A 57,671-nucleotide genomic window follows, 5' to 3' on the forward strand; every position below is an offset into this window, starting at 1 on the left:
TAGCCAGGAAGCCAGCCCGGACGGTTGGCTAGAGGCAACCAGCAGCGAACCGTTAAAGGAGGCCTGATCTTTCAGTTGTAGCCGTCCCGCGGCTTCCGCCTGGGTGCGGCCCGGCAGGGTGGCAACCGCCTTGTCCACCTGCCAGCCGGTTCCGGCTGGCCGCAGATCCAGGGTAATATCCCGGATCACGGTATCGCCAGCGACAATCGCTGGCAATTTCAAGCTGGCACGGCCCGGCATGTCGGGAATGGGGATCCGGTCTGCGAGCGCTATCAGCGACTGGATGCGCTGGCGGGCGGAATTCTGCATCTGCCGACCGGTCTTGCCCTTGGGCAGGCTGGGCGTCAGCTTATCGACGTCAATCTGCTGGCCCTCGGCTGTCAGCAGGAATTCCGGCGCCTTGCCGCTATCCAGCGTCGCCTCGCCGGTGATGATATAGGGCTGGTCGCTGGCGCCGATTTCCATCCGGTATTCCGGAATCCGCACCCGATCATTGGCCAGTTCGAACTTGCCCTTGATGCGCGGCGGCAGCACCGGATTGCCCATTGGTGCGCTGACCTGACCGTCCTCAGCATTGGCGCGCAGGGCCGCCAGGAAGCTACCCTGCAATGTCGGACGCTTGTCGACAAGCGCGAGATCGCCGGACAGGTCGATATCGACGGGCGTCGCATCCGGAGCGATATGGATTTTCACCGGCACGGCCCCCTTGGCCGGATCCGGCTGAAGGCTGGACAGCGAGAAATTGCCGGACTGGCCATCCAGCGCCCCCTGCCCCAACACCGTCCAGGGACCAGCCAGCGAGCGGGCCGTCATATCGGCATTGAGACCGTTGATCTGGCGGGTGCGGCCTGTCTGCTGATCGACCAGGGTCACGGCACCATCGACGACCGTCACCTTTTCCAGCACGACATTGCGGCCCGGCAGGCTTGGCTGGCTGCCCTGCAACCAATCCAGCGAACCGTCCGGCAACAATCTCAGCCGCACATTCGGCTGCTCGATCCGCATGGCGAAAATCCGCGCTTCGCCGGACAGAAACGGCGCAAGCTCAGCATCCATGGAAAACCGCGCCACATGCGCCAGCGTCTTGCCGTCAGTACCAGGCCCGACCGTGACGTCATTCATCGTGATCGACGGAAACGGCAGGATACGCGCCTCGACAGCGCCGTGGACCACCACCTTTTTACCAAGAAGACGGCTGGCCTGATCCTCGAAATCCTTGCGGAAATCCGTCCAGTTGACGAAAAGCGGCGCCAGAAGCGCGGCAAACAGCGCCACCACGACCAATCCGCCAAACGCGATGAACAGTCTGCCTAGCACTGCGACTCCCTATGTTGTTTCATGCCCGTTATCATAACGGCTTACTCATTATCGTAACGGCTTTAAGCCTGCGGATCAAAGCCGGAAGATCTTGCCCGGATTAAACAGATTGTCGGGGTCCAGTCCACGCTTTACCTGACGCATCACATCTAATGCACCGCCAAGCTCTGCTTCCAGATAGGACATCTTGCCCTGGCCGACCCCATGTTCGCCAGTGCAGGTGCCGTCCATGGCCAGCGCCCGCTCGTTCAGCCGCGCCATGAACGCCTCCACCTTATCGACATTTTCGGCGTCCTTGTCGTCAAACAGGATCAGCAGATGGAAATTGCCATCGCCGACATGGCCGACAATCGGCGCCAATAGCCCGGTCTCAGCAATATCGGCCTGGGTTTCTGCCACGCATTCCGCCAGTTTGGAGATCGGCACGCAGACATCGGTGGACAAGCCCGCCAGTTCCGGGGCAAGCGCCCGGCCTGCCCAATAGGCGTTGTGACGTGCCTTCCACAGTTGGGCGCGCTCCTGCGGATCGGAGGTGAAGCGCAGGTCTTCGGCGCCATATTCCTCGGCAATGGCGGCAAATTGCTGCGCCTGCAAGGCCACCGTCTGCTCCGTGCCGTGAAACTCCAGAAACAGCGTCGGCCTTTCTGGCAGGCTGAGGTTGGAATAGGCATTGCAGGCTCGGACCTGCATGGCGTCGAGCAGCTCGATCCGCGCCACGGGAATGCCCATCTGGATGGTCATGATGACAGCATCGCAGGCCGATTTGACATCGGCAAAGGCGCAGACACCGCCACCGATCTTTTCCGGGATGCCCTGAAGTTTGAGGGTGATCGAGGTGATCACGCCCAGCGTGCCTTCAGCACCGACAAACAGCCGGGTCAGATCATAGCCCGCCGAGGATTTGCGGGCGCGGTGGGCGGTGCGGATTTCTTCGCCATTGGCGGTCACCACCGTCAGCGCCATGACATTGTCCTTCATCGTACCATAGCGCACCGCATTGGTGCCGGAAGCACGGGTCGAGGCCATGCCGCCGATGGAAGCATTGGCACCGGGATCGATGGGGAAGAATAGACCGGTATCGCGCAGATAGGTGTTCAGCGCCTCGCGCGTCACGCCGGGCTGAACGGTGCAGTCGAGATCCTCGGCATTGACCTCGAGAACCTTGTCCATCCGGGTGAAATCGATGGAAATACCGCCATGCGCCGCATTGACCTGCCCCTCGAGCGAAGAGCCAACTCCGAACGGCACCATCGGCACCTTATGCTGGGCGCAGGTCCGCACAACGGTCTTCACGTCCTCGGCGCTTTCGACGAAAACCACCCCATCGGGCAATTGCGCCGGCAGATAGGTGGTGGTGTGCGCATGTTGTTCCCGGAAGGACTGGCCGGTCTGGAACCGCTCGCCGAAGGACTGCTTGAGCAGATCCAGAACGGTTGAGATCCCTTCCTCGTTGCGAATTCCCGCCACAACATCCTTCCTGCTCATGCCCGTCTCCCTGCATCTCGAACCATTTTGTTAATTGGTTGCAGGTATGGCCAGAGCAGACAGGCTTGTCCAGTCATTGCGGCAGGAAATGCCGATATCATGTCAGGGTTAAAAGAACGATCAGCCGAACCGTCCGGTGACATAGTCGCTGGTACGCTGGTCACCAGGGGCGCTGAAAATCACCTCGGTGCGGTCGAATTCCACCAGTTCGCCCAGATACATGAAGGCGGTATATTGGGAGATGCGCGCCGCCTGATGCAGATTGTGGGTGACGATGGCGATGCAATAGGTGGACCGCAGGGTTTCGATCAGTTCTTCCAGCTTGCTGGTTGAAATCGGATCGAGCGCCGAGGCTGGCTCGTCCAGCAGCAGCACGGACGGCTTGACGGCAATGGCGCGGGCAATGCACAGGCGCTGCTGCTGGCCACCGGAAAGACCAAGGCCGCTTTGATGCAGCTTGTCCTTCACCTCGCCCCAGAGAGCGGCTTCCTGAAGTGCTGCTTCAACGCGATTATCCATATCCGGCTTGGACAGCCTTTCATAAAGGCGGATGCCGAAGGCGATATTCTCATAGATCGACATCGGAAACGGCGTCGGCTTTTGGAAAACCATGCCAATCTTGGCGCGCAGCCGGTTCAGGTCTTCGGATGGGTTGAGAATATCGCGTCCGTCGAGCAAAACCTCGCCCTTCACCTTCTGCCCCGGATAAAGATCGTACATCCGGTTGAAAATCCGCAGCAGGGTCGATTTTCCACAGCCGGACGGGCCGATAAAGGCGGTGACCGTGCGATCACGCAGGCCGAGATCGACATTTTTGATCGCCTGATAGCCGTTTTGGTAATAAAACGACAGCTGCTTGGCCTCGACCTTGATAGGGCGGCCGATATCGGACGGATTGAAGGCTTGCAGAGGTGCGCGCATCAGGGGCGACCTTGTACCCGTGTCAGACATTTGCATCTATCTTTCCTTCTTTCCGAACAATAACCCCGCCGACAGGCTTCGTGCGACGATATTCAAAACCAGGATCGTCACCGTGATCAGCAATGCCCCGCCCCAGGCTAACCGCTGCCAATCCTCATAGGGGCTCATGGCAAACTGGAAGATCACCACCGGCAGATTGGCAATCGGCTGACTGAGATCGGCGGTCCAGTATTGATTGTTGAGCGCGGTAAACAGCAAAGGCGCGGTCTCGCCGCTGATCCGGGCGACAGCCAGCAGCACGCCGGTCAACATGCCGGAGCGGGCGCTGCGCCAGATCACCGAGGTCATGATTTTCCAGCGCGGCGCGCCAAGCGCCGCCGCCGCCTCACGCATCGCATCCGGCACCAGCGCCAGCATGTCTTGGGTGGTGCGGTTGATGACCGGAATGGCAATCAACGCCAGCGAGGCAGCCCCGGCATAGCCGGAGAAATGCCGGAACGGCACGACCAGCAGCGTATAGACAAACAGGCCAATGACGATGGATGGTGCGGCCAGCAGGATATCGTTGACGAAAATCGCCACCGTGCCAAGCTTTGTGCCGCGCCCGTATTCCGCAAGATAGGTACCGGCCAGGATACCGATTGGCGTTGCCACCACGGTTGCCAGCAGTGTCATCATGAAGGAGCCGTAGATGGCATTCGCAAGACCGCCATCCGAACCGGGCGGAGGCGTCATTTTGGTGAAGAGGTCAAGCGTGATCGCTTGCAGACCATTGCTGAACAGCGTCCACAGGATTGCCGCCAGAACGGCGAGACCAAGAATGGCCGAGGCCAGCGACAGGCCAAGGGCGATACGGTTGACGAGATAGCGGCGAGAAACAATCGACATCGGCTGGCCTCAAAAACTTTCACTGCGCCCGATGAGCCACTTGGCAAGCGCCAGCACTGCAAAGGTGATGAAGAACAGGATGAGACCAAGCGCCACCAGACTGGACGTATAGAGATCCGACGTCGCCTCGGAAAACTCATTGGCAATCGAAGCCGAAATCGTCGTGGCGGGCGAGAGCAGCGAGGTGGCAATCCGGTGCGAATTGCCGATCACGAAGGTGACTGCCATGGTTTCGCCCAGCGCCCGGCCAAGGCCCAGCATGACGCCGCCGATCAGGCCGCGCCGGGTATAGGGAATGATGATGTGGAAGACGACTTCCCAGGTGGTCATGCCCATGCCGTAGGCGGATTCCCTGAGTAGCACCGGCACGGTGCCGAACACGTCGCGGGTGACGGAGGTGATGAATGGAATGACCATGATCGCCAGCACGATCCCCGCCGTCAGAAGACCGATGCCATAGGGTGCGCCGCTAAACAGCAGGCCGAGAACAGGCACATTTCCGAATGTGGCGATCAAAGCGGGCTGCACCACGGATTGCATGACCGGCGCCAGCACGAAGAAGCCCCAGAGCCCGTAAATAATGCTGGGAATACCCGCCAGAAGCTCGATGGCCGTGCCGATGGGCCGTTGCAGCAGCGGCGGGCACATTTCGGTGAGAAAGATGGCGATGCCGAAACTGACGGGAACGCCAATAACAAGCCCGATGACCGAGGTAATCAACGTGCCGTAAATCGGAGCGGCTGCCCCGTAAATGTCCTTGGCCGGGCTCCAACGTTCGTTCCACAGAAAGGATATGCCGAATTCCCGCCAGGTCGGCAGGGATTCGATCAGCAGTGACAGAAACACCCCGAGCAATGCGACCATAACCAGCATGGCGCAAAGCCAGGTGGCGCGGATGAACAATGCATCGGCAAAGCGCACCCGCTTGGCGGCAGCGGTTCTTGCCTCTTCCTCGCTCATGGTCGGTTGATGGATGACAGTCATGCAGGGCTTTCCGAAGGGACAAGGCAGCGGAGTGGTTCAAATATGCAAACAGCGGGCGATGACCGTCCGCTGTTGTTGTAGAAGAAAGACGAGTGGCAATTACATCGCCTTGAAGACCGGCTTGCCGTCCTTCTGGATGCTGTCCCAGGAGTTTTCGATCAGCTTCACCACCGGCTTCGGAATAGCCACATATTCCAGCGCCTTGGCTTCGCCGGTGCCATCCTTGTAGGCCCAGGCGAAGAACTTCAGGGCGGCTTCGGTCGCGTCCTTGTCGGCAGGGTCCTTATGGATCAGCACCCAGGTGGACGCAGCAATCGGCCAGCTCTTTTCGCCGGGCTGATTGGTGATGACGACGTTGAAATTCTTGGCACCGGCCCAATCGGCATTGGCAGCGGCAGCGGCAAAGCTGTCCAGCGAAGGCTCGACCACCTTGCCCGCGTCATTCTTCATCTTGGCATAGCCGAGCTTATTCTGGATCACATAGGCATATTCATTATAGCCGATGGCGCCAGCGGTCTGCTTGACCGTGTTGGCAACACCTTCAGAGCCCTTGGCGCCGATGCCGACCGGCCACTCAACAGCGGTGTCGGAGCCGATCTTGCTCTTCCAATCAGCGGAAACCTTGCTGAGGTAATCGGTGAAATTGAAGGTGGTGCCGGAACCATCGGCGCGGTGTACGACGACAATGGCTTGGTCGGGCAGCTTGACGCTCTTGTTGAGAGCGGCAATCACTGGGTCGTTCCACTTGGTGATCGTGCCCATATAGATGCCTTCGAGCGCCTTGCCATCCAGCACCAGTTCGCCCGGCTTCACGCCTTCGATATTGTACATTGGCACGATGCCGCCCATCACCATCGGAAACTGGGTCAGGCCGTTCTTGGTGAGTTCTTCGTCGCTCAGCGGCTTGTCGGTAGCGCCGAAGGTCACGGTCTTGGCTTCAACCTGCTTGATGCCGCCGCCCGAACCGATGGACTGGTAATTCAGGCTGATGCCGGTCTTGGCTTTGTAGGCTTCACCCCATTTGGAAAACACAGGGTAGATGAAGCTGGAACCGGCACCGGAAATGTCGGCAGCAAAAGCCGCACCGGTAAAGGCGACCGAAAAGGCGGCAAGCGCCGCACCCGTGGCGATCTTTTTCATGAAAGTCATCGGAATAATCCCCGTGTTCGTCGAGCAATCTCTCAAAGCCCCAGCGGCTTTTCGAGCGACACTGGCATTGGCCTAAGTCGCTTCCATGAAGCTTTCGTGACAAAATTCCGGCCAGCGAGTGGCATCACGCGGCTGTGATTTTCAGGCCCATAAGCGTAAAGTTGGCGTGATTTTCCTTCCATTTGCAATCAGGTTTCCCTTCCCCTCTTTCCGCCTGTTTTTTTCTCAATTCACCGTCCCGCTGCCGGGATTGGAATGAAACAAGAACGTTTTCACTGGCCTTTCGAGGTAGAATCACTACATTGAAGGGCATGAGCAACGGTTTTGACGATATTCCCTTCTTTGACGAAGAGCCTGCACCCCGGACCTCCGCAAAAGGAGCGAAAGCCACGGATGCGCCTGCGCCCCAACAGGAGAGCAGCCCTGCGGCAAGCACCAAAGCTGGGGGCGGATTGGGCATCGCGGCGCGTGCCATGGCCGCGCGCGACCAGAACCGCAATCCAGATTACCTCGCAGGCCTCAACCCGGAACAGCGTGAAGCAGTCGAAACCCTGGATGGTCCGGTTCTGGTGCTGGCGGGTGCCGGCACCGGTAAGACGCGAGTGTTGACCACCCGTATCGCCCATATTCTGGCCACCGGCCGCGCTTTCCCCAGCCAAATCCTCTCCGTCACCTTCACCAACAAGGCGGCCCGCGAGATGAAAGAGCGCGTCGGCGTTCTGGTTGGCGGTGCAGTCGAAGGCATGCCCTGGCTTGGCACATTCCACTCCATCGGCGTCAAGCTCTTGCGCCGCCATGCCGAACTGGTCGGCCTGACCTCAGATTTCACTATTCTCGATACCGATGACGTGGTGCGGCTGATCAAGCAGATCATCCAGGCCGAAGGGTTGGACGACAAACGCTGGCCCGCCAAGATGTTTGCCGGAATGATCGACGGCTGGAAAAACAAGGGCCTCGACCCCGCGCAGATCCCCGAGGGCGACGCCCGTGCCTTTGGCAATGGCAAGGGCCGCGAGCTTTACGCCGCCTACCAGGCTCGGCTGAAAAGCCTGAATGCCTGCGATTTCGGCGATCTTCTCCTGCACCCGATCCGGATGTTCCGCGCCAATCCGGATGTGCTGAAGGACTATCACCAGCGCTTTCGCTATATTCTGGTGGATGAATATCAGGACACCAACACGGCGCAATATATGTGGTTGCGGCTGTTGGCGCAGCGGCCAAGCACAAAAACCGCTGACGGCAAGGTCACAAACGGCACAGTGAATATTTGCTGCGTTGGCGACGACGATCAGTCGATCTATGGCTGGCGTGGGGCCGAAGTGGACAATATCCTGCGCTTCGAGAAGGATTTTCCGGGCGCGAAAGTCATCAAACTGGAGCGGAATTACCGCTCGACGGAGCATATTCTTGGCGCTGCCGGTTTTCTGATTGCCCATAACGAGGGTCGTCTGGGTAAGACGCTGTTTACCGACCGGGTCGATCCGAACGACGAAAAAGTCGTGGTGCATGCCGCCTGGGATTCCGAGGAGGAAGCCCGCGCGGTTGGCGAGGAAATAGAACAGCTGCAACGCAACCAGCATAAGCTCAACGACATGGCCATTCTGGTGCGCGCCTCCTTCCAGATGCGCGAGTTTGAAGACCGGTTCGTGACGCTTGGGCTGAACTATCGGGTTATCGGCGGCCCGCGCTTTTACGAGCGATTGGAAATCCGCGATGCCATGGCCTATTTCCGCATGGTCTGCCAGCCCGCTGACGACCTGGCCTTCGAGCGGATCGTCAATACGCCAAAGCGCGGTCTGGGCGACACTACGGTGCGCACCCTGCATGACTATGCCCGCAAACGAGATATTCCGATGCTGGCAGCGGCCTCCGACATCATCGAGACCGATGAGCTGAAGCCGAAGGCGCGCAAGGCGCTGTTTGACGTGGTGACGGATTTCCGCCGCTGGCAGGATCTGCTGGAAAACACGCCGCATACCGAGCTTGCCGAACAGATCCTCGACGAGAGCGGCTATACCGCCATGTGGCAAAACGACAAATCGGCGGAAGCACCAGGGCGGCTGGAAAACCTGAAGGAACTGATCCGCTCGATGGAAGCCTTCGAGAGCATGCGCAGCTTCATGGAGCATGTCTCGCTGGTGATGGATGCCGAGACCAACGAAAATCTCGACGCCGTATCGATCATGACGCTGCATTCCGCCAAGGGGCTGGAATTTGAGACCGTGTTCCTGCCCGGCTGGGAAGAAGGCCTATTTCCGCATCAGCGCGCACTGGACGAAGGCGGACGCGCCGCGCTGGAGGAAGAACGGCGGCTGGCCTATGTCGGCCTGACGCGGGCCAAGCGCCGCTGCCACCTGTGGTTCGTTTCCAACCGGCGCATCCATGGCCTGTGGCAATCAACCATGCCGTCGCGCTTCCTGGATGAACTACCGCCCGCCCATGTGGAAGTGGCCGAAGTGGAAACCAGCTACGGCGGCTATGGACGCGGCGGCTACGGCCAGTCCCGCTTCGACAAGCAGGAACCGTTCACCAATTCCTACTCCACCCCCGGCTGGAAGCGCGCCCAGGCCAACAAAACCGACGCCACCCGCGAAAACTGGGGCAGCCGCTCCGGCCACGCGGTGGAACGCATCGGCTACGGCGAAAGCGGCCCCCGCGGCCAAACCATCGACGGCCAGTTGGTCGCCAAATCCACCAGCAATGAACCGTCAAAGTTCTCCGTCGGCGACCGGGTTTTTCATATCAAATTCGGCAACGGCAATGTGTCTGTCGTTGAGGGAAACAAGCTGACGATCGATTTTGATCGGGCGGGGCAAAAGCGGGTGCTGGATGGGTTTGTGGAGCGGGCTTAGCTTTGAGGGAAATTTTTAATGTCTAAACCCTAGATAGAGAAATCAACTTCTCTGGGGTAGTTTACATGACATCATTTGAGACCTTTGAAGATGCACTTTCCGATGCAAAAGGTCAGAAAAACCTTTTGGTTGGCAATGGCCTCAGCATCGCGTTTGATGAAAAATTTGGTTATAGTCAATTATTCGATGTAGCAGATTTTATAAATAACAACCCTAAAGTCGCCTCTATTTTTAACGCTCTTAAAACCAAGGACTTCGAAACAGTTGTCGGAGCTCTCTATAGTGCTAGCGAGATTGCTAGGAATTTCGAAGAACACGCTTTTTCAGAAAAAATTATCGACCATATTTCCGTATTAAAGACAGCTCTTATCGAAGCTGTAAGGCACATTCATCCAGGGAGCAGTAACTTGGTAAGTGCCGACCAAGCGGCCAAACTAAGAAGCTTCATGCAACCTTTCTTGATGGAAAATGGCTGCATATTTTCTCTCAACTACGATGCTTTGATTTATTGGTCTTTACTAAAGGACGGAACGCCAAAACTAAATTTTGCAGATGGATTTTCCACGAAAGAAGGGGCAGAACTGAAATTTGCCGGAGATGGATGCCCTAAAGAAATAAACGTGCTGTTTCCGCATGGAACGTTGTTTATATTCGATAAAAATGGCGATGCATTTAAGCCAAAAGCTAAAGAAAAAACGCTCATTGAAATAATTACCGAGCATATGGAAAATGGAAATTTTCCACTTTTCGTCAGCGAGGGAAGCTCGGAGCAAAAGTTAATGGCTATAAGAAAGAGTTTCTATTTAAATTACGCATATGAAAAAATAGAAAGGCAACAAGACAACTTTTTCACCTTCGGCCACTCACTTGATCTTCAGTCAGACGGACACATTTTCAGAAAAATTGCTGAAAATAAGAACGTCTCAAACCTTTATGCGTCGTACTACGACAGTAAGGAAGCGCTGTTGGGAAATCTTCATCACCTGCTGGACGCAGCCAAGCGTGATTCGACAAATCCATTGAATATACATACATTTCCCGCGAAAAGTGTATCCTGTTGGTAGAGAAGCGAAAGCATAAAGAGGCTAAATCAGGACCTTATGGTACCGTGTCGAACCCTGAATCCGCGCGACGCTTTAAACCAAAAACCTTGCATATTGCACCACAAATGGAGATATACTATATGTAGGCACATCCCTACATGGAGCCAATTATGGGTACATCCAGCCTAACCAGCAGAGAGCTCAATCAAGACGTCAGCCGCGCAAAACGCGCTGCTGAGACGGGGCCTGTTGTCATTACGGATCGTGGCAGACCATCGCATGTGCTGATGACCTATGAGGATTTCGAGCGGTTGACCGGCAAGCGTCGTAACCTTGTTGAGGAGCTGTCCATGCCCGGCTTGTCGTCTATCGATTTCGATCCGCCGCGCGTCCTGGTTTCGGGCCGTGAGGTCGATTTGTCCTGAACTATCTACTGGACACGAATGTCGTCTCGGAACTGCGCAAAGTGGGAGATGGCAAGGCAGACCGGAATGTGACGGAATGGATTGGTGCGCAGGATTCTCGCACTCTGTTTATTTCCGCGATCACCATCCTGGAGCTGGAGCGCGGCATATTGAGCCTTCAGCGGCGCGATATAGCGCAGGGTTCTCGCCTAAGAGCATGGATGGATGGCCGCGTTCGTCCAGAATTTGCCGAACGAATTCTGGTTATCGACGATGCAGTCGCGACGCGCTGCGCCCATCTGCATATCCCGGATCGCCGTAATGAGAGCGATGCACTTATCGCAGCCACTGCCCTGGTGCATGGGCTGGCAGTTGTGACACGCAATATTCAGGATTTTGAAGGGACCGGCGTCGTGCTGATCAACCCTTGGGCTGCGTGACGTGAACAGTCATCCTTGATGAGCCTTCACATTAACCCAGCGCTTCTTCATTCCGATGCAGCCACATCAGTTCCATTTGCACGGCGTCCTGGAAATTCATGATCTCGCCACGCATCACGTCTTCGGGGCAGCCGAGGTCGAGGAGTTCGGCGCCGAGCTGGCGGCAGGTGGCGCGCCAGTAGATGGTGGCGTCGTTGCCTTGCAGGCGGTCAAGCGTCACGGCGGCACCGCGCACCATGTCACGGCGGCTGGCCAGCGGGAAGAAGGCCAGCGTCGAGGCGACGGGCTCAAGCTTGGCGGCAGTGTTGGGCATACGAACCATCCTTTATACTGATGATTCGTTTTACGGCTTCATGGTTAAGGTTTGGTTGCCGTAGCGGAAGGACATTTGAATCAATTGTTCCAAAAGAAGACCCCTCCCGGTCAAAACCGGCAGGGGCTGGATGTTTGGAAAGCCGTTTAGGTCAGTGCGTGCCGCCCCCTCACCCCGCTTCCGCTCCGCTCAGCGGACTGACCGGGGCAGAGCCACGGGTCTCTGCCCGTCCTTCGGACCCCCGCTGGGGAGAGGAGGCAACAAGCGTTGCGGCTCCTGCCCTCTTCTCCCCCTTCTTTTTCTGAGGATTGGGGGGAGAAGGTGCCGGCAGGCGGATGAGGGGAGCGAAGCCAAACCTGCCACTCAATAAGCCCCCCCTGAACTCCATGTGAGGTCAGGAGATTGTCATGCCTTCCGTGATTTACGGCAGCGTATAGGCGATCACGTAATCACCCGGCTTGGTGCCAACAGAACCATGACCGCCTGCAACCATCACAACATATTGCTTGCCATTCAGCTCATAGCTCATCGGCGTCGCCTGGCCGCCAGCCGGAAGCCGGCCTTCCCAGAGAACCTTGCCGGTGGCGAGGTCATAGGCGCGCAGATAATTATCGACGGCAGCACCGAGGAAAGCGACGCCGCCCTTGGTAATCATCGGCCCGCCGATGCCGGGTACGCCGACCTTGAAGGGCAGCGGCAGCGGTGTCATGTCATGCACGGTGCCATTGCGGTGCTGATAGGCGATCTTGCCGGTCTTCAGATCGACAGCGGCAACCGTACCCCATGGCGGTGCCTGGCAGGGAATGCCGATGGGCGACAGGAACGGACCCATCTTCACGGCATAGGGTGCGCCATCATTGCGGTTCAGGCCTTGTTCCGAGCCTTTTTCGTCCTGGCCCTTGGCCGGAACCTGATCGCGCGGCACAAGCTGTGAGGTGAAGGCCAGATAAGTCGGCATGCCGAACATCACCTGTTTTTCCGGATCGACAGCCACCGAACCCCAGTTGAACGTGCCGAAATTGCCGGGATAGATGATCGAGCCCTGCAACGATGGCGGGGTATATTGGCCCTCATAGCGCAACTGATGGAACTTGATGCGGCAGGCAAGCTGATCAAGCAGCGTCACGCCCCACATATTGCGCTCTTCCAGCTTCGGTGGGCGGAAGCTTAAGGCCGAAATCGGCTGGGTTGGCGAGGCATGGTCTTCCGGGATGGTGCCGCCGGGGGCCGGAAGCTCCTTGATCGGAATGATCGGCTGGCCAGTGCGCCGGTCCAGCACATAGACATCGCCCTGCTTGGTGGAGGCAACCAGCGCCGGAACAGTGGTGCCACCGCTGTTGATATCGAGCAGCACGGGCTGGGCGGGAACATCCATGTCCCAGAGATCGTGATGGACGAATTGCTGCACCCAGCGATCGGCACCGGTGTTGAGATCGAGCGCCACGACCGAGGAAGAATATTTTTCCACATTGGCGCTGCGGTTCATGCCCAACTGGTCCGGCACCTGATTGCCGAGCGGGATATAAACGAGGCCCAGCTGTTCATCGACCGAGAATACCGACCAGCTATTCGGCGAATTGGCGGTGTAAGTCTGGCCTTGCGGAAGCGGTTGGGTCTGACCCGGATTGCCGCTGTCCCAGTTCCACACCAGCGCGCCGGTCTGGACGTCGAAGGCGCGGATCACGCCGGATTGCTCCTTGGTGGAATAATTGTCGTTGACCGCTCCGCCAATGATGATCTTGCCAGCGGCAATCACCGGCGGCGAGGTCGAGTAATAATAGCCAGCCGGATTGTAGGGCATGCCCTGTTCCAGATGCAGCACGCCCTTGTCGGCAAAGCTTTCGCAGATCTTGCCATTGGCGGCATCAAGCGCGATCAGCCGCGCATCCGAGGTCGGAAGATAGACGCGGGTGGCGCAGGACGCACCGGCTGTGGCAGCAGGATCGGCATAATAGGTGACGCCACGGCAGGTCTGGTGCTGGCGATCCGGGTTCAGTCCGACATTGGGATCATATTTCCATTTCTGCTTGCCGGTCGCCGCATCCACGGCGATGGCCCAATTGTGCGGGGTGCAGAGATAAAGCGTATCGCCCACTTTCAGCGGCGTTACCTGATAGGTGGTCTCGCCGACATCGCCGGGCTGTTTCACATCGCCGGTCTGGTAGGTCCAGGCCGTCTTCAGCGTCTTGACGTTGTCGGTCGTGATCTGGGTGAGCGGCGAATAGCGCTGGCCATAAGGCGTGCGGCCATATTGGTGCCATTCGCCATCGGCCATGTCGCCGCCATAGGACGGTGTGGCGCTGGCCACATCCATCGGCAACGTGCCGGGCTTGTCATAGGGGTCCTGCGTCATCGAATAGCCCGCGACAACAAGCGCGACCAGCACCGGCAGGGCCACTGGCCAGGCGCTGGCGGCAATACCGCCTTCGCGGCGATGCAGCGGTCCCAGCCTGCGGCGGATGGCAGGCAGAAGCAGCACAAAGCCAAGCACGATGACCAGCCCGCCGCGCGTACCAAGCTGCCACCAGTCAAAGCCGACCTCCCAGATCGCCCAGCCCAGGCAGCCGAGAATGAACAGCCCGTAGATCCAAAGCGCCGACGCCTTGCGCATCACCAGCAGCAGCGCAACGAGGATGAAGGCGATACCGGCGATGAGGTAAAACGGGCTACCGCCGAGCGACAGGAGATAGCCGCCCCCGCCGCCGAGCGCGAGCCCGATGACGGCGAAGACGACCGCTGTAACGATGAGGATCATGGGACAAATCCGATGCATGTTGAAAATAAGCGGGGGTGCGTCAAAAATTTACGCATAGGTGAACTGCAAACGCGGGAGCGACCGTTAGGTTCCTACCGATCTTACCGGCAAATCAAATTTTGAGACCAAATACTCTTACCCATACCCTTGCGCGCATCGATCGGCCTTGCCATGGTCTGGCGCAAAATCAGCAGGAGGGATCATGACCAAGGCGCTGCTTCTCATTGATATCCAGAACGGCTTTTGCCCGGGCGGCAATCTGCCGGTGGCAGAGGGCGATCAGATCGTTCCCATCGCCAATGCCCTAATGGCCAGCGGGTCCTATGACCTGATCGTCGCCTCGCAGGACTGGCATCCGGCCAATCACGGCAGCTTCGCCTCCCAGCATCCCGGCGCCAAGGTTTTCGAACTGGGCGAGCTTTCCGGCAAGCCGCAAATGATGTGGCCGGACCATTGCGTACAGGGGACAGTGGATGCCGCGTTTCACCCCGGCCTCGACCTCTCCCGGATCGACCATGTGCAGAAAAAGGGACTGAACCCGTTGGTGGACAGCTATTCGGCCTTCCGCGACAACGATCAAACGGCCCTGACTGGCCTTGGTACCTGGCTGATCGACAAGGGCGTCACCGAACTGGATGTCATGGGCCTTGCCACCGATTACTGCGTCAAGTTTTCCGTGCTGGATGCGCTGGACATGCTGCCGGGCGTTACCGTGCGCTTGATTGTCGATGGCAGCCGGGGCATTGATCCGCAAACGGTGGAGGCAGCGATTGCCGACATGCAGGCCCATGGCGCACGGTTGATCACCAGCGCGGATGTCCTCGCCTAACAAACATCTGCTACTGCAAAAAGAATGGGTTCGGGAGGGCCGCCATGGAGATTATCAACACGATTGCAGCCCTGCGCCACAGGCTCGATGCCTGCCGCAAGGCTGGAAAATCCATCGGTTTCGTGCCGACCATGGGCTATCTGCATAAGGGTCACCTGACGCTGGTCGAACAGGCCAAGGCTGAAAATGCCGTGACCGTTGCGTCGATCTTCGTCAACCCGCTGCAATTCGGCAAGGGCGAGGATCTGGAGAAATATCCCCGCGATCTTGAGCGCGACAGTGAGATGCTGGAGGCGGCAGGCGTCGATTTTCTGTTCGCGCCTGGCGTGGCGGACATGTATCCGCGCCCGATGGAGACAGTCGTTGATCTGCCGGGGTTGGGCGGTGAGCTGGAAGGCAAGGCCCGGCCCGGCCATTTCGCGGGCGTGGCAACCGTCGTCACCAAACTGTTCAACATCGTCCAACCGGATGCCGCCTATTTTGGCGAGAAGGATTATCAGCAGGTGGCGATCATCCGCCGCATGGTGGACGATCTCGCCATGCCGGTGCGTGTCGTGCCGGTGGCAACCGTGCGAGAGGCCGATGGGCTGGCTTGCTCATCGCGCAATGTCTACCTGACCGAGGAGCAGCGCGCTGCCGCCACCATCGTGCCGAAGGCGCTAGATGAGGCGGAACGTCTTTATAAAGCCGGTATGCGCGATACGGCGGAGATGGAAGCAGCCCTTGCCGCCTTCATTGCCCGGGAGCCGCAGGCAAAGCCCGATGTGGTCGCCGTGCGTCACCCCGATACGCTGGCCACTCTGCCCCACCTGGACCAGCCGTTTCTGGTGCTGCTTTACGTGCAGATCGGCACGACCAAGCTGCTGGATAACCGGGTCATCACCATCAAAAGCAAAAAGGAAGCCGCCGAGTGAGCGCCCCGCCCCGCCAGAAACGCCTAACGCCCACCACCATTGCCGCGCTGAAGCATCAGCGCCCCATCGTCTCGCTCACCGCCTATACCACGCCGATGGCGCGGCTGATGGATGCGCATTGCGATCTGCTGCTGGTCGGCGACAGCCTTGGCATGGTGCTGTACGGGTTGGACACCACGGTTGGCGTCACCCTGGAGATGATGATTGCCCATGGGCAAGCCGTGTTACGTGGAGTCAATCGTGCCTGCGTTATCATCGATATGCCGTTCGGTTCCTATCAGGAATCGAGGGAACAGGCCTTCCGCAATGCGGCACGGATTATGAAGGAAACCGGCTGCGATGGCATCAAGCTGGAAGGCGGCACGGAAATGGCCGAGACCGTCGCCTTTCTGGTGGAACGCGGCATTCCCGTGCTGGGCCATGTCGGGCTGATGCCACAGCAGGTCAACACATCAGGCGGCTACCGCTCCAAAGGCCATGATGAAGCGGAAGCCGACAAGATCCGGGCCGACGCCACCGCCATAGCCAAGGCAGGCGCTTTTGCGCTGGTCATCGAAGGCACCGTGGAGCCTTTGGCGCGGGAGATAACCCAGACCCTTTCTGTCCCCACCATCGGCATCGGCGCCTCGCCTGCCTGTGATGGCCAGATCCTGGTCTCGGACGACATGCTGGGCCTGTTCAACGATTTTAAGCCGCGCTTCGTCAAGCATTATGCTGAGCTGGCCGGAGTCATTTCAAAGGCGGTGGAAGACTATGCGACCGAGGTCAAGGCACGGCAATTTCCCGGGCCGGAGCATACATTCCAGCCGCGTAAATCGTAACCGCTAAAGAGACGGTAGCGCCTCCCGCCTTCATCTGGCGCGAGGCGCTACGGCTATTTGACGATGACAAGCAGCCCCGCGGCAATCAGCAATGTGCAAAACGACAGAACCAGAGTGCGTTCATCCACCTTATGGGCCAAATGAACGCCTGCTGGCACGCCTAAAAGCCCGCCGATGGCCAACATGAGGCCGAGGGTCCAATCGACATGGCCATAATAGCCGTATTGCATCAGGCTGATGCTGCATCCTGGCAGTGCCAGCGCCAGTCCCAAGCCTTGCGCCCGAACCTGGGAATGCCCGTAGAACATCACCAACAAGGGAACGGCCAGCATGGCGCCTCCGACCCCAAACAAGCCGAGCGATATGCCGCCAATCGCGCCTGGCAAGAAGGCCCATCGATAATCAAGGCCATGTGAGACGAATTTTATGTTTCGCGTGATGGCGACAAACGCCGCAAGCAACATCAAAAACACGCCATACCAGAGCTTCAATGTCTCGCTCGACAGCGATAAGGCCCAGAGAGAGCTGATCGCCGATGTGACGCTGCCACTGGCGGCCAGCACAAGGGCCGTCTTGAGATCGAAGCTGCCCTTGTTGCGGTATTTCACCAGGGCATAGAGGACATTGGTGACAACCATGACCAAAGCTGTCCCTTGGGCCAGCTTCTGGTCATAGGCAGCAAACAGCACGAGAAGCGGGATTGCAAATGTCCCGCCTCCTGTTCCCAGGAAGCCTCCCGCCGTCCCGAGCAACGCGCCGAAGGGAACGCCTATAACACTCATCAACATCGTGTTTAATCCTATGCCGCGACGCTGGCGTGTTGGTCTGCCAAGCAGAGGACGGTCGGGCCGGACTCCTGACGAGAATTTGGAAAGTCGCTGTTGTAATGACAGCCGCGACTTTCAGACCGCGACAAGGCGCTGTCGATGACAATCCGCGCCGTCACCACCATGTTGTGCAAGTCGCTAAGGTCGAAAGAGTGGGGATGCGATGTCAACATCGCCTCGACTTCCGAATGAAGCAGGTCAATCCTTCTGCGGGCCGCATGAAGCGAGTCCTGACTGCGAACGATGCCCACATAATTCCACATCACCGTTCTGATTTCCTGCTTGATCAGAACCATGGCATCACGCTTCATTCCGTCCGCCGCCATGATATGCGGGTGCTGCTTGGCCGGTGCCAGCGAGACATTCGGCAGGTCGCTGCCGCTCAAGATATCCAATGACGCGGCCCGTGCCATGACCACACATTCCAGCAGGGAGTTGGATGCCAGCCGGTTGGCGCCATGCAAGCCGGTATAGGCCGCCTCACCGAGGCAATATAGGCGATCAACATCGGTTCGTCCGTTTATCTCCGCATAGACACCGCCGCAGGTATAATGCGAAGCGGGCGTCACCGGGATCGACTCCTTCGTCATGTCGATCCCCCGCTCCAGACATTTCTGGTAGATGTTCGGGAAATGACCCTTGATGAATTCCGCTGGCTTATGGCTGATGTCGAGATTGACGGATGGAATGCCGTTTTTCTTCATCTCGCTGTAAATGGCTCTGGAGACCACATCTCTCGGCGCAAGCTCTGCACGCTCATCATAATCGGGCATGAAGCGGTAGCCATCGGGAAGCGTCAGAATGCCGCCCTCGCCCCGAACGGCCTCCGTGATCAGAAAAGCGTCACCTCCCGGATAGTACATGCAGGTTGGATGAAACTGCATGAATTCCAGGTTGGCGACACGGCAACCCATTCTCCAGCCCAGAGGAATACCGTCACCGATCGATTGAGCTGGCGATGTCGTATGCGAGAAAATCGGGCCGACGCCGCCTGTGGCCAAAACCGTGAAACTGGACGCAACGCGGCGCTCGACACCCTTCGGGTCGATCAACACCGCGCCAATGCAGGTGTTTTTCTCGGCGTCGCCCCGGATGAGATCCGTGACTGCGCAATTCTCAAGCACGGTGATGTTGGGATGAGATAGAAGGTGGGAGGACAGGCTGGTCTGAATTCCGCGACCGGTCATGTCATCGACATGCAAAATGCGCCGTTCGCCATGGCCGCCTTCGCGGGTCAGGTGATAGTCGCCATCCTGTTTGGTGAATGGAACACCCTGTTCGATCAGCCACTCGACGGCCTTACGGCCATTCTCAACGATATAGCGCGTATTGTCGATGTCATTCAGATGACATCCGGCAATCAGCGTATCGCTGACATGCTTGTCATGCGTATCGTCTGCCGCATAGACCGCAGAGATGCCACCCTGGGCATAATTCGATGCGGCAGAGCCGAGATCGGATTTGCAGACGATGAGAACCCGCTTCTCCCGCGCCACAGATAATGCCAGCGTCTGCCCCGCCAATCCGGCGCCAATCACCAGGACGTCGTAATAATCCTCAATCCCGTCTGAAAACATCATATTGCACTCCCCCCGGCAAAAAAGCAGATCAGGCGCTTCGATAATTCCCATGCGCCAAATACTCGCAAAGGTTGCCAGATCAATAGGGTGCGCTTTAAATTCTAGAAAGCATCAAGTCAACGAAAAATGCCCCTTTTAATTGCATTGTGCCCATTTTTCAATCAAACAAATTTATCAGAAAAAATACGCCCACCATGGCGCAAACCTCAAGACGCCCTCAAGACGCCACCGTCCGCTCCAATTGATAGATCCCGTCATTGAAGCGATCGATCTGCTCGGCCAGCAGGGTCTGGGCGTCGGCAAGGCCTCTGTTGTAGAAATGCACACCGACCGTTCCGGCCAGAAAATCGATGAGGCTTTCGATCTCGAACCGTCCAAGCTCGACCTCATGTTCACTCGCCAAGTGTTTTTGCAGCCGTGAAACCAGCAGAGCCAGTTCGTCTTTTGAAAAATCCGCTTTCACATCATCGGGCTTCGGCATTCACAACGTTCCTTTTCGACAAGAATGGTCAGCTGGAATAGGGCATGACAACGAGCACGCATCAATGGAAATCAACGCAGGATCACTCCTATTGATTTGCTCGTTTCGCAATGATGTTCTAATCCACCCCTCATTCTTGGGAGGGAAAAGAAGATCCCGCCTGAAAACAGCCCACCCCAAGACATATGCCCATTTAGAGAATTTCCGCGTTTCATAGAAACGCATAAATACTCTAACTGTTTGTTTCAACACATTTCCGGACGCAAAACCGCACCGCACTTTTGCTGGAAATGCTCTAGGAAAAGACGATGTCAGACTTTACCGATGGTGCGCGCCAAAGCGCTCCCATCACTCTTTCCACATTGCCCTTCGCCGCCTTGTTTGGTGCAGTCGCTGCCGCCCATGGCCAATCGGTGGCTGAGGCGACGCTGATGAGTGCGACGGTTTTTGCAGGCGCCAGTCAATTGGTCGGCATCGATCTGTTCGGCAATAACGTTCCGGCCTGGCTAATCGTGCTCTCGGTGTTTGCCGTCAATTTCCGCCATATCCTCTATTCGGCGGCCATTGGCCCTTATTTCCAACGGCTGAGCGGACTGCAGAAGGCCGTCGCCTTCTTCTTCATGACCGATCCGCAATTTGCCGAAACCGTCAAACATGCCGAAGGTGGCAAGTCCGTTTCCTTCGGCTGGTATATGGGCTTTGCGCTGGCCATCTATGTTCCCTGGGTCGGATTTTCGGCGATTGGCGCAGTGTTCAGCAGCCTGATCGGTGATCCAAAAGCGGTTGGCCTCGACGTACTGCTGCCCGTCTATTTCATGGGCAGCGTGCTTGGCTTTCGCAAGCGCCCGAACTTCCTGATCGTGGTTGCCGTCAGCGCCGTGGCCGCAGTGTTCGCCATGCATGCCGTCGGTTCGCCCTGGCATGTCAGCCTTGGCGCACTGGCCGGCATTGTCACCGCAGCCTTGCTGCCGCCGAAGCCGCAGGCGGCCTTTGAGGATCGGCCGGAGGCGACGCAATGACGGATCTCGACCCCTCTATGGTGGCGATCATTCTGGCTGCCGCCCTTGCCACTTACCTTACCCGCGCTGGCGGCTATCTGGTGATCAGCCGTTTCAAGACTTTGCCACCTAGGGTCGATGCGGCGTTGAACGCCGTTCCTGCCGCCGTGCTGACCACGCTGGTCGCCCCGGCCTTTTACGCCGGTGGGATGGAGGTGAAATTCGCCATGCTGCTTGGTCTCGTCGTGGGCCTGCGCTTTTCGCTGATCCCCATGCTGCTCACCGGTTGGGGTGCCGCCGTGCTGATCCGCCAGTTCATGGCCTGATCCCTATCCGCTTCACAACCCGGCCATCACCTCACCAAAGCCACTGAAACTGGGGTGAGGCTTGTTTTACAGTTCGTATCTCTTATTCAGCTATATTTAATATAAATAACCTATGGTAGAACCCTGTCGTCGCAACCGTTTGCCTTGCCGATTCGTCTCGTAACCACGTGAGGGCAATCTGATTGATGGCGTCATGCGGCAAAAAGGCGGAATGCATTGAGAGGGGTTTTAAAATGGGTCATCAACGTCATCGACTGGAACTGATTGCCGGCGGCAAGGAACCGGCAGCGAACGCCCATTCCATCCATCAAATTGCCGAGGACCTGCAAAAGCTGATCAAGGCGTCAGACGCCGCCCGCTGCGAGATGTTGAGCTATCTGTTGGAAGTGGCACTGGATGAGGCCATCCGCGAAAGCGAAGAAAGAGGGCGCTAATCACCCTTCTTCCACCTATATCGTTTTTCAAAACGAACATGCCCAAAGCGAAGATGCCTCTGCATCCTCGCTTTTTTACATACAGAGCCGTGCGCCATATATGGCGCATAAAAGTTCGCTGTCGCTCTTTATATTTGCTGCATAATTTTCTCTTTAAACCGATCTCGGTTTAAAGAATTATGCAGCAGCGGACCGCGCCAGTGGCTCGGTTGCCCGGATCAGCCAGCTTCGGGCATCGTCACCCTCCACCAGCGGCAAAAGCTGCTCTCGTGTGCGGGCGTGGTAATCGTCCAGCCAGCGCAGCTCCTCACGTGTCAGCATGTCCTCAACGATCAGGTAGCGGTCGATGGGCGCGAAGGTCAGCGTCTCGAAACTCATCATATCAAGGTCGCCGCCGTTCACCGGCTCCAGATCGCGCACATAGATCAGGTTTTCGATCCGGATGCCAAAATGACCGGGCCGGTAGTAACCAGGCTCATTGGAGAGAATCATGCCTGGCAGCAATTCCTGGGTGGAAAGCCGGGAAATCCGCTGCGGTCCCTCATGCACGGACAGAAACGAGCCGACACCGTGGCCGGTGCCATGGGCGAAATCCGCCCCGGCCTTCCACAGGTTGATGCGTGCCAGCGGATCGAGATCGCAGCCGCGCGTGCCCTTGGGAAAACGCGCCGTGCTGATGGCGATCATGCCCTTCAACACCAGCGTGAAGAACCGTTTCTGATCGTCCGGCACCGCGCCGACCGCAAGCGTGCGGGTTATATCCGTGGTGCCGTTGACATATTGCGCGCCTGAATCGACCAGGAACATTTCGCCTGCCCGGATCGGCCGGTCGCTTTCCGTCGTTACGCGGTAATGCATGATCGCGGCATGTTCGCCTGCCCCGGCAATCGTATCGAAGGACACATCCTTCAGCGGGTTCTGCATCCGCTCGCCCACTTTGGCCCGGATGGTTTCCAACGCCCGCGTCGCACTGATTTCCGTCGCGCTGCCCGCCGGTTGCCGGTCGAGCCAGCTGAGGAATTCGACCACGGCCACGCCGTCCTGTACATGGGCGACAGCCGAGCCATTCAGCTCAACCAGGTTTTTCACCGCCCGGCCAAGCTTGGCCGGATCGGCACCATCCACAACCTTGCCACCCCGGCTCGCCACCAGACGCGCCAGTGCAGCGGGCGAGAGATCAGGGTCCATGAGAATACGGGCGCCGGTCTGGGCCAGCATTGCCAATTGCGACACGAAATTCTGCGGATCAAGCCGGGTGGCAAGACCATCGAGATAGGTCTCGACCTCAAGGTTCGTCTTGCGCCGGTCCAGAAACAGTTCGGCCTTGCCATCGGCATGAATGATCGCCCGCGACAGCGGATGCGGCGTGTGAGGTACATCCTGGCCACGAATATTAAAGATCCAGGCCACCGACGATGGATCGGTGATCACCACCGCCGCTACGTCTTTTGCTGCGAGGCCATCGGCGATTTTGGCAATCTTCTCACCTGCCTCGACCCCGGCGGCCGAGATCGGCTGGATAGATACTGCGCCCAACGGCTCGGCAGGACGGTCGGTCCAGACAGCATCGAGCGGATTTTCATCGACCAGCACAATCGTGCCGCCGATCTCGTTCAGCGCCTTCTCCAGCCGCGACACCTGCGCCACCGTATGCATCCATGGATCGATGCCCAAACGGAAGCTCTTCGGTGCATGTGCCGGGATCCACTTGGCTGGAGGCTCATCGATCAGGTCGCCCGGCGTAAACACGTCGAGATCCACCTGCTGGCGCACTTGCGTGACATAGCGGCCATCGACAAAGACCACGGCCTGGCTCTGCGTTACCAGAACTTCGCCCGCCGAGCCGGTAAAGCCGGTCAGCCAGGACAGGCGTTCGGCTGAGGCTGGAACATATTCGCCCTGATATTCATCGGCCCGCGGGATCAGAAAACCATCGATACCCAGCCCCGAAAACCGGTCACGCAGCGCCGCGACACGGTCGCGACCGAATTGAGGAGTGGAGGTAACGTCAAAACTTTGGAACATGAGACCTGTCCTACACTGTCAAAAACTGCTGCCAACCTATAACAGCGGCGCCGAAATGACACCCTTTCCATCACCTTTGCCCCGCTTTTCGCGCTATCAAGCCTGCCCGGGGCAGATTGTGACGGTTTTTTGACCAGAAAGAGTCTGACAGCATCATAATCGATGCGCTGAGCGCATGGCTCCCATGCCAGCAAAACGCTGTCGCAAATCAGCTAAACCGATTAGAAGCACCGCAACGCAACATGCTAAACAAAACCGAAGAGACCTCCGATGACCAGCCCGATCCGCACCTCTGCTCCGACCCGCGCCATGCCGCTCGGCCGTCAGATTGGCCGCAACGGTCTGACCGGCGCTTCTTCCCTGTCGCGTGACATTCTGGCTGGCGAAACCCGCACTGGCACCGTCCGCAACGGCTCGGTTCGCGCTGCAATCTAATACCATCCTGAAATGGCCTATGCGACGCTACCGCTGTGGAGGCGGGTCGAGCGGCCATTTACCTGTCGAAGACAGTCCCGGCTACGGGACCCGCTTGAGCCTCTCCTCCCAGGGTTCGCGGGTTGATCAGGGAAACCTGATCGAGAAAAAGGCGGCATGGCGGTGCCGCCTTTTTTGTTTTTTGTGAAAAGCGACATTTCTGAAAACGCCAGTCTGATGGCACAAGTCTGCCGGGAGTTAGCCCGCACAAGCCATGCGCGTTATTCACTGCTGCACCGCACACAATCATCGCAGGCCGAAAACCACTTAAAGGTCGGACTATTGCAGGTGAATAGTGACCCAGCCATTGCGCCAGATGGTGCGCACATGCTTCACCCCCGCGCCATTATAGGCGGCGATCACTTTCCAGCGCTGCGATGCCAGAATGCCGGAGAGGATGACGGAACCGCCCGGAGCCAGATGAGTGACGAGCTGCGGCGCCATCTTCATCAGTGGGCGAGCAAGAATATTGGCGATGATCAGGTCGAAAGGCCCGAATTCACCAAAAGCCGTTGAATGGAAGCCCGGAGCGGTGCGCCACTCGATACCGTTGGGGACGCCGTTGCGCGTGCCGTTTTCCTTGGCCACCCGCACCGCGATCGGATCGATATCAGTGGCCAGTACCGGCACGTTGACCAGCTTGCGCACAGCGATGGCCAGAACACCGCTGCCGGTGCCCAGATCCAGCGCGTTGCGGGGCCTGCGGGCACGCACCACGCTATCGATCATTTCCAGGCAGCCAGCCGTCGTGCCATGGTGGCCGGTGCCGAAAGCCTGACCGGCATCAATCTCGATGGCCAGATCATGGGGACGGACCTTATCGCGGTCATGGGACCCATGTACCAAGAATCGCCCGGCCCTGACAGGCGTCAGGCCTTCCAGCGATTTGGCGATCCAGTCGATATCGGGGATCACTTCACGCTCGACCGGCAGGTCCGGAAATTCCGTGACCAGCGCCGCATTCACCCGCGCCAGTATATCGTCTTCCTCATCGAACATGAGGTAGATCGATGTTTCCCAGATATCGCGTTTTTCATCGACTTCCGTGGTGGCAATTGCGTAATCTTCTTCACCGAACTCCAGGCTCAGGAGGTCGAGAATGTGATTGGCCTGCACTTCGGTGGTGCTGGTGAAAAAACGAAGTTCGCTCACGGTCGATATTCCCTATGGGGCGGGCTGATTGAACGCCCACGTTCCTGCCGCTTCCGGTACAATGCCTGACGCGCCGTTGCAACATCCAAAGCGGGATAGGCATGGCCCCCGCGCCCCGCTCAGCCCTTCATCAGCTTTTGCAGCTTCTGGACGGCGGTTTCCGGGTTTTCGCCATAGGCAATCGTGCCTTTGAACCGGCCCTGCGCATCCAGCAGAAACACCGAGGCTGTATGGTCCATGGTGTAATCGCCGTTTGGATTGGCCTCGTCGACCGGCACTTTCTTGGCATAGACACGGAAGCCCTTGACCATCTCCATGACCTTGTCGGGCGCGCCGGTAATGCCGGTGATCCGGTCGGAAACATTCGAAACATAGGTATTCAGGATCTCGGTCGTATCGCGTTCAGGATCGACGGAAACGAAATAGGCATTCAGATGGCCGCCCTGCGGATCGACCTGTTTCAGCCAGCCATCCAGCTCGAACAGGGTGGTCGGGCAGACTTCGGGGCAATGGGTGAAGCCGAAGAACACCGCGCTCGGCTTGCCGCGCAGCACCTGCTCGCTGACAGCCTGTCCCCGCTGGTCGACCAGTTGAAAGGGCACACCATAGGCCGCCTCGCCCACCGTGCGGCTCGATTGGCCGATTTCAAGCGTCAGATACCCAAGCAAAGCTGCCGAGGCCGCCACCAATATCCAAAGCCCGATCCGCAGTCTCTTCATCGCTTCACTCAATGTTTATTTCCAAAGACCAGCATTTCCAAAGCCCTGCTGCATGATTGAACGCGCCCGGTCCACGCTCTTCCATACAAGCCGAGGGATAGGCAAGGCAAATCAAACAAACCGCAAAGCTGGAAAATCCAATGCCATACCCCCGAGACATATCGTCGCCTGCAACCGTGCTGCGGGCTTATGCATATGACCAAACCACAGGGGTTGCGTGGTGCTGGATAGAATTAAATCATCAATCGGGAATAGTATTAGTACAAGCTTAATAGTCTTGAGAGACAGTCAACCTGCATGTCGGCCTTACGCCGTCAGGACATGATGTCCTTGGAGGATTGCTGCAAAGATCGCTGACCGGCAAAAGGCTGGACGTGAAAGATGCGGCGGTTTCAGCAATGACAGCAGCCCTTCCTTGGGGAGAGCGCAGTCCTTCTAAACTCCGCACAGCATGTTCCATAGGACCGACCCGGTCACGTCAACTGAGCCATGCGGGGATATTCATGAGCAACGCAATTTCCGGCCGAGGCCTTTCCGTCGGCCAGCGTCTGATGACCTTGGGCGGCGCTGCCATCTGCGCCATCGCGGCCATGCTGGCCGTCGGCTATTACAAGAGCAGCCAACTGGATCACTCGTTGAACCGGGCGATAGAACTCAAGAACAAGCTCGAGATCGTCAACGAATTGCGGCTTGCCAATGGTGAGATCACCCTTGCCGCAATGGATACGATCATTGACCGCGAGGAAGGCAAAGTCCAGCCGGACCGCCAGAGCATTTTCGACAAGGCTGGCGTGGCGCTTGCCAATGGGTCTGCCACCGTCAAGCAGGTCGCCGCAGATGTCGGACAGTCCGCAAATATAGCAAGCTATGACAGCGATGTGCAGAAGCTCCGCCAGGAAGTCACGGTAGAATTGAAGAAACTGGTGGAAACCCAGGCTCCGGAAGAGGATTATGCCCGGATTGACGATGTCATCGATGGCGCCGGCGGCAAGCTGAGCGACACGCTGGCCAATCTTTCCTCCGCCGCAGGCAAACTGGTGGAAAGCCGCGTGGCTGCCGCGACTGAGGCGTCCAGAAGCGCCATCACCATGCAGATCACCATCGGTTTGATTGCATTTTTCCTGGTTCTCGGATTGCAGATCATCCATGCCCGTTCGGTCGTCAACGGCATCCGCAATGTCCGCACCAGCCTCAAGAATATTATCGACGGCAATTACGACAGCGAGATCCTCGGTCTGGCGCGCGGCGATGAAATCGGTGACATTGCCCGATCAGCTGATATTTTCCGTCAAGCCGTCATCGACAAACGCACGCTGGAAGCCGAGGCTGAAGACAGCCGAAAGAGCCGCGAAACCGAGATGCGCGAGAGCGAGGCCGCAGCGGCTGCCGAGCGCGACCGGATGAAAGCCGCCGTCGATGCCTTGGGCAAGGGCCTGAACCGACTGGCCGAGGGCGATTTGCAGGCAGTGGTCGATGAAGCTTTCCCGCAGGAAGTCGAACGCCTGCGCACGGATTTCAACCTTGTCACCACCCATCTGCGCAATGTCATGGGCGAGATCTCCATCAATTCCAGTTCCATCCAGGCCAATGCCAATCAGATGCGCTCCGCCGCCGACGATCTGGCGCGCCGCACCGAACAGCAGGCCGCATCGCTGGAAGAAACATCGGCGGCACTGGCTGAGATTACCGAAACGGTCCGCACCAGCACGCAGCGCGCCGAAGATGCCAGCCACATGGTCGATAATGCCAAGACCTATGCCGAACAGTCCGGTGCCGTCGTCTCCGATGCCATGGCGGCCATGGAGCGGATTGAAAGCGCCACCGGCGAAATCGGCAAGATCATCAACGTCGTTGACGAGATCGCCTTCCAGACCAATCTTCTGGCGTTGAATGCCGGCGTCGAAGCCGCCCGCGCCGGGGATGCCGGCAAAGGCTTTGCCGTGGTTGCCCAGGAAGTGCGCGCCTTGGCCGGACGCGCTGCGGAAGCCGCCCGCACCATCAAGGATCTGGTCACCAAATCAAGCGACGAAGTGCGCACCGGGGTCGAGCTTGTGACCGCCACCGGCGAGGCTTTGCATAAAATAGGCGAAGATGTGCTCCGAATTAACGATCACGTTAAGTCGATTGTAACCTCGGCGCGCGAACAATCAGTTGGCCTGAGTGAAATCAATTCCGCCGTCGGACAGATGGACCAGGTCACGCAGCAAAATGCCGCCATGGTCGAAGAAACCAATGCGGCAAGTCATACGCTTGCCAGCGATGCAGACAATCTTGGACAGCTCGTTGGGCAATTCAAGATCGGCGGCGCGGGCGAGACGCGGCCAGGATCACACCAGGCGCGACCGACATCAAGCAGACCTGAGCCGGCAAGACCGACCTCAGCACCGACGCAGTCTCCCGCAAAGCAGCTCATGAGCAAGGTTGCGGGGGCTTTCACCAAAGGCAGCGGCTCCACGCCAGCCCGTGCAACGGCAGCCGCCCCATCAACCGACCACTGGGAAGAGTTCTAAACCATGTCCAATGCCATCAAGCAGTCCGGCGCCTATCTTGAAATCGTTTCCTTCCATCTTGGCGATCAGGAATTCTGTATCGACATCATGGCGATCCGTGAAATTCGCGGTTGGGCACCGGTCACCCCGATGCCGCATACCCCCCCATACGTACTGGGCCTTATCAACCTGCGCGGCGCCGTCATCCCGGTCATCGACATGGCCTGCCGGCTGGGCATGAGCATGACCGAACCGTCCGAGCGCTCGGCCATCATCGTCACCGACATCGCCGGCAAGCTGGTTGGCCTGTTGGTCGAACAGGTCTCCGACATGATGACCATTCGCGGTGAAGACTTGCAGCCCGCTCCGGAAATCATCCCGGAAATGCAGCGTGCCTTCTGCCGCGGCATCGTGGCGCTGGAAAAATCCATGGTCTGCTTCCTCAACCTCGACACGGTTATCGCCGACGAGTTGGCCAACGCCGCCTGATCGGCAAGGTGTCTGGTCGGTCGAGCGTAAGCTCGGTTGAAAAGTCGAAAAAACAAGAAACCGCCGGTTCGGACGTGATGGCACCGAACCGGTGGTTTCGTGCGTTTAAAATTATGATGGTGACAGGGCTGAAATTGCCGCTATCGGCTCTCTATATGTCTTAAGAGATCTGCACACTGGTCGCAGTCATGAAACGCGGGGTTCCGCCGCAAAACGGCCTTGGAGTTTTGCGCGACATGGGTTGTTTGGGCATGCCGTTGCCGCAAAACCGCTGCACACTTTTGCGCGACATGCCTGTAAGGAGAATAATGATGAAGAAAAAACAGATTTCGGCACTTCTAATCGCAGCAAGCCTGGCGATAGGCTTTACAGTGCCGGCAATGGCGGGAGAGCTTACCCTCCCCGATATCCTGTTCGGCAAGCGCTATAATGACGGCGTGTCGGTGGAGCGTATCTATCAGCATCCGCCCGGCCACGGCAATGACCTGCCGCTTCTTGTCCGTTATCCCTCACGCCAAATGATCGAGACATCACAGGCCGAAGTCAATGGCAGCCCCGTGTTGCGCGAGGCCATGAAGGTTCGGGGCATTTTGGTGAAAAACGTCATTTGGGTGCAAACCGCCGCCAATGGCGGCAAGATCGTTTACGTCAAGTAGGTCAAACAAGGTTGTCACTTCACGAGATGCCGCACCGACTGGCAAACCTGTCTGCGCAGATGGAACAGACAACTCGGAGCTCAACTTAAGAAAAGCGGGCTTGATTTTCGAGAGAGAGAACCGAGAACAAAACAATCGAGAGTGTGTCCGGTTCAATCTGAACTGGACACACTCTCGAATATAGAAGTCCACCCCGGTGGCATGGAGGCGACTTTCAACATCCCCAGACTGGTAATCCCAGGAGAAGGATCAACGGCCTTGGCAGACAAGCGGTAGATCACGAGCTTCGTAACAACCGTCACGTTATCGGAAACGCTCTCAAGCCGGTAACGGCTTAAGGAACAGACGATCCGCAGACAAAAGCGTTACAACAAACCCATGACGCTGCAACTCCCCAGCGCCCCGCTGGGGATTAATCTGCACCATAAGGGCGCACCAATAAAGCCGCGACACGCCCGAATTCGCGGCTCATCCGCTACGAATCCTGACCTTTTTTGGTATTTGCTTTGGCGTTCATCAAAGCAAGCCCTACAATCAGGGCTTGCCATTCTTCCAAGTTACGCTCTGATTGAACAGCGGCACGGTCGAAATCGCCATTTTTGCGGACCCGTCCACCACCTGCCGGGAGTGGACGAGATAGACCAGCGTGTCATTGTCCTTGTCATAGATCCGGTTGACGACCAGCGTCTTCCAGATCAGCGACCGGCCCTGGCGAAACACTTCCTCGCCGCCTTTCGACAGATTGATATCGCCGATCTCGATCGGCCCGGTCTGGCGGCAGGCGATGGAATTGTTGGATGGGTCCTCGAACCAATTGCCCTTATGCAGCCGATCGATCAGTGAACGGTCGAAATAGGTGACATGGCAGGTGATGCCTTTCACCTGCGGATCTGCCACCGCCTCAACCACGATATCGTTGCCCACCCAGTCGACACCGACCTTGCCGACCACATCAGCCATGGCAGGCGTACCAAAAAGTCCGGCAAAAGCGGCAGCCAGCAGCAGCTTAGGTGATTTGAACATAACAGCCTCCGAGAAATACTCAGGCAGAGATATGCTTTCGCCATCACGTTACAAGATGCGCCGCCACCCCATGCCAAAAACCGTCAAGCCGAAACCCGCGCTGGCTTGCGCACCGAGCAGGATTGATACCCACCCGGAAACAGCCGTCCGATGGAAATCCCCATCATGCCAGCAAGCTCGCCCAGGTCCTGCGCGCCCCGGCGCTCCATCATCGCGATCACCGCTTGCGCGCAAACCGACGCATCTTCGGCTGCATTGTGATGCCGGAAGGACAATTGCAGATGTGCCGCCAGCACATTCAGCCGATGGGAGGGCAATTGCGGCCAGACCTTCTGCGCCAGCTTGACACTGCACACGTAAGACAGGCTTGGATAGGGCTGGCGATAGAGATCGCAACTCGCCCGCCACACCGACAGATCGAAGGCGGCATTATGCGCCACCACCATCGCGCCCGAGAAATCATCGGCGAATTCGTCCATCACCTCGGGAAACTCGCCCGCATCCTCGACATGATCAGGCCGAATCCCGTGAATGGCGATGTTGAAGGATGAAAACCGCATGGTTTTTGGCCGGATCAACCGCTCCTCCACCCGCACCACCTGCCCGTTCTCGACAAAGGCCAGCCCGACCGAACAGGCGCTGCCTCGCTCTTCATTGGCGGTCTCGAAATCGATTGCGATGATTTTGGGCTGCAATGGCGTTGACATCGATCCCCTTTATGGTGCGGGAGCGATTCGAGCAATGTGAGGAGGGACGGGCATGTCGAAAATCTCCGGATTCCACTGCGAAATAGCCCAACCGGATGAAACCGGCAGCCCAATCGTCATGCTGCATGGCAGCGGCCAAGATGAAACATGCTGGGGAGACATTCCGGCACGCATCGGCCCCGGCTCGCCCATCATCTGTGTGCGCGGCAATATCATCTGGGAAGGCAAATACGCATTTTTCCGGCGCAATCCGGACAGGACGCTGGATCTGGCCGACCTGGCGCGCTCGGCCAGCGAAATCAGCTTGCTGCTCGAAAGCCTGACGCAACGATTCGCCGAGCGAAAGCCGATCCTGATCGGATATTCAAACGGTGCAATTCTCTCCGCAGCCGTTCTTCGCGATTTTCCGGATTTGATCGAGGGCGCCATCCTGCTGCGGGGCTTATCACCGGCTCCGGCTTTCCCCTTTCCTCGGTCCGTGACCTGTCCGGTGCTGGTCATATCAGGCGAAACCGACAGCCGTCGCACCCCTCAGGACGGCGCGGTCCTCGCGTCGCAACTCGTGGCAGCCGGGGCGCCGACCTCCTATCATCTTTTGCCCTGCGGCCATGGCTGGGACCCGCAGGAACGGGATCTGGCCTTGATTCAGGACTGGCTGCGACATGTGACAAGACGCGCCGTGCCCGGCTCCTGATCCGGGCTGACACGCAAGAGACAAGGACAGGACAACCGAGCGAGCTGAGCGCCCATCAAGCCGCCCGATCACGCCGCCCCGTCGTGACCCCGCCTTGCCTGTCAGCCAGAAGAAAGCGGTCGACGAGCTTTTTCAACCCTTCGGCACTGTCGCTCATCGTGTGAGCTGTGCCGCTACAGGCATTGGCCAGATCTGCATTTTCATGGGTCATCTGGTCCATTTGCCGGACCATGTCGGTCATGTCCTTGAGGCTGGCGGATTGTGATGCGGAGCTGTCGGCTATCGCCTCAATGCCGACGGCGATCCCCGTGATCCGGTTCTGGATTTCGCTTAAGGATTGCCCGGTTCGCCGGACCAGTTCGACACCCTGCGTAACCTCCGCGCTGGAAGTCGATATCAAGGCGTCAATTTCCTTGGCGGCATTGGCAGAGCGCTGCGCCAGATCGCGGACCTCTTGCGCCACGACGGCAAAGCCCTTGCCCGCTTCTCCGGCCCGGGCTGCCTCCACGCCGGCATTCAAGGCCAGCAAATTGGTCTGGAAGGCAATTTCATCGATAACGCCGGTGATTGAGGCAATCTTGCCTGAGGCATCCTCGATTCGAGACATAGCCGCCACCGCCTGCTGCACCACGGTGGCCGAACGCTCCACGGCACCACGCACCTCAATCGTCTGGCCCTTCGTTTCGGCACTCCGCGACGAATTGACATCAACATTGCCGCTGATCTGGCTGATCGCCGAAGCGGCTTGCTTCAGGGCCACAGACTGGCTTTCCGTTCTCTCGGCAATCGAGGTCACCTGGTTGTAGAGATCAGCGGAGTTGGCTTTTACATGTTCCACCTTGCCCAGGATATCCGCAACGGTCGACTGGAACAGTCCGAGAGACTTGTTGAGATTGACCCGGAGCGGTTCGAAATCATCGGCAAAAGGATGATCGAGCGTCATACGCAAATCGAATTGCGCCAGCCGCTCCAACGCCGCGCCGAGATCGTCAACGACGTGCTTGAGCGCCTTAGCCTGCACAGCCTGCTCTGCCAATCGCTCCGTCCCTTGCTGCAAGTCGGCTTCGGCGCGCATACGTTCGGCTTCGCGCATCCGCCGCCGCTCGATGGCGGCTTCGCGCAGCACGGCACCGGCTCTCGCCATTTTTCCGACTTCGTCATGCCGGTTCAGGAACGGCACGGTCAGATCGAAATTCCCCTCCGCAAGCACTGTCATGAACCGCTGGAAGTCCTGCATCGGCCCGATGGCGGAGCGGCGGAAAGCATAGAGGCCGACGCAGAGAACGAGGATGGAAACCGCCGTCGCCGTGCCGGCAAGCACCTGCCAGGTCATGGATTTCGACGCTGCATCGTGTTCCACGGTCTGCAAATCTTCATTGGAGGCCTGCACCAGCTTTTCTACCGCGGCCTTTTGCGCCAGAAACAGCGTACGCAGCTTCACCAGACTTTGCCCGGCATCGGCAGCGCGATCCGCTTTCAAGGCCGGAAGCAGAACTGTTTCCACTTCCCGCCAAAAGATGGCGCTTGCGGGTTCCACCTCATTGCGCAGCAGAGTGTCCAGTGCCTTCGGCAGCGTCACGCCGTGCCAGAACGCAATACGCGTGTCAAAGCTTACCCGCAGCCGCGCCAGCTCCTCGGCATTGGCCTGAAGCCTTTGCGGCGCGGCGCCTGCATCCACTGCCGCCACATAGGCCTCGATGACGAAAAGCGGCGGCGGCAGGATATCGGCGATCATGTCCTTGGCATACACAATCCGCTCATAGACCGGCCCATTCACCTTCAGTGTCACCAAGGCATAAAACATAATGCCACTGGACAGTAAAAGCCCGAGAAATAGGCTGGCTCCGAAAAGCGCAAGGCTGCGGGAAAGGCTCAATCGTGCCATGCTGTCTTACTCCATCAATAGCCAAGCGAGGACATTTGCCGTCTGTGCAATCGAGATGATTGAGCGAATACGAACGCTAATATACCCGTTAGTTTTCGAGGATAGTTGTTTAAATATTGCTAATAAATGTGCAGTTTAAATTGTAGATCGAAGAGAAAAACGCCTTTTCGTATCGATACCTCCGGATGTCTTGACATGCGTCATGTCGTGCGGGACAATTCATCACATGATCGCAAATCGCTCGACCCATCTGATGACCGTCCTCACCACCGTTCCGCAGGGAACGTGGGGCCGTCGTCACATCGTCATGATGTAAAAGCGATCATCCCACAAACCCTGCCGAGTAGAGCAGGGTTTTGAAAGCACCGCTGCTCCCTCGCATCACTTGGAGACCAGCCGTGCCGGACAATTCCTCTCTCGCACCACCCGCCTCGCCCGTTGCAGCAAACGCCCCTCTTACTGCAAATGCCCCTCTGGCCACACACGTCCCTGTGGCAGCAAACGCAAGATGGCCGGATGGGCTGCTTATTCGCGCTCAATCCCCTGATGATGCCGCCGACATTGCCGCCCTGCAAAGCCTGCCTGGCGTCCGCGCCGGTACGCTGCGCCTGCCCTATCCGGCGGAACAGGATGTCCGCAAATATATCGAAAACCGCCAGGCGAACGGTGTATCGCTGGTCGCCGTGATGGATGATATCGTGGTTGGCAATGCCGGTTTCATGCAGGGCATCGGTCGCCGCAGCCACACGGCCAGTCTCGGCATCGGCGTTCACGATGCCTATCAGGGGCGCGGCATTGGCCGGGCGCTGGTGAGCGAGCTGGTGGCGATTGCCGAGGACTGGCTTAACATTCGTCGCCTAGAGCTGACGGTCTTTACCGACAATGCCGCCGCCATTGCCCTTTACGAACGCCTCGGCTTCATCCGTGAAGGCACGCACCGCGCCTTTGCCTTCCGGGCTGGCGCCTTTGTCGATGCCTATGCCATGGCGCGAGTGCGGGTTTAAACGAGCAGGTGACGGGGGGCCGCGCCCACCCCTCTTCACCATTTCACCCCTTTTTCCACCGTCCCCCTGTACTTTCCGTGGTTTGGAGGGTAGGAACAGCCCAAACATGCCCGCAATCGGCGGGCGTCGTGCTTTTTGGCGCGACCTGAAGACAGACATTTCGAGAGATGACCCCCATGACCGATTATGACGGCATCGTCCCGGCGATTGCCGAGGCCTTGCGCAAACGTGGCTACGCCACCCTCACCCCCGTTCAGCAAGCGATGATCGATACCGATCTCGAAGGTAGGGATGCGCTGGTTTCGGCCCAGACAGGCTCCGGCAAGACAGTGGCTTTCGGCCTGGCGCTGGCTCCGACCCTGCTGGGTAGCGAAAACCGTTTCGGTCGGGCCGTCAAGCCTTTGGCGCTGTGCATTGCGCCAACCCGCGAGCTGGCCTTGCAGGTGCAGCGCGAGCTGGAATGGCTCTATGAAAACACTGGAGCGATTTTTGCCACCTGCGTCGGCGGCATGGACATCCGCAACGAGCGTCGGGCGCTGGAGCGGGGCGCCCATATCATCGTCGGCACACCTGGTCGTTTGCGCGACCACATTACCCGCCGGGCGCTCGACCTCTCCGGCCTGCGCGCCGTGGTGATGGACGAGGCTGACGAAATGCTGGATCTCGGCTTCCGCGAGGATCTGGAATTCATCCTGAAAGAATCGCCGGACGAGCGCCGCACCCTGATGTTCTCGGCCACCGTGCCGCGCTCCATCGCCGATCTGGCCCGCAGCTATCAGCGCGATGCTAAGCGGATCGAGACGGTTTCCGAACAGAAGCAGCATATCGATATCGAATATCGCGCCATGCTGACCGTGCCTGCCGACAAGGAAAACGCGATCATCAACGCGCTGCGCTTTTATGAAGCCCGCAACGCCATCGTGTTCTGTTCCACCCGCGCCAATGTCAACCATCTGACCGCCCGCCTGCACAATCGCGGCTTTTCCGTCGTGGCCCTGTCAGGCGAACTTTCGCAGAGCGAGCGCACCCATGCGCTGCAAGCCATGCGCGATGGCCGCGCCCGTGTATGCGTCGCGACAGACGTTGCAGCCCGCGGCATTGATCTCCCCGGCCTGGAACTGGTTATCCATGCCGACCTGCCGACCAATTCCGAAACCCTGTTGCACCGCTCTGGCCGCACAGGCCGCGCCGGCAACAAGGGCGTTTCGGCACTGATTGTACCGATGAGTCAGCGCCGCAAGGCCGAACGTATTCTGGGCGGTGCCAATGTCCAGGCCGCCTGGGTCAAGCCGCCTTCCGCCGATGAAGTGATTGCCCGCGACGATGAGCGCCTGCTGGCCGATCCGGTGTTCAGCGAGGCCATCAGCGAGGAAGAAGCCGCCACCATCGCCCGGTTGCTCGAGGCGCATGGCGCAGACAAGATCACGGCTGCCTATCTGCGCGCCTATCGCAGCACCCGGTCTGCCCCGGAAGACCTGATGGAGGTCAAGATCCAGGCGGAACGTCCCCGCCGCGAGAATGACACCTATGAGCCCAACACCCCGTCGCGTCCGCGCAGCGAGTTTGGCCCCAGCGTCTGGTTCTCGCTGTCCGTTGGCCGCCGCCAGAGCGCGGAGCCGCGTTGGCTGATTCCGATGCTGTGCCGCAACGGCAATATCACCAAGAACGAAATCGGCGCGATCAAGATGCAGCCGGAAGAGACCTTCGTGGAGATCGCCCAGGCCAATCTCGAGCAGTTCCTGACGGCTCTTGGCCCCAACAAGACGCTGGAACGCGGCATTATCGTCAAGCAATTGCCTGGCATGCCCGACTTCAACGCGCCGCCAAAGGAGCGCGCAGCCCGTCCGCCACGCGACGATAGCGACTTTGCCGAACGCAAGCCCCGCGCTGCCCAAGGCGACAAGAAGCCCTATGCCGCCAAGGCCGAAGCCACCGAGCGCCGCCCCTACAAGGACGACCTGGCCAAGGCCGATGACGATGTTTGGGGCAATCCGAAGCCTGCGTCTTCCTTCAAGAAAAAATCCAATGCCGCTGGCGACAGCCGCAGCTGGGACAAGCCCAAGGCCGATTGGGCGGGCAAGAGCGATAAGCCCGCTTATGCAGGCAAGGGCGAGAAGCCCGCTTATGCAGGAAAGCCAAAGGGCAAGTTCGAAGGCCCGGCTGGCGGTGCCAAGAAAAGCTTCAAGCCGAAAGGCTGATTATTACCCGCCATTTTGATAGATCAGCAGCCCGGAAATCACACCTGATTTCCGGGCTGCTGCGTTGAAGGCTTTTTTTTTCGAGAACCGCACCCAAGTGCGAGATCAGATATTACAACCAAAAATAGTTTATCCTTTGCGTCCATCAAGAGTTGACGGGGAATTTTAGAAACTTCATGATTGCGCCCGAAGGTTGCAAATTTGTGCTGCCTGCTTGACGCAGAGCGCAGGAGAACCCTCGAAATTTCACAGAAAATCTCATTCTCCTTTCTATGAAGGAAGGGGCTCTTTTTCCGATCGAGCCGACCTTGATCATGACGTTCCCGGCCGCTCGCCACCCTCTCTTCAATGACAGGATTGCGATGTCTTACTCGATTTCCCGCCGCACGCTGCTGCGCGGCATGACAGCCCTGGCCGGTTCTTTTGCGGCTCCGTCTCTCGTCACCGGATTTGGCAGCGCCCAGGCGGCCTACCGAACCAGCAAACCCAACCTGCCAACAGGGTTTGGCAAAGGCAAAAGCGTGGCCATCCTGGGCGCGGGTGTTGCCGGGCTGACAGCCGCCCTGACGCTGGCACGCAGCGGCTTTTCCGTTCAGATCTTTGAGGCCGACAACCGCTATGGCGGTCGCAGCCTCACGGTGCGCCCGACAAACGAGCACTACAAGAGCTGGTGGTTCAAGAATTATCCTGGCACGCAGGAATTTTCCGAGATGTATGTGGACCGCTATCAGGAGACAGCGGACAGCCCGGCACCTGACCTGCAAATTTGCCAGTTCATGGACGACGCCTGGGCCGCGAAGAAATATGCTGGCAAGCCAGTCGAGCTTTACCTGAATGCCGGGCCGGGCCGCATTCCTTCAAACCATGTCAATCTCATCGCCCTTTGCCAGGAAATCGGCGTGTCGCTGGAGCCTTACTTCTTCCAGTCGATGTCCAACCTGATGCAGAGCAAAGAGTTCAACAACGGCGCGCCGGTATCCTTCGCCCAGGCCACATTCAGCCTCTATAGTGAAATGGCGGCGATGATGTACAAGGTGACGAAAGAAGGCGTGCTTTTGCAGGGCGATACCAATGCCGTGACCCGCGAGAAGCTCAAGGATCTCTACCGTGTTTTCGGGGACCTGACAGGCACCGGCGAGATCCAGACAACGACCCGGCTCGGCTTCAGCCATCTGCCCGGCGGCTGGCGCGATGCGCCAAAGACGCGGGATGCCATCGGGCTCGAAAAGATCCTCGATTCGGGCTTCGTTGGCGATCCCACGGCCAATCCGGAATTGACGCCCGGCTCCTTCCTGTTCAACAGTTTCAACACGGATTGGCAGCCAACCTTGATGCAGCCGGTTGGCGGCATGGACCGGATCTGGCAACAATTGCTGCTTCAGGATGTTCCGACCACGGCCCTATGGAAAAAGGGCAGCAAACCTCGGCACCCCAAACTCGGCCATCTGGTGCAGCTCAAGACCAAAGCGTCGAAGATCGCCTCCGCTGGGGAAAAAGTGGTCGTGACCTATGAAACGGCTGGCCGGAAAGCCGAACAGGCCCAGTTCGATTTTTGCATTTCCACCATGGCGCCTTCCCTGCTCAACACCATCATTGGCGATTACCCGGTCCCGCCCGACTTCCGCAAGGGCCTCGAAGCCTTTTCCAAGACCGGAAACTGGAATGATAAGACCCCCAATCTCTGGACGCCCGCCATCAAGGTTGGTTGGCAGGGCAAGGATCGTTTCTGGGAAACGGACAGTGAAATCTATGGCGGTATTTCCTGGACAACGGATATTATCGGCCAGATCTGGTACCCTTCCGAGGATTTCACCGCCCATACCGGCGTGCTGACCGGTGCCTATAACCGTGGACCGCTGGCGGTAGACTACGCAAAGCTGAACAATACCCAGCGCGTCGAAACCGCCCGCCAGGGGCTTGGCCTGCTGCATCCGGGAAAGACCGACCAAGTCTATCGCGGCGTCTCCATTGCCTGGCAATATATGCCACACCAGGTCGGCGGCTGGGCTTCTGATACGGCGACGACAGACGAAAAAGCCTATCAGCAGATCACCACCTTCGAGAAGAACGGCCGCTTCTTCTGCGCGGGCGATACCTGGAGCTACCTGCCCGGCTGGCAGGAAGGCTCCGTCACGTCAGCCTATTGCGCGGTCAACGCCATCGCCCGGACCATGGACCCGGCCAAATACAGCGACTGCGCCTGCTTCCAATGAACCGATCGCCGCCGGGACCTGTGTTCCCGGCGGCCTTTCAAACAACGGTTCCTTGTTCCGGCAACCTTGCCTCCAAAACAAAAACGCTTGCGGCAAATAGCACATGCCAATAAAGTTGCATCATGCAACCAATATGGAACTGGTATGATGCAAGACCATTCACAAGTCGAAGCTATTCGCGCCTCATCACGCCAGCTGGTTCGTGAACTCGGCTTTATGGGAGGAGATTTTGCTGGAACGGATCTTCCGCCCTCGGCGGTGCATGCCTTGATAGAGATTGATGCGTGTCCTGATATCACCGCCCGCGACCTCGGCCATCGTCTTCGCCTTGAGAAGTCAAGCGTCAGCCGGATGCTCCGCAGGCTTATTTCATCGGGCGATCTGTTGGAAGAGGTGGATAAGGACGATTCCCGGATCAAGCGGTTGCGCTTGAGCGAGAATGGGCAGAAGCGAACCGAAACCATTCATGCGTTTGCGCGCCATCAGGTTTCAAATGCATTGAACCGATTGAGACCCCACGAAAATCTCATGGTTCTTGATGGGCTTCGCCTGTATGTTCAGGCTCTTGCCAATCGGGGCGACGCGACCGCACCCGAAATTGAAATTGCCCAAGGCTACAGACCGGGTCTCATTGCCCGCATCACGCAGATGCATGCGCTCTACTATGCACGATTGGCAGGCTTCGGACTCCATTTCGAATGCGTTGTCGCAACTGGCCTCGCCGACTTTTGCACTCGTCTGGGAAACTCGAAAAATTCCATCTGGCTTGCCATGCGAGCGGGTGAAATCGTCGGCTCCATCGCAATCGATGGCGAGGACCTGGGAGCCAAGACAGCCCATCTGCGATGGTTCATCATCGATGACGGCATGCGCGGTGGAGGCGTCGGGCGTCAATTGCTCTCCGCCGCCCTCGCCTTTGCGGATGAGAAAGGCTTTGAAGAAACGCATCTTTGGACGTTCAGCGGCCTGACGGCGGCGCGACATCTTTACGAAAGCCACGGTTTTGCTTGCGTCGAGGAACGCACTGGCAATCAGTGGGGAAGCGAAGTGCTGGAACAGAGATTTGTCAGGCCCCGGCCTTCCTAGAGTTTGCCTTAGGAAAAGTGGAACCCGGTTTTCCCGAAAAGACAAACGAAAACAAAAAACGAGAGTCTGTCAGGTTTCATTTGAACCTGACAGACTTTGTATACTGGCAGAGCAGGAATCGGCTTTGCATCCAGATCTGGATACCATCAGGGATGATAGACTTCCTTTCAGCTTACTTGGCTCCGAAAACAAACTTACCAAGTCTGCAAAGATCGGCCTTGGTCATCAAGTCATAATAGCCAGAATCCTGCTCCATCTCGCCCAGCACACCATATTTGCAGGTGCCATCGTTAGGGACAGAGACAACCCGGCTCTGGCCCTTGCCAAGGCTGTGGCCGTTCAAGACCTCCACCTTACCGCCCTTGCCGTCCAGAGAACGGAAGGTCAATCGGACAATCGCCGACTGGGTTTTGTTGACGAACAGAAAACGATGGCTGCCGGAAGCAGCAGAAACCGTCGAGGCCATAGCCATAGCAGCCACGCCAAACACCAAACCTGTCAATAAACGCATAATGTCCCCACAATAAACATGCCTTCGTAAAACCGTCGGGCGGCGTTACAAGCCGGCATGATAAGATCAAAACCTCAAGACGCCCCGTCCCGATACCCCTCGGCGGAAGCAACCCTGGCACAGATTTTCTGTGTGCATTGAGAGACATGCACCCGGACAAAGGACATTGCAACAGGCCCGGTGGAGCAATTTTGGGGCCTGTTGCAACAGGGTAAATACCCTATCCCAGCAAGCCGGGAGGGTCAGCGTCACCAGCCGATCAGCGCCAGCCACTCGTCCTCGGTCATGACAGTCACGCCCACCTCACGGGCCTTGTCCAGCTTGGAACCAGCGCCCGGTCCGGCGACCAGGTAATCGGTCTTTTTCGAGACCGATCCGGCCACCTTGGCACCGAGGCTTTCGGCCCTGGCCTTCGCCTCATCACGGGTAAAGCGCTCCAGTGAGCCGGTGAACACCACGGTTTTCCCGGCCACCGGGCTATCGCTTGCCGTAACGGCTTCTGCATCCAGTGGAGTCACTTCCTTCAACAAGCGGGAGACAACTTCAAGATTGCGAGGTTCCTTGAAGAATTCAACCATGGAGGCCGCGACCACTTCGCCGATGCCATCAATGCTGTTCAACTCGTTCCAGGCCTCACCAAATTTTGGGGCGGCCTCTTGCATGGCGTCAGCAAACGCCGCGTAGGAGCCATAGGAGCGGGCCAGCAGCTTGGCGGTGGTTTCGCCGACATGACGGATGCCAAGCGCGAAGATAAAGCGGTTGAGGGCAATCTCGCGGCGCGCATCGATGGCATCGAACAGTTTGCGGACGCTGACCCGGCCAAAACCGTCAATATTTTCAAGGCGGGTCAGTGACGAAGCTTCCTGCCGCTGTTTGAGGGTGAAAATATCCGGCGCAGTGCGGATCATCAACGCTGGGTCTTCACTCTCGAAGAAGAAATCCACCTGCTTGGTACCCAGCCCTTCAATGTCGAAGGCATTGCGGGAGACGAAGTGCTTGATGTGCTCCTTGGCCTGCGCCGAGCAGACGAAACCGCCCGTGCAGCGGGTCACAGAATCCAGCTTGCCGGTCTTCTCGTTTTTCTCGCGCACCGCATGGCTACCGCAAACCGGGCAGGTTTTCGGAAATTCGTATTTCACTGAGGTCTCAGGCCGCTTTTCCAGAACCACATCCAGCACCTGCGGAATGACGTCACCGGCTCGCTGGACGATCACGGTATCGCCGATGCGAATGTCATGGCCTTCCGGGCGAATACGCTCGCCGCCGTTGCCGATACCCTCGATATAATCGGCATTGTGCAGGGTCGCATTGGTCACAACCACGCCACCGACGGTAATCGGCTCCAGCCGCGCCACCGGCGTCAGCGCGCCGGTGCGGCCCACCTGGATGTCGATGGCCTCCACTGTGGTAAAGGCCTGTTCCGCTGGAAATTTATGGGCTGTCGCCCAGCGTGGCGAGCGGGACCGAAAGCCGAGCCGGGCCTGCAAATCCAGCCGATCAACCTTATAGACCACCCCATCGATGTCGTAATCCAGATCGGCTCTCTGAAGGCCGATCTCACGGTAATGGGCGATGATCTCCTCAACCGACGTCAGACGCCGGGTCAACGGATTGACCGGGAAGCCCCAGCGCTTAAAGGCCTCGACCATGCCGGATTGCGTCTCGGCAGGCATGGTGCTCATCTCGCCCCAAGCGTAAGCGAAGAATTTCAGCTTGCGGCTGGCGGTGACTTTTGCATCGAGCTGGCGCAGCGACCCGGCAGCCGTATTGCGCGGGTTGACATATGTTTGGCGGCCCTCGGCCTCCATCTGGGCGTTTAGCGCCAGAAAATCGCTTTTCGCCATATAGACCTCGCCACGCACCTCCACCACGTCGGGGGCATCAGCGGGAAGCTCGGTCGGGATTTCCTTGATGGTCAGGATATTGGCCGTGACGTTTTCGCCCGTCGTGCCATCACCGCGCGTCGCTGCCGTCTTGAGTTTGCGGTGCTCATAGCGGATCGACATCGACAGGCCATCGATCTTCGGTTCGGCGGTAAAGGCGATGGAATTGTCCGGCATCACGCCTAAAAAGCGATAGACCGAGGCCACGAAATCCGCCACGTCCTCATCGGAAAACGTGTTGTCCAGCGACAGCATCGGCCTTGCATGGGTGATCTGCGAGAAAATCCCGGCAGGTGCCGCACCCACCCGCTGCGACGGACTATCGCTGCGCACCAAAGTCGGAAACCGCGCCTCGATGGCATCGTTGCGCCGCTTCAACGCATCATAATCAGCATCGGAAATTTCCGGCTGGTCCTTGCCATGGTAAAGCGCATCATGATGGGCAATGGCGGCGGCCAACCGGATGAGTTCCTGCCCGGCCTGCTCTTCGCTGAGGTCTTCGACCGGGATCAATGCATCCGCCATGACTGTCTCCTGACTATAGTCTTTGTCCGGTCTTAAATGAAAATTTCCGGATTAAAAACTCTCATCCGACAGCTTCTACCGTCTTGTCCAGATCGATCCACGCTTTCAGCGGCAGATGGTCGGAGGCAAGCCGCGCCAGCGGACTGTCATGCACCTGCATGTCAGCAATCAGGCCGGGGCGGTTGGTCATAATCCGGTCCAGTGCGAGAACCGGCAGCCGGGCCGGAAAGCTGGGAACAGGCGGTGGCAGCGGGCCGAACAGCGGCTCAAAACGGGTGAGCGCCGAGCCCGGCCCGACACGCCACTCGTTGAAATCCCCCATCAGCACGGTCGGGCAATCGGCCCGCTCGCGCATCAGCTTCAGGATGAAATCCGCCTGCTGACGCCGCGCCCAGCGCAACAGGCCGAGATGGGCAGCAATGATCCTGAGTTCACGCCCGCCATCGAGATCGATTTCCGCCACCACCGCGCCGCGTGGCTCCAGCCCCGGCAACACGAAAGGATGGACATTGCGCACCACGCCTTCGCGAAACAGCAGCACATTGCCACGCCAGCCATGGCTTTTCGGCAGGCCCGCCACTGGCACACGGGTCAGGCCAGCCTCGCCCTGCAAGCGGGCGAGATCAAGCAGCCCGGTGCGGTCGCCGAACCGCTGATCGGCTTCCTGAAGGGCGATCACATCAGGGCCAATCTCGCGGATCACATGCAGCACCCGTTCCGGATCGAACCGGCCATCGACGCCCACACATTTATGGACATTATAGGAGGCGACCAGAAGCCCAGGCGAGCCGGCTGGTCGCTCCCCGTTGATGGGCGAGGCAGGACGGCTGCGGCGATTGCGCAGCGAGGTCAGCATTTGCGCGCGCAGAGTATGGGTTTGCTTTTTCATGCTCACTCAAAAAATAGGAGGCAGAACGCCAATGTCCACCCGCATTACAAAGCCAGAGAGCCCAGCCAAAGCACTCTTTGCATCAGTTTCAACAGGAACGGGCGGGCATGCAAGCTTTCCAGCGTCACTTCCTCGGCCCCTTCCCGGCTTTCATCCATGCGTCGCGCCACGAAGGCGGCGAAATCATCATCATAGACTTCCAGGTCGATTTCGAAATTCAGCCTGAGCGACCGGGCGTCGAGATTGGATGAACCGACAAAGGCCCATTTATCATCGATGACCAGCAGTTTCGAATGATCGAACGGCCCGGTTGAGCGAAAGATCCGGCCGCCATCCCGAATGATCTGCTCGAATTGCGCGGTCATCGCATGGCTGACGACAGCCAGATTGTTTTTCGAGGGTACAATGATTTCCACCGCCACCCCGCGCCGGGCCGCCGTCGCCAGCGCCGACAGGAAAATATTGTCCGGCAAAAAATAAGGCGACAGGATACGGATGGAGCGCTCGGCGACGGAAAACGCCCCTGTGAGCACCCGGTGATTGCTTTCAAGATGCGCATCCGGCCCGGACACCACGGCACGGGCGTAAGGCGTCTCGCCGGCCTCACCGGCAGCAAGATGCAATTGCCAGGCTTCGCCGTTCAGGGCCTCGTCGGTCTCGAAATGCCAGTCGTCGGCAGCCACCGAAAACAGTTCGGCCACCACAGGCCCGGTCACGTGAAAATGTGTGTCGCGGGCCGCATTCGGACCCACAAAGGCCTCGCGGATATTCATGCCGCCGAAAAAGCCGACCGCGCCATCCACCACCAGAATCTTGCGATGGGTGCGCAGATTGGCATAGGGCAGCCTCAAGCCGACAATGACCTTGCCATTGAAGGACGCGACCGTGATGCCGCCATCGGCGAGATAGCCGACAATGCTCGGCACGCTGTAGCGCGCGCCCACCGCATCGATCAGCACCCGCACCTCGACGCCCCGCTTGCGCGCCGCAATCAGGCAATCGGCAATGCGCAGGCCCACGCTGTCCCTGTCGAAAATATAGGTTTCCAGCAGGATGCTATGCTGCGCCGCATCGATCGCCACGCACATCGCATCATAGGCCTCATCGCCGCTGGCAAGCGGTGTCAGGCGATTGCCGGATGTCAGCGGATGGCGGGTGACACGCTCCCCCAGATGCCGCAGCGCCTCCAGGCGCCCGCCGAATTTTGCCTTCACCTCGCCTTCCGGCACGGCATAATGGGCGAGAATGCCGTCCATCTGGCTACGGCGCAATGCCCGGCGCGCCATATAGGAGGCGCGGCGCACACGATTGATCCCCGCCAGCGCATAGATCAGCGTACCGATAATCGGCGACAGGATGATAACCCCGACCCAGGACAGTGCCGAACGTACATCACGCTTGGTCATCGCCGCATGCACGGCAGCCACCGTACCCATCACAGTGGAAATCGCGGCAAGAAGATGCGGCCAATAATGGGAAATAAGGTCGAGCATCACTTACCAGTATGAAGAGAATAAAGCCGCGCGGACGCGCAGCATGCGGCAAAACGAAGATTGGCGCAAACGTCTGACGTGAGGATTTGTTCCTCCCCTACACCTCGGCCTAACGACAGGATCACAAGATCCATCGGTCATCCGGCCGCGTCAATGGTCCCCGGCCAGAAGCTTGGCCGCCGCCGCTCTTGCCTCATCCGTCACCGAAGCGCCTGCCAGCATCCGGGCGATTTCCTCGCGGCGGTGGTCGGGGCCGATCATCGCCACTTGGGTGGCGATCTTTTCTGCGTTGCCGCTGGCCGGTCCCTTGGAGATCAGCAGATGCGTGGCGGCGCGGGCGGCCACCTGTGGGGCATGGGTCACCGACAGGACCTGGACACGCTCCGACAGCCGTTTCAGCCGCTGGCCAATGGCATCGGCGACAGCGCCGCCGACACCGGTGTCGATTTCGTCGAACACAAGGGTTGGGGCGGAGCCGCGATCGGCCAGCGCCACTTTCAACGCCAGCAAAAACCGCGATAGCTCGCCACCTGAGGCGACTTTCATGATCGGGCCGGGCCGTGTGCCTGGATTGGTCTGCACGTGGAATTCGACCAGATCGATGCCGTCGGCGGTGGCATTATCAGCATCCGCCGTCACCTCGACCATAAAACGGGCGCGCTCCAGTTTCAGGGCCGGTAATTCTTCCATCACTGCGTCGGCCAGCGAAGAGGCTGCGTTCTGGCGCTTCTGCGACAGGGATTGCGCACTGGCGAAATAGACAGCCTTGGTCTCGGCCACAGCCTTTTCCAACGCGCCGAGCTTTTCCTCACCGGCATCGAGATCGGCCAGATCGGTGATCATCTTTTCGGCAAGGGCCGGAAGATCGGCAACAGCCACGGAATATTTACGGCCTGCTGCGCGCAGCGCAAACAGCCGTTCCTCAACCCGCTCCAGCTCGCGTGGATCAAACTCCGTGCGACGCAGCGCCGATTCGACCTCCATCTGGGCGCTCGATAATGTGTCCAGTGCCGTTCCCAGCAGGCTGACCGTGTCCTCCAGCAGGCCCGGGGCTTCGCCGCTCTTGCGCTCCAGGCGGCGCATCAGCGAGGCGATCATTGGCACGGGCGAAGCATTTCCATTCAGGAATTCACTGGCCTCGGCGATATCGCCCGCGATTCGCTCGGATTTCTGCATCCGGGAGCGGCGCTCGGCCAGATCCTCTTCCTCGCCATCCTGGGGGCTGAGGCCTTCCAACTCCTCGACCGAGGCACGCAGATAGTCGGCCTCACGGGCCGCAGCCTCAACCTTGGCCTTGTGGATCTTGAAGGCCCGCTCGGCCTCACGCCAGCGGCGATAGCTGTCGCCCAGCGCCTGCGCTTCTTCGGTCAGCCCCGCAAAGGCGTCCAGCAGCAGGCGGTGGGCAGCGGTATCCACCAGCGCCCGGTCATCATGCTGTCCATGGATTTCGACCAGATATTGCCCGGCCTGGCGCATCAGCTGCACACTGATCGGCTGGTCGTTGACATAGGCACGGGTGCGGCCATCGGCGGATTGCACCCGACGGAAAATCAGGTCGCCATCGTCATCGATGCCGTTTTCGCGCAGCATGATTCGGGCCGGATGGCTGATGGCGACATCGAACACCGCCGTCACCTGGCCCTTGTCTTCACCATGACGCACAAGCGAGCCATCGCCGCGCCCGCCAAGGGCGAGCGACAGACTGTCGAGCAAAATGGATTTCCCCGCCCCCGTTTCGCCGGTCAGCACAGACAGACCGGCCGAAAAGTCAAGGTCGAGCCGCTCGATCAAGACGATGTCGCGGATCGAAAGCTGGACGAGCATGAGTGTTCACATCTCTCCGAAGGCGACGGCTAAACCGTCTGGAAAATCAGGATGAGCCCAGAATCTTTTTGCCGGCTCTGGAAATCCAGCTCTCCTGGGCTTCCCGCGGCTCAAGACCACCGGTTTTCAACAGTTCGAAACTATCCTTGTACCATTTGCTGTCAGGATAGTTGTGACCGAGCACGGCAGCGGCCGTCTGCGCTTCCTGCACCACGCCCATGGCATAATAGGCTTCCACGAGACGCGCCAGCGCTTCCTCGATCTGGTTGGTGGTCGGATATTGCTCAACCACATTGCGGAACCGCTGGATCGAGGCCAGGTATTCCTTGCGCTCCAGATAATAGCGGCCGATCTGCATTTCCTTACCGGCCAGCTGGTCGCGGGCAAAGCGCATCTTTTCCTGAGCGTCGGACACATATTCAGACGTAGGATAGTTCTTGACCACCTTGTCCATCGCCTCAAGCGTTCTGGACGAGAATTTCTGGTCCTGGGTGACGTTGGGGATCTGGCGCCAGTTGGACAGGCCGATCAGATATTGCACATAGGCCGAATCCTTGGTCGACGGATACAGCGTCATGTAGCGCGTGCCGGTCGAGATGGCCTCGGTATATTTGCCCTGGCGGTATTTGACGAAGGTGCTCATGACAAGCGCCTTCTGCGACCAGTCTGAGAACGGGTTCTGCTTGTCGACGGCGTCGAACTTACGCGACGCTTCAGCAAGATTGCCCGCCTTGATATTGGCCAGACCCTGATTATAGAGCGTCTCCGGCGGATCGGTCTCAGCGCCGAGCTTGGTAATGTCGATATCCTTGTCGGTATTGCAGGCGCTGAGCAGCGGCGCAACGCCGGCGATAGACAGGCAAACGGCAAGCATCCGCGCTGATTTGTTGATCATGGAAGACTTCACTTCACTCATACGACAGATCCCGATTGCAGCGGTGCTTCTAGAAAGCCATCGCTTCCGCTAGGCGTTTTAGCCATAAAGATAACGATAGGGCAACGCAATGGTGATGTTTTAACGCATTTTTATGGCGTAACGCCACAATCTGCTGTTTTATTTTGGACAATAAGCATCGAGCAGAAACCCGGAATCAGCACGATGCGTAAGCTTTTTGCTTTCGTATCGGATTTATCCGAAAACCGGTTCTTAACTTTCGCTCCGATGCTGTAGCATCAGGTGAAATGCCCGAAACCGAACGCACGAAAACGGCGCCTACCGGCGCCGCTTTAATTCAACTGATTCTATGGACCACTTCGCCAAGCGCAAATCCGAGCGACATGATGCAGCGAATCGTCAAGCCGTCCAGGGCGCGAAACCCGGTGCATTGACTGCCACGAATTCCCGGACCCTTGCCTTGCCGCTGCGTGCGCCGGGCGCTTCCACCACTTCATAGGCCGAAGCATCCGACAGCAGCGCTTTCAACGCCAGCGAATTCATCTTGTGACCGCCGCGATAGGAGCGGTAGCAGCCGATGAACTGCGCACCGGCCAGAGCCAGATCGCCAACGGCATCCAGCGTCTTGTGACGGGCGAATTCGTCGGGATAGCGAAGACCTTCGATATTGACGACCTTGTCGTCATCGGAAATCACCACGGAATTTTCAAGCGAAGACCCAAGCGCCAGGCCAGCGGCCCACAGGCGCTCGACATCGCGCATGAAACCGAAGGTACGGGCGCGCGACAATTCCTGCTTGAAGCTCTGCGGTGTCAGGTCGCCCTGCCAGGACTGGCGGCCAATCAGCGGGCAATCGAAATCGATTTCCACTTCAAAGCGCGTCCCTTCATAGGGGCGAAACTCAGCCCAGGACGCGCCATTGTCGACCCGAACAGGCTTCATCACTCTGATATAGCGGCGCTTGACACCGAGGCTGACAATGCCAGCCTGCTCAATGGCATCGATATAGACGGCGGAACTACCGTCCATGACGGGGGTTTCCGGTCCATCGACCTCAACCACCAGATTGTCGAGGCCCAGCGAATAAATGGCCGCCATCACATGCTCGACGGTGGCGACCCAATGGGTTGGCGAAGAGCCCAGAACGGTGCTGAGATCGGTATTACCGACCTGCGAGGCGACAGCCTTCAGCTCGGTAACGGAACCATTGGCATGCTGGCGGTGGAACACGATGCCAGTTCCGGCTTCGGCAGGCAGAAAGCTCATGGTAACAGGCTGACCGGAATGCACGCCGATCCCCTTCAGGGTGACCGGTTGAGCGATAGTCGTCTGGAAGCTCAACAAACCGATTGCCATTCACATTCACCTTTCAAGTCTTCAAATCCGATCCGAGGCCGTGAAGGCTGGACTGGCTAGTCATTTGCCCGTCCATGCCCTTGCGTAACCGCCGGGCCTCGTCGCTTCTGAAGCGCCACCCAACCACTCATCGGTCTGCCTGGCACTCTTCGTTATCAGGGATATACGTTTGGAAACGCAACAATCCAAATCAATGTTTCTTTCCGATTGTTACGAAACCGAATCCTTGAAAAAACCTTGGAAAACTGTGGATTAACAGCACTGTCTCAACAAGAAATCAGCATCTGAAACAGCCATTATAAAAACAGAAACCCGGATCGTTCGATCCGGGTTTCCAAAACGCATCTCTGGCGAGAGACTCAGGGGCTGGCAGGTTCAAATTGAACCCGCCAGACACTGGATTTTTGTATCGTTTGTCTTTTCGGGAAAACCGGGCTCCACTTTCCCTAAGGCAAAATTTAGTTCGACTGGCGGCGCAAGAAGGCCGGAATTTCCAGCTGGTCGTCATCATGGGCCGCACGCTGCTGCGGCACCTGACGGCCCTGATCGTCCAGATTGCCACGACGCGGTGCATAAAGGCTGGCTTCCGGCGACAGCGGGCGACGCTGCTGGGAGGCGGCGGCTGGCGCTGCTGCGGTCATATCGGAGGCAACATTGTCTTCCTGACGGCCGAGCGAGTTGGTGATGCGGCGCAGCAGCCCCATCGGTCCACGATCCTCGGACGCCTGCTGAGCGGCAGGCTGATTGCGGTGATCAAGCTCGGCCTGCACGACCGGTGAGAAATCCTCGACCTTCGGCATGCGGGACTGTTCTGGCTGGCGCATGACCGGCGCGGCAGGTTCCTGGCGCATGACAGGAGCAACCGGCTCCTGGCGGAAGGTTGGCTGTGGCGCAGCAGCAGGCTGCATGGCAGGCGCTGGTTGCGGTGCACGGGCAACCGGCTGTTCCGGAGCGGCAAACGAGGAAAATAGCTTGCTCTGCGGACGGAAATCGTCAGCAGGCTGGGCGGCAGCAGGCTGCTGCACCTCAGGCTGGGCATGCATGGCGGCCTGACGGGCGACAGCGATTTCCAGTTCGCGTTCCATTTCAGCTTCAGCATTGCGGATCTGCTCGGCGACCGGATCAAGTGGGCGCGTTGCAAAGATCGACGGAGCTGCGGCAACCGGAGCTGGTGCCGGAGCAGCTGCAACAGGTGCTGGCTGAGGCGCAGGAGCGGCAGGAGCAGGCGTAAAGGCAGCGGAAGGACGAATCGCTGGCTTGGCAGAGATCGTGCGCATTTCAGCACCGCGTGCTTCCAGCGCATTGGCGGCGCGGTCGATGCCGGTGGCAACGACCGACACGCGGATCAGGCCTTCCAGCGCTTCATCGAAGGTGGCGCCGAGGATGATGTTGGCGTCGGCATCGACTTCTTCGCGGATACGGGTTGCGGCTTCGTCGACTTCGAACAGCGTCAGGTCGCGACCACCAGTGATAGAGATCAGCAGGCCCTGCGCGCCCTTCATCGAGGTTTCGTCGAGCAGCGGGTTAGCAATGGCGGCTTCGGCAGCCTGAAGCGCACGACCTGGGCCGGAAGCCTCGCCGGTACCCATCATGGCGCGGCCCATCTCACGCATCACCGAGCGAACGTCGGCGAAGTCGAGATTGATCAGGCCTTCCTTGACCATCAGGTCGGTGATGCAGGCAACACCGGAATAGAGAACCTGGTCGGCCATCGCGAAAGCGTCAGCAAAGGTCGTCCGATCGTTGGCAATGCGGAACAGGTTCTGGTTCGGGATAACGATCAGCGTATCAACCGACTTCTGCAGCGCATCGATACCGGCTTCAGCCAGACGCATGCGGCGCGCGCCTTCGAAATGGAAGGGCTTGGTGACGACGCCGACCGTCAGGATGCCTTTATTGCGGGCAGCCTGGGCAACGACGGGAGCCGCACCGGTACCGGTGCCGCCGCCCATGCCAGCGGTGACAAAGCACATATGGGTGCCGTTCAGGTGATCGATGATCTCATCAATGCATTCTTCGGCAGCAGCGCGGCCGACTTCCGGCTGCGAACCGGCGCCGAGACCCTCGGTGACATTGGCGCCGAGCTGGATGATCCGCTCTGCCTTGGTCATGGTCAGGGCCTGGGCATCGGTGTTGGCAACAACGAAATCCACCCCCTGAAGACCAGCGGTGATCATGTTATTGACGGCATTGCCGCCGCCGCCGCCGACGCCGAACACGGTGATGCGCGGCTTGAGTTCGGTAATATCCGGCTTGTTCAGATTGATGGTCATGTTACCCGTTCCTTCTTTCCCTGGCCGCATCGCCACGCTAGCCATGTCTTGTCTCTTGATCGCGCGCCCCGAATCGATTTTTCACCCGCAAGGCGCAGGTCCTCAAAAACTCTCTTTCAACCATTGTCCCACGCGCATCATGCGGCTGTTGCCGGAGCCAGAGGAGAACAAGCCTCCCTGCCCCACGGCGATCTCCTGATCGGCCACCTGCGGATAGATCATCAGACCTACCGCAGTGGAGAAAGCCGGTCCCTTGGCCGCCACAGGCAGGCCAGAGACCCCCATCGGGCGGCCAATCCGGACATTGCGGGCGAGCATCCGCCGCGCAACTTCCGGAAGACCGGTCAACTGGCTTGCGCCACCGGTCAGAACCAAACGCTTGCCGACCACGGGGCTAAAGCCCGATGCGTGGATTCGGTCGCGAATCATCTCCAGAGTCTCTTCAATACGCGCTTGAATGATTCGCGTCAGCAAAGAACGTGGAACCTGGATCGGTAAATCGCGATCATCTTCGCCGATTGGCGGAATTGCAACAACATCGCGCTCTTCCGAGCCATTGGCAAAGGCCGAACCATGCACGACCTTCAACCGCTCGGCATCTTCGATGCGGGTCGAAAGACCACGCGCCAGATCCGTGGTGACATGATGGCCGCCAATGGCGATGGCATCCGTATGGATCAGCTTACCCTCGGCAAACACCGAGATCGTCGTGGTGCCGCCGCCCATGTCGATGGCAGCACAGCCCAGCTCGACTTCGTCGTCCACCAGAGCGGCAAGACCGCTGGCGTAAGGTGTCGCCACCAGGCCCTCGACCGTCAGATGGGCGCGATTGATGCAAAGCTCGAGATTTTTCAGCGCCGGACGTTCTGCCGTCACCACATGCATGTCGACACCCAGCGTATCACCAAACATGCCGAGTGGATCGCGAATACCGCGCTCGCCATCCAGCGAAAAGCCGGTCGCCAGTGAATGCAGCAGCACCCGGTCACGGCGTTGCGACTGGTGGCTGGCAGCAGACAGGACGCGCTTCAAATCGGCGCTTTCGACTTCCTGGCCACCGAGATCGATGGTGGCGGTATAGACGTCCGAACCGATCCGGCCAGCCGAGACATTGACGATCAGGCTGTCGACGGTCAGGCCCGCCATGCGTTCAGCGGCATCGACTGCCAGCCGCACGACGCTTTCCACCGATTCGATATCGGAGATCACGCCGGATTTCATGCCACGCGAACGCTGATGGCCGATGCCGATCACTTCAACATGATGGGTCCGGCCCGGCAGGACATCGCTTTCCTTGCGCGGCGTCAGCCGGCCGATCATGCAGACCACTTTGGTAGAGCCGATATCGAGAACCGAAACGACATGGCTGCGCTTATGCGAGAGAGGTTTCATACGGGGCAATCCGAAAGAGGAACCGAAGACGCTCATGTCTCTTTCTCCGCCTTGGCGAGGGCCTTGGCGCGAGCCGTCACCGCAGCTTGACGGCGCACCAGCGCCTCAGGCGTCAATTGGACGGTCATGCGGTCTGAAAGGCGCAGGTCGACAGCAGCGATGTCGCGGTCCAGCAATTGGTGATCCGCTTCCATCTTCGCCAGACGCGCCATGGCGCCATCGACATCGTCTTCAGGCAACTTCACCACGACGCCATTGTCGAGATAGAGATCCCAGCGACGGCTGGCGACGCGAACATAAGCTTTGACGCGACCGGTAATCTGAGGCCAGGTCGAAAACTCTCCGGCGATATCCTGGGCTGCCACTTCGGCATCACGGCCAACGAACAGCGGCAGGGTGGCAAATTTATTGTCACGCAGCGGCGCGATGATGCTGCCGCTCTTTTCGATCAGCGACAGGTCGGTGCCATGCTGCCAGATACCATAGGCCTCGCGCTCCTTGATATTCACCTCGATGGTGCGCGGATAGATCTTGCGAACCTCGACTTGCTCTACCCAGGGGAGATCGGCCACCTTGCGGCGCGCGTCATCGGCGTCGATAGCCACCAGGGAGGTAGCACCATCCAGACCCAGCGATTGCAGCACATCGATTTCGGATGTGTGAACATTGCCCGACAGCTTGACGTCTTCAACCGCAAAACCTGCCGTCGAGGTCATCGCCTCGGCAAAGTCCGGCCAGTGGCCACCCTTGACGATGCCGTAACCACCGACAGCAACAATATAGGCCGCGAAGGAAACCTTCCCGAGATGTTCCGGCACAGCCACCCTGCCCGAGCAGAGGGCGACGACGAACCGCATCAGCCGGCGAACCGGGCGCGGCAATGCCATCAAGCCATCATCCGCCAGGCTGGGCGCGCGATAAGGTGCAGCCTTGCTGCCCTTTGCAGATTTTTTGCCGCTCACCGTGAACACGACGCATCCTCCACCATCCAGCTGACGAATTCACCAAAGGAAATGCCCGCATGCGCAGCCATTTCAGGCACAAGCGAGGTTGGCGTCATGCCCGGCTGGGTATTCACTTCCAGCCAGATCAAGTCGCCATCTTCAGAAAAACGGTCGTCGTAACGGAAGTCGGACCGACTGACGCCACGGCACCCGATCGCGTTATGGGCCCTGACAGACAAGTCTTGTATTTTTTGGTAAATTTTCGGTGAAAGTTGCGCCGGAATGACGTGAGTCGACCCCCCTGCTGCGTATTTGGAGTCGTAATCGTAGAATGTATTGGCCTTGGCGATCACCTCGGTCACAGCCAGCGCCTTGCCATCCATGACACCGCATGTCAGTTCGCGGCCAGCCACATAGGATTCGACCATGACGGTATCGCCATAGCGCCACTCCGACGAGCCAAGGATCTGCGGCGGATGCGACTGATCTTCCTTGACGATCACCACGCCGAAACTGGAACCTTCCCGAACCGGCTTGACGACGTAAGGCGGCTCGATCGGATGAACATTGCCGATCTCAAAGCGCGACATTTGCCGGGCGAAAGCCACGGGAATGCCCGCCGCCGCCGCCACGATCTTTGCCTGCGTCTTGTCCATGGCAAGCGCCGAGGCCAGCACACCGGAATGCGTATAGGGAATGGAGAGGTATTCAAGGATACCCTGAATGGTGCCGTCTTCGCCGAAAGGACCATGCAAAGCATTGAAGACCACATCAGGCTTCAAGTCATGAAGCACGCTGGCGATATCGCGGGTGACATCGACCCGTGTCACGCGGTAGCCGTGCTCCTCAAGCGCCGATGCGCAAGGGGCGCCAGAGGCGAGGCTGACAGGCCGCTCCGACGAAAATCCTCCCAGCAATACGGCAACATGCTTCTTAGCCATTCACGCACCCAAACAAAACAATCGCGGTTTTCCGCCTTACCTTTGCGCCCGACTTGCGGCGCGAATCGCGCCGGTTCATGCACCTGACATGATAAAACGCCATTAAGGTTAACGAACCGTTTACAGGTGTTAACGAGCAAAAATTACTTTTGTTTTTCTGGGAGTTATCGAAGGGCGCCCGAGGGGTTCGGCCCCAAGATGCAAGGCGCAGGGCTGTATTGAAGGAGGTCGTTCCGATGGGTGAAAAAAGAAGACAGCCTACCGGCTACCGTCAGCGACATGAGGGCCGGAACAACAAAAAGCCGTGCTGAGGGACAGACGAGATCCCTGTGCAGCACGGCTTCGAATTCATCGATCACGTCAACCCGAACAGGTTCAAAGCGTAATCACGGCTTGGAAACATGCGAGCAGCCCAATACCGAAACGCAACTTAATACGTTTCGATCCGAGGCAGGACATCCGTATCAGGGCTCCACAACGCCTGGAACGCGCCGTCCATCGGGAAGCCGGCAGCTGCATGGCGCGCCGGGTGGCAACGGCCTGCGAACCGGGCACACCAGCGGAGGCATGCCACGCCGTGGCGGCGGTGCGACACAGGATGGCGGTGGTGGCATTGCGCCCGGACCCGGTGGCACAGGACCTGGGCCTGGTGGCGGCGGCGGCATTTGCGCAATGGCTTGTCCCGCCATCAGCACCATAGAACAGACAAACAGAAAACGTCTCATAAAGCCTCTCCGGAAGCCGCACCGAATAAATCCTGTCATTAATGACTAAATCCTATCATTGATGACGGGAAAATATCGGAGCGATTAAGTCAATAAATCCCACAGGTTGCACTTGTCGACATCGCAATTATATAAATATTTTATAAACAACAACAATGATAAAAGTCAATCTAAACTTCGTTCGTCTAAAGGCACACATAGGTGAGCCGATCGGTCATCCTGATGGTTTTCGATGATTTTCAAGCGGTGTTCCTCGCATGAGGATTGACAAGGAAAACACCGCTTATAGCGCCGAAATAAGCAGAACCAGTTGAAATTGCCCATGCAAATGCGTAAAGCCAACCGCTAACGACAAGTGCCGCATACTCTTTGAACGTACGGCACGATTGCGAAAAACCACCATTGAACTCAAATTGGACCCCATCATCATGACTGATGCGATACGCACCGTATCGCCGTCCGCCGAGCCGCTGGCACCTGTTGCATTGAATTCCCCTGCACGAGTCCTGACGGCAAGCCTGGTCGGCACCACAATCGAATTCTTTGATTTCTACGTCTATGCAACGGCGGCCGTACTGGTTTTCCCGGCGCTGTTCTTCCCCAACAGCGATCCGATGACGGCTCTCCTGGCCTCGTTTGCAACCTTCTCCATCGCGTTTTTCGCCCGTCCGCTGGGCGCTGTGGTGTTCGGCCATTTCGGTGACCGTATCGGCCGCAAGACGACGCTGGTGGCGGCTCTGCTGACAATGGGCATTTCCACCGTGGTGATCGGACTCCTGCCGACCTATGCGCAGATCGGCGTGTTTGCGCCGTTGCTGCTGGCGCTGTGCCGGTTCGGCCAGGGCTTTGGCCTTGGTGGCGAATGGGGTGGAGCCGTATTGCTGGCAACCGAAAACGCCCCGGAAGGCAAGCGCAACTGGTATGCGATGTTCCCGCAGCTCGGCGCACCGGTTGGCTTATTCCTGTCCTCCGGCATTTTCTGGCTGCTGCTGCATGTGATTTCCAAGGACGACCTCATGGCCTGGGGCTGGCGTGTTCCGTTCCTGGCCTCCACCCTGCTGATCGTCATCGGTCTCTGGGTGCGTTTTTCGATTTCAGAAACACCAGCCTTTCAGAAAGCCATGGACGCCCATGAGCGGGTGGCCGTGCCCGTCGCCGAGATCTTTGGGAAGTACAAGCGCAGCCTGTTCCTTGGCACTTTCGTGGCGCTGGTGACGTTCGTGCTGTTCTACATCGGTACGGCCTGGCTGCTGTCCTACAATATCAAGGTCTTGCAGATCCCCTTCCTCGACGCTCTGGAAATCCAGATCATGAGTTCGGTGGTGTTCGGCATCTTCATTCCGCTGACAGCCAAGGTCGGCGACAAGATCGGTCGTCGCAAGGCGCTGATCGGCATTACCGTGATGATTGCCGGTTTCTCCTTCCTGCTGCCGGTTCTGCTGACC

The 57,671-nt window shown here is 58.5% G+C and carries 49 protein-coding genes (2 of these 49 running past the window's edge); 21 read left to right on the forward strand and 28 right to left on the reverse strand.

The annotated features are described in order from the left end of the window. The 6 genes from AVI_RS11160 to pstS form a co-directional block, all read right to left on the reverse strand. Positions 1 to 1,317, reverse strand: partial view of an AsmA family protein gene (locus tag AVI_RS11160; RefSeq protein WP_015916458.1) — the 5' end (the start) only. 2,376 nt of this gene lie to the left of the window's left edge; 1,317 of the gene's 3,693 nt are visible here — the first part of the coding sequence; its start codon is at positions 1,315 to 1,317; its stop codon lies off the left edge, out of view. Positions 1,318 to 1,392: 75 nt separating this feature from the next. Next, positions 1,393 to 2,802 (reverse strand): FAD-binding oxidoreductase, encoded by a 1,410-nt coding sequence (locus AVI_RS11165; RefSeq protein ID WP_015916459.1) that lies wholly within the window; start codon positions 2,800 to 2,802, stop codon positions 1,393 to 1,395. 120 nt (positions 2,803 to 2,922) lie between these two features. After that, positions 2,923 to 3,723, reverse strand: a complete 801-nt coding sequence (gene pstB / locus AVI_RS11170) for a phosphate ABC transporter ATP-binding protein PstB (protein WP_197436452.1) — start codon at positions 3,721 to 3,723, stop codon at positions 2,923 to 2,925. A 36-nt stretch (positions 3,724 to 3,759) separates the two neighbouring features. Continuing rightward, positions 3,760 to 4,611 carry a phosphate ABC transporter permease PstA gene (gene pstA, locus AVI_RS11175; protein WP_015916461.1) on the reverse strand — a complete coding sequence of 284 codons (852 nt, stop codon included), beginning with the start codon at positions 4,609 to 4,611 and terminating at the stop codon, positions 3,760 to 3,762. Positions 4,612 to 4,620: 9 nt separating this feature from the next. Next, the gene (gene pstC / locus AVI_RS11180) at positions 4,621 to 5,595 is read right to left on the reverse strand and encodes a phosphate ABC transporter permease subunit PstC (protein ID WP_015916462.1); all 975 of its coding nucleotides are present in this window, start codon (positions 5,593 to 5,595) and stop codon (positions 4,621 to 4,623) included. 99 nt (positions 5,596 to 5,694) lie between these two features. Continuing rightward, a complete protein-coding gene (gene pstS / locus AVI_RS11185) occupies positions 5,695 to 6,744 on the reverse strand; it encodes a phosphate ABC transporter substrate-binding protein PstS (RefSeq protein ID WP_015916463.1) in 1,050 nt (349 codons plus the stop codon). A 311-nt stretch (positions 6,745 to 7,055) separates the two neighbouring features. Between pstS and AVI_RS11195 the strand changes: the two genes are divergently transcribed. The 4 genes from AVI_RS11195 to AVI_RS11210 all read left to right on the forward strand — a co-directional run bounded on the left by AVI_RS11195 (position 7,056) and on the right by AVI_RS11210 (position 11,483). Further along, the gene (locus AVI_RS11195) at positions 7,056 to 9,596 is read left to right on the forward strand and encodes an ATP-dependent helicase (RefSeq protein ID WP_041696782.1); all 2,541 of its coding nucleotides are present in this window, start codon (positions 7,056 to 7,058) and stop codon (positions 9,594 to 9,596) included. 65 nt (positions 9,597 to 9,661) lie between these two features. Then, entirely contained in the window at positions 9,662 to 10,660 is a 999-nt protein-coding gene (locus tag AVI_RS11200; protein ID WP_015916465.1) for a DUF4917 family protein, read from the forward strand. Positions 10,661 to 10,809: 149 nt separating this feature from the next. Continuing rightward, a complete protein-coding gene (locus AVI_RS11205) occupies positions 10,810 to 11,064 on the forward strand; it encodes a type II toxin-antitoxin system prevent-host-death family antitoxin (protein WP_041698083.1) in 255 nt (84 codons plus the stop codon). Further along, positions 11,061 to 11,483, forward strand: coding sequence for a type II toxin-antitoxin system VapC family toxin (locus tag AVI_RS11210; protein WP_015916467.1), 423 nt, complete (start codon positions 11,061 to 11,063; stop codon positions 11,481 to 11,483). The genes AVI_RS11205 and AVI_RS11210 overlap by 4 nt, the downstream gene beginning before the upstream one ends. Before the next feature lie 31 nt (positions 11,484 to 11,514). Here the strand turns inward: AVI_RS11210 and AVI_RS11215 are convergent, their stop codons facing one another. Then, positions 11,515 to 11,796 (reverse strand): DUF6074 family protein, encoded by a 282-nt coding sequence (locus AVI_RS11215; protein WP_041696784.1) that lies wholly within the window; start codon positions 11,794 to 11,796, stop codon positions 11,515 to 11,517. 421 nt (positions 11,797 to 12,217) lie between these two features. After that, positions 12,218 to 14,551, reverse strand: coding sequence for a glucose/quinate/shikimate family membrane-bound PQQ-dependent dehydrogenase (locus tag AVI_RS11220; RefSeq protein WP_015916468.1), 2,334 nt, complete (start codon positions 14,549 to 14,551; stop codon positions 12,218 to 12,220). A gap of 202 nt (positions 14,552 to 14,753) precedes the next feature. On the opposite strand from AVI_RS11220, the gene pncA reads away from it, so the two are divergent. The 3 genes from pncA to panB are packed head-to-tail and all read left to right on the forward strand — an operon-like array spanning position 14,754 to position 17,115. Then, the gene (gene pncA, locus AVI_RS11225) at positions 14,754 to 15,380 is read left to right on the forward strand and encodes a bifunctional nicotinamidase/pyrazinamidase (protein ID WP_015916469.1); all 627 of its coding nucleotides are present in this window, start codon (positions 14,754 to 14,756) and stop codon (positions 15,378 to 15,380) included. A 44-nt stretch (positions 15,381 to 15,424) separates the two neighbouring features. Beyond that, positions 15,425 to 16,294: a pantoate--beta-alanine ligase gene (gene panC / locus AVI_RS11230; RefSeq protein ID WP_015916470.1), complete on the forward strand. Its 870-nt coding sequence runs from the start codon at positions 15,425 to 15,427 to the stop codon at positions 16,292 to 16,294. Beyond that, positions 16,291 to 17,115, forward strand: coding sequence for a 3-methyl-2-oxobutanoate hydroxymethyltransferase (gene panB / locus AVI_RS11235; RefSeq protein ID WP_015916471.1), 825 nt, complete (start codon positions 16,291 to 16,293; stop codon positions 17,113 to 17,115). The genes panC and panB overlap by 4 nt, the downstream gene beginning before the upstream one ends. A 53-nt stretch (positions 17,116 to 17,168) precedes the next feature. Here panB and AVI_RS11240 read toward each other — a convergent pair whose 3' ends face one another. The 3 genes from AVI_RS11240 to AVI_RS11250 all read right to left on the reverse strand — a co-directional run bounded on the left by AVI_RS11240 (position 17,169) and on the right by AVI_RS11250 (position 20,003). Further along, complete coding sequence (locus tag AVI_RS11240; RefSeq protein WP_015916472.1) at positions 17,169 to 17,903, reverse strand: sulfite exporter TauE/SafE family protein; 735 nt, start codon at positions 17,901 to 17,903, stop codon at positions 17,169 to 17,171. Between the two features lie 11 nt (positions 17,904 to 17,914). Then, entirely contained in the window at positions 17,915 to 19,522 is a 1,608-nt protein-coding gene (gene nadB / locus AVI_RS11245; RefSeq protein WP_015916473.1) for an L-aspartate oxidase, read from the reverse strand. 217 nt (positions 19,523 to 19,739) lie between these two features. Further along, complete coding sequence (locus tag AVI_RS11250) at positions 19,740 to 20,003, reverse strand: DUF2164 domain-containing protein (RefSeq protein ID WP_015916474.1); 264 nt, start codon at positions 20,001 to 20,003, stop codon at positions 19,740 to 19,742. A gap of 308 nt (positions 20,004 to 20,311) precedes the next feature. On the opposite strand from AVI_RS11250, the gene AVI_RS11255 reads away from it, so the two are divergent. From AVI_RS11255 to AVI_RS11265, 3 genes are all read left to right on the forward strand, one after another. Further along, a complete protein-coding gene (locus AVI_RS11255) occupies positions 20,312 to 21,022 on the forward strand; it encodes an AzlC family ABC transporter permease (protein ID WP_015916475.1) in 711 nt (236 codons plus the stop codon). Then, on the forward strand, positions 21,019 to 21,327 hold the full coding sequence (locus AVI_RS11260) for an AzlD family protein (RefSeq protein ID WP_015916476.1): 309 nt from the start codon (positions 21,019 to 21,021) through the stop codon (positions 21,325 to 21,327). Before AVI_RS11255 ends, AVI_RS11260 begins: the two co-directional genes overlap by 4 nt. Positions 21,328 to 21,560: 233 nt before the next feature. After that, the gene (locus AVI_RS11265) at positions 21,561 to 21,761 is read left to right on the forward strand and encodes a hypothetical protein (protein WP_041696788.1); all 201 of its coding nucleotides are present in this window, start codon (positions 21,561 to 21,563) and stop codon (positions 21,759 to 21,761) included. Between the two features lie 177 nt (positions 21,762 to 21,938). Here AVI_RS11265 and AVI_RS11270 read toward each other — a convergent pair whose 3' ends face one another. Further along, the gene (locus tag AVI_RS11270; RefSeq protein WP_015916477.1) at positions 21,939 to 23,786 is read right to left on the reverse strand and encodes an aminopeptidase P family protein; all 1,848 of its coding nucleotides are present in this window, start codon (positions 23,784 to 23,786) and stop codon (positions 21,939 to 21,941) included. 270 nt (positions 23,787 to 24,056) lie between these two features. Here AVI_RS11270 and AVI_RS31085 point away from each other — a divergent pair, with 270 nt between their 5' ends. Further along, positions 24,057 to 24,221 (forward strand): hypothetical protein, encoded by a 165-nt coding sequence (locus AVI_RS31085; RefSeq protein WP_156540976.1) that lies wholly within the window; start codon positions 24,057 to 24,059, stop codon positions 24,219 to 24,221. A 318-nt stretch (positions 24,222 to 24,539) separates the two neighbouring features. Here the strand turns inward: AVI_RS31085 and AVI_RS11275 are convergent, their stop codons facing one another. Both AVI_RS11275 and AVI_RS11280 read right to left on the reverse strand, forming a co-directional pair. Continuing rightward, positions 24,540 to 25,412: a 50S ribosomal protein L11 methyltransferase gene (locus tag AVI_RS11275; protein WP_015916478.1), complete on the reverse strand. Its 873-nt coding sequence runs from the start codon at positions 25,410 to 25,412 to the stop codon at positions 24,540 to 24,542. Positions 25,413 to 25,531: 119 nt separating this feature from the next. Beyond that, the gene (locus AVI_RS11280) at positions 25,532 to 26,131 is read right to left on the reverse strand and encodes an SCO family protein (RefSeq protein WP_015916479.1); all 600 of its coding nucleotides are present in this window, start codon (positions 26,129 to 26,131) and stop codon (positions 25,532 to 25,534) included. A gap of 503 nt (positions 26,132 to 26,634) precedes the next feature. Here AVI_RS11280 and AVI_RS11285 point away from each other — a divergent pair. From AVI_RS11285 to AVI_RS11295, 3 genes are all read left to right on the forward strand, one after another. After that, positions 26,635 to 28,641, forward strand: coding sequence for a methyl-accepting chemotaxis protein (locus tag AVI_RS11285; protein ID WP_015916480.1), 2,007 nt, complete (start codon positions 26,635 to 26,637; stop codon positions 28,639 to 28,641). 3 nt (positions 28,642 to 28,644) lie between these two features. Further along, the gene (locus AVI_RS11290; protein WP_015916481.1) at positions 28,645 to 29,109 is read left to right on the forward strand and encodes a chemotaxis protein CheW; all 465 of its coding nucleotides are present in this window, start codon (positions 28,645 to 28,647) and stop codon (positions 29,107 to 29,109) included. Between the two features lie 311 nt (positions 29,110 to 29,420). Continuing rightward, positions 29,421 to 29,765 carry a hypothetical protein gene (locus AVI_RS11295; RefSeq protein WP_015916482.1) on the forward strand — a complete coding sequence of 115 codons (345 nt, stop codon included), beginning with the start codon at positions 29,421 to 29,423 and terminating at the stop codon, positions 29,763 to 29,765. A gap of 534 nt (positions 29,766 to 30,299) precedes the next feature. On the opposite strand, the gene AVI_RS11300 is transcribed toward AVI_RS11295, so the two are convergent. Continuing rightward, positions 30,300 to 30,788, reverse strand: coding sequence for a CreA family protein (locus AVI_RS11300; protein WP_015916483.1), 489 nt, complete (start codon positions 30,786 to 30,788; stop codon positions 30,300 to 30,302). An 83-nt stretch (positions 30,789 to 30,871) separates the two neighbouring features. Beyond that, positions 30,872 to 31,495: a 3'-5' exonuclease gene (locus AVI_RS11305; RefSeq protein ID WP_015916484.1), complete on the reverse strand. Its 624-nt coding sequence runs from the start codon at positions 31,493 to 31,495 to the stop codon at positions 30,872 to 30,874. A 52-nt stretch (positions 31,496 to 31,547) separates the two neighbouring features. Here AVI_RS11305 and AVI_RS11310 point away from each other — a divergent pair, with 52 nt between their 5' ends. After that, complete coding sequence (locus tag AVI_RS11310; protein WP_015916485.1) at positions 31,548 to 32,189, forward strand: alpha/beta hydrolase; 642 nt, start codon at positions 31,548 to 31,550, stop codon at positions 32,187 to 32,189. Between the two features lie 55 nt (positions 32,190 to 32,244). On the opposite strand, the gene AVI_RS11315 is transcribed toward AVI_RS11310, so the two are convergent. Further along, positions 32,245 to 34,074 (reverse strand): methyl-accepting chemotaxis protein, encoded by a 1,830-nt coding sequence (locus AVI_RS11315; protein WP_015916486.1) that lies wholly within the window; start codon positions 34,072 to 34,074, stop codon positions 32,245 to 32,247. Between the two features lie 521 nt (positions 34,075 to 34,595). On the opposite strand from AVI_RS11315, the gene AVI_RS11320 reads away from it, so the two are divergent. The 4 genes from AVI_RS11320 to AVI_RS11335 all read left to right on the forward strand — a co-directional run bounded on the left by AVI_RS11320 (position 34,596) and on the right by AVI_RS11335 (position 40,575). Continuing rightward, positions 34,596 to 35,078 (forward strand): GNAT family N-acetyltransferase, encoded by a 483-nt coding sequence (locus AVI_RS11320; RefSeq protein ID WP_015916487.1) that lies wholly within the window; start codon positions 34,596 to 34,598, stop codon positions 35,076 to 35,078. Between the two features lie 176 nt (positions 35,079 to 35,254). Next, a complete protein-coding gene (locus AVI_RS11325; protein WP_015916488.1) occupies positions 35,255 to 37,276 on the forward strand; it encodes a DEAD/DEAH box helicase in 2,022 nt (673 codons plus the stop codon). 362 nt (positions 37,277 to 37,638) lie between these two features. Continuing rightward, complete coding sequence (locus AVI_RS11330; protein ID WP_041698087.1) at positions 37,639 to 39,489, forward strand: flavin monoamine oxidase family protein; 1,851 nt, start codon at positions 37,639 to 37,641, stop codon at positions 39,487 to 39,489. A 144-nt stretch (positions 39,490 to 39,633) separates the two neighbouring features. Next, a complete protein-coding gene (locus tag AVI_RS11335; RefSeq protein WP_015916490.1) occupies positions 39,634 to 40,575 on the forward strand; it encodes a bifunctional helix-turn-helix transcriptional regulator/GNAT family N-acetyltransferase in 942 nt (313 codons plus the stop codon). 172 nt (positions 40,576 to 40,747) lie between these two features. Here AVI_RS11335 and AVI_RS11340 read toward each other — a convergent pair whose 3' ends face one another. The 11 genes from AVI_RS11340 to AVI_RS11390 all read right to left on the reverse strand — a co-directional run bounded on the left by AVI_RS11340 (position 40,748) and on the right by AVI_RS11390 (position 55,501). Continuing rightward, positions 40,748 to 41,086 carry a hypothetical protein gene (locus AVI_RS11340; RefSeq protein WP_015916491.1) on the reverse strand — a complete coding sequence of 113 codons (339 nt, stop codon included), beginning with the start codon at positions 41,084 to 41,086 and terminating at the stop codon, positions 40,748 to 40,750. A 248-nt stretch (positions 41,087 to 41,334) separates the two neighbouring features. After that, a complete protein-coding gene (gene ligA, locus AVI_RS11345) occupies positions 41,335 to 43,494 on the reverse strand; it encodes an NAD-dependent DNA ligase LigA (protein WP_015916492.1) in 2,160 nt (719 codons plus the stop codon). A gap of 61 nt (positions 43,495 to 43,555) precedes the next feature. Further along, the gene (locus tag AVI_RS11350; RefSeq protein WP_041696790.1) at positions 43,556 to 44,383 is read right to left on the reverse strand and encodes an endonuclease/exonuclease/phosphatase family protein; all 828 of its coding nucleotides are present in this window, start codon (positions 44,381 to 44,383) and stop codon (positions 43,556 to 43,558) included. 44 nt (positions 44,384 to 44,427) lie between these two features. Beyond that, complete coding sequence (locus tag AVI_RS11355; protein WP_015916494.1) at positions 44,428 to 45,876, reverse strand: phospholipase D-like domain-containing protein; 1,449 nt, start codon at positions 45,874 to 45,876, stop codon at positions 44,428 to 44,430. A 150-nt stretch (positions 45,877 to 46,026) separates the two neighbouring features. After that, the gene (gene recN / locus AVI_RS11360; protein ID WP_015916495.1) at positions 46,027 to 47,700 is read right to left on the reverse strand and encodes a DNA repair protein RecN; all 1,674 of its coding nucleotides are present in this window, start codon (positions 47,698 to 47,700) and stop codon (positions 46,027 to 46,029) included. Positions 47,701 to 47,746: 46 nt separating this feature from the next. Continuing rightward, positions 47,747 to 48,616 carry an outer membrane protein assembly factor BamD gene (locus AVI_RS11365; RefSeq protein WP_015916496.1) on the reverse strand — a complete coding sequence of 290 codons (870 nt, stop codon included), beginning with the start codon at positions 48,614 to 48,616 and terminating at the stop codon, positions 47,747 to 47,749. 378 nt (positions 48,617 to 48,994) lie between these two features. Continuing rightward, complete coding sequence (gene lpxC, locus AVI_RS11370) at positions 48,995 to 49,951, reverse strand: UDP-3-O-acyl-N-acetylglucosamine deacetylase (protein ID WP_041696793.1); 957 nt, start codon at positions 49,949 to 49,951, stop codon at positions 48,995 to 48,997. Between the two features lie 458 nt (positions 49,952 to 50,409). Next, a complete protein-coding gene (ftsZ, locus tag AVI_RS11375) occupies positions 50,410 to 52,224 on the reverse strand; it encodes a cell division protein FtsZ (RefSeq protein ID WP_041696794.1) in 1,815 nt (604 codons plus the stop codon). Between the two features lie 102 nt (positions 52,225 to 52,326). Beyond that, entirely contained in the window at positions 52,327 to 53,652 is a 1,326-nt protein-coding gene (gene ftsA, locus AVI_RS11380; protein WP_015916499.1) for a cell division protein FtsA, read from the reverse strand. Continuing rightward, positions 53,649 to 54,587, reverse strand: a complete 939-nt coding sequence (locus AVI_RS11385) for a cell division protein FtsQ/DivIB (RefSeq protein WP_041696796.1) — start codon at positions 54,585 to 54,587, stop codon at positions 53,649 to 53,651. The genes ftsA and AVI_RS11385 overlap by 4 nt, the downstream gene beginning before the upstream one ends. After that, the gene (locus AVI_RS11390) at positions 54,575 to 55,501 is read right to left on the reverse strand and encodes a D-alanine--D-alanine ligase (RefSeq protein ID WP_041696798.1); all 927 of its coding nucleotides are present in this window, start codon (positions 55,499 to 55,501) and stop codon (positions 54,575 to 54,577) included. Before AVI_RS11390 ends, AVI_RS11385 begins: the two co-directional genes overlap by 13 nt. 529 nt (positions 55,502 to 56,030) lie before the next feature. On the opposite strand from AVI_RS11390, the gene AVI_RS31090 reads away from it, so the two are divergent. Both AVI_RS31090 and AVI_RS11400 read left to right on the forward strand, forming a co-directional pair. Next, positions 56,031 to 56,201 carry a hypothetical protein gene (locus tag AVI_RS31090; protein ID WP_156597196.1) on the forward strand — a complete coding sequence of 57 codons (171 nt, stop codon included), beginning with the start codon at positions 56,031 to 56,033 and terminating at the stop codon, positions 56,199 to 56,201. A 453-nt stretch (positions 56,202 to 56,654) separates the two neighbouring features. Continuing rightward, positions 56,655 to 57,671, forward strand: partial view of an MFS transporter gene (locus AVI_RS11400; protein WP_015916502.1) — the 5' portion only. Its footprint extends 288 nt past the window's final position; the window shows 1,017 of its 1,305 coding nt (coding positions 1-1,017); the start codon lies at positions 56,655 to 56,657; the stop codon falls past the right edge of the window.

The sequence above is a fragment of the Allorhizobium ampelinum S4 genome, from assembly GCF_000016285.1.
In the GTDB taxonomy this organism is placed as follows: domain Bacteria; phylum Pseudomonadota; class Alphaproteobacteria; order Rhizobiales; family Rhizobiaceae; genus Allorhizobium; species Allorhizobium ampelinum.

What these genes read in the sequence shown, in the direction of transcription:
- AVI_RS11165 (WP_015916459.1), bottom strand. Translation starts at nt 2,802, where the DNA reads ATGAGCAGGAAGGATGTTGTGGCGGGAATTCGCAACGAGGAAGGGATC.
- pstB (WP_197436452.1), bottom strand. Translation starts at nt 3,723, where the DNA reads ATGCGCGCACCTCTGCAAGCCTTCAATCCGTCCGATATCGGCCGCCCT.
- pstA (WP_015916461.1), bottom strand. Translation starts at nt 4,611, where the DNA reads ATGTCGATTGTTTCTCGCCGCTATCTCGTCAACCGTATCGCCCTTGGC.
- pstC (WP_015916462.1), bottom strand. Translation starts at nt 5,595, where the DNA reads ATGACTGTCATCCATCAACCGACCATGAGCGAGGAAGAGGCAAGAACC.
- pstS (WP_015916463.1), bottom strand. Translation starts at nt 6,744, where the DNA reads ATGACTTTCATGAAAAAGATCGCCACGGGTGCGGCGCTTGCCGCCTTT.
- AVI_RS11195 (WP_041696782.1), top strand. Translation starts at nt 7,056, where the DNA reads ATGAGCAACGGTTTTGACGATATTCCCTTCTTTGACGAAGAGCCTGCA.
- AVI_RS11200 (WP_015916465.1), top strand. Translation starts at nt 9,662, where the DNA reads ATGACATCATTTGAGACCTTTGAAGATGCACTTTCCGATGCAAAAGGT.
- AVI_RS11205 (WP_041698083.1), top strand. Translation starts at nt 10,810, where the DNA reads ATGGGTACATCCAGCCTAACCAGCAGAGAGCTCAATCAAGACGTCAGC.
- AVI_RS11215 (WP_041696784.1), bottom strand. Translation starts at nt 11,796, where the DNA reads ATGCCCAACACTGCCGCCAAGCTTGAGCCCGTCGCCTCGACGCTGGCC.
- AVI_RS11220 (WP_015916468.1), bottom strand. Translation starts at nt 14,551, where the DNA reads ATGATCCTCATCGTTACAGCGGTCGTCTTCGCCGTCATCGGGCTCGCG.
- pncA (WP_015916469.1), top strand. Translation starts at nt 14,754, where the DNA reads ATGACCAAGGCGCTGCTTCTCATTGATATCCAGAACGGCTTTTGCCCG.
- panC (WP_015916470.1), top strand. Translation starts at nt 15,425, where the DNA reads ATGGAGATTATCAACACGATTGCAGCCCTGCGCCACAGGCTCGATGCC.
- AVI_RS11240 (WP_015916472.1), bottom strand. Translation starts at nt 17,903, where the DNA reads ATGTTGATGAGTGTTATAGGCGTTCCCTTCGGCGCGTTGCTCGGGACG.
- nadB (WP_015916473.1), bottom strand. Translation starts at nt 19,522, where the DNA reads ATGATGTTTTCAGACGGGATTGAGGATTATTACGACGTCCTGGTGATT.
- AVI_RS11250 (WP_015916474.1), bottom strand. Translation starts at nt 20,003, where the DNA reads ATGCCGAAGCCCGATGATGTGAAAGCGGATTTTTCAAAAGACGAACTG.
- AVI_RS11255 (WP_015916475.1), top strand. Translation starts at nt 20,312, where the DNA reads ATGTCAGACTTTACCGATGGTGCGCGCCAAAGCGCTCCCATCACTCTT.
- AVI_RS11260 (WP_015916476.1), top strand. Translation starts at nt 21,019, where the DNA reads ATGACGGATCTCGACCCCTCTATGGTGGCGATCATTCTGGCTGCCGCC.
- AVI_RS11265 (WP_041696788.1), top strand. Translation starts at nt 21,561, where the DNA reads ATGGGTCATCAACGTCATCGACTGGAACTGATTGCCGGCGGCAAGGAA.
- AVI_RS11270 (WP_015916477.1), bottom strand. Translation starts at nt 23,786, where the DNA reads ATGTTCCAAAGTTTTGACGTTACCTCCACTCCTCAATTCGGTCGCGAC.
- AVI_RS31085 (WP_156540976.1), top strand. Translation starts at nt 24,057, where the DNA reads ATGACCAGCCCGATCCGCACCTCTGCTCCGACCCGCGCCATGCCGCTC.
- AVI_RS11280 (WP_015916479.1), bottom strand. Translation starts at nt 26,131, where the DNA reads ATGAAGAGACTGCGGATCGGGCTTTGGATATTGGTGGCGGCCTCGGCA.
- AVI_RS11285 (WP_015916480.1), top strand. Translation starts at nt 26,635, where the DNA reads ATGAGCAACGCAATTTCCGGCCGAGGCCTTTCCGTCGGCCAGCGTCTG.
- AVI_RS11290 (WP_015916481.1), top strand. Translation starts at nt 28,645, where the DNA reads ATGTCCAATGCCATCAAGCAGTCCGGCGCCTATCTTGAAATCGTTTCC.
- AVI_RS11295 (WP_015916482.1), top strand. Translation starts at nt 29,421, where the DNA reads ATGAAGAAAAAACAGATTTCGGCACTTCTAATCGCAGCAAGCCTGGCG.
- AVI_RS11300 (WP_015916483.1), bottom strand. Translation starts at nt 30,788, where the DNA reads ATGTTCAAATCACCTAAGCTGCTGCTGGCTGCCGCTTTTGCCGGACTT.
- AVI_RS11305 (WP_015916484.1), bottom strand. Translation starts at nt 31,495, where the DNA reads ATGTCAACGCCATTGCAGCCCAAAATCATCGCAATCGATTTCGAGACC.
- AVI_RS11310 (WP_015916485.1), top strand. Translation starts at nt 31,548, where the DNA reads ATGTCGAAAATCTCCGGATTCCACTGCGAAATAGCCCAACCGGATGAA.
- AVI_RS11315 (WP_015916486.1), bottom strand. Translation starts at nt 34,074, where the DNA reads ATGGCACGATTGAGCCTTTCCCGCAGCCTTGCGCTTTTCGGAGCCAGC.
- AVI_RS11325 (WP_015916488.1), top strand. Translation starts at nt 35,255, where the DNA reads ATGACCGATTATGACGGCATCGTCCCGGCGATTGCCGAGGCCTTGCGC.
- AVI_RS11330 (WP_041698087.1), top strand. Translation starts at nt 37,639, where the DNA reads ATGTCTTACTCGATTTCCCGCCGCACGCTGCTGCGCGGCATGACAGCC.
- AVI_RS11335 (WP_015916490.1), top strand. Translation starts at nt 39,634, where the DNA reads ATGATGCAAGACCATTCACAAGTCGAAGCTATTCGCGCCTCATCACGC.
- AVI_RS11340 (WP_015916491.1), bottom strand. Translation starts at nt 41,086, where the DNA reads ATGCGTTTATTGACAGGTTTGGTGTTTGGCGTGGCTGCTATGGCTATG.
- ligA (WP_015916492.1), bottom strand. Translation starts at nt 43,494, where the DNA reads ATGGCGGATGCATTGATCCCGGTCGAAGACCTCAGCGAAGAGCAGGCC.
- AVI_RS11350 (WP_041696790.1), bottom strand. Translation starts at nt 44,383, where the DNA reads ATGAAAAAGCAAACCCATACTCTGCGCGCGCAAATGCTGACCTCGCTG.
- AVI_RS11355 (WP_015916494.1), bottom strand. Translation starts at nt 45,876, where the DNA reads ATGCTCGACCTTATTTCCCATTATTGGCCGCATCTTCTTGCCGCGATT.
- recN (WP_015916495.1), bottom strand. Translation starts at nt 47,700, where the DNA reads ATGCTCGTCCAGCTTTCGATCCGCGACATCGTCTTGATCGAGCGGCTC.
- AVI_RS11365 (WP_015916496.1), bottom strand. Translation starts at nt 48,616, where the DNA reads ATGAGTGAAGTGAAGTCTTCCATGATCAACAAATCAGCGCGGATGCTT.
- lpxC (WP_041696793.1), bottom strand. Translation starts at nt 49,951, where the DNA reads ATGGCAATCGGTTTGTTGAGCTTCCAGACGACTATCGCTCAACCGGTC.
- ftsZ (WP_041696794.1), bottom strand. Translation starts at nt 52,224, where the DNA reads ATGACCATCAATCTGAACAAGCCGGATATTACCGAACTCAAGCCGCGC.
- ftsA (WP_015916499.1), bottom strand. Translation starts at nt 53,652, where the DNA reads ATGAGCGTCTTCGGTTCCTCTTTCGGATTGCCCCGTATGAAACCTCTC.
- AVI_RS11390 (WP_041696798.1), bottom strand. Translation starts at nt 55,501, where the DNA reads ATGGCTAAGAAGCATGTTGCCGTATTGCTGGGAGGATTTTCGTCGGAG.